59 protein-coding genes (1 of these 59 cut by a window edge) are annotated in these 55,024 nt (G+C 65.3%); 38 read left to right on the top strand and 21 right to left on the bottom strand.

All coding sequences use genetic code 11. The features are described 5' to 3' along the window. A protein-coding gene (locus CK226_RS00300) for a PLP-dependent aminotransferase family protein (protein WP_095790708.1) crosses the window boundary here: on the top strand, positions 1 to 841 show its 3' portion. It extends 605 nt beyond the left edge of the window; only the last 841 of its 1,446 coding nucleotides appear in the window; its start codon lies beyond the left edge, outside the window; it ends in the stop codon at positions 839 to 841. Between the two features lie 214 nt (positions 842 to 1,055). Here the strand turns inward: CK226_RS00300 and CK226_RS00295 are convergent, their stop codons facing one another. Beyond that, complete coding sequence (locus CK226_RS00295; RefSeq protein ID WP_245437609.1) at positions 1,056 to 1,514, bottom strand: hypothetical protein; 459 nt, start codon at positions 1,512 to 1,514, stop codon at positions 1,056 to 1,058. Positions 1,515 to 1,655: 141 nt separating this feature from the next. On the opposite strand from CK226_RS00295, the gene CK226_RS00290 reads away from it, so the two are divergent. Further along, entirely contained in the window at positions 1,656 to 2,249 is a 594-nt protein-coding gene (locus CK226_RS00290; RefSeq protein WP_095787822.1) for a DUF922 domain-containing protein, read from the top strand. Positions 2,250 to 2,255: 6 nt separating this feature from the next. On the opposite strand, the gene CK226_RS00285 is transcribed toward CK226_RS00290, so the two are convergent. Next, positions 2,256 to 2,789 (bottom strand): alpha/beta hydrolase, encoded by a 534-nt coding sequence (locus tag CK226_RS00285; protein WP_095773771.1) that lies wholly within the window; start codon positions 2,787 to 2,789, stop codon positions 2,256 to 2,258. Between the two features lie 108 nt (positions 2,790 to 2,897). Between CK226_RS00285 and CK226_RS00280 the strand changes: the two genes are divergently transcribed. The 3 genes from CK226_RS00280 to CK226_RS00270 all read left to right on the top strand — a co-directional run bounded on the left by CK226_RS00280 (position 2,898) and on the right by CK226_RS00270 (position 7,324). After that, a complete protein-coding gene (locus CK226_RS00280) occupies positions 2,898 to 3,380 on the top strand; it encodes an Lrp/AsnC family transcriptional regulator (RefSeq protein ID WP_095774013.1) in 483 nt (160 codons plus the stop codon). A 67-nt stretch (positions 3,381 to 3,447) separates the two neighbouring features. After that, positions 3,448 to 4,728 (top strand): cytochrome-c peroxidase, encoded by a 1,281-nt coding sequence (locus CK226_RS00275; protein ID WP_095791043.1) that lies wholly within the window; start codon positions 3,448 to 3,450, stop codon positions 4,726 to 4,728. A gap of 160 nt (positions 4,729 to 4,888) precedes the next feature. Next, complete coding sequence (locus CK226_RS00270; RefSeq protein ID WP_095790707.1) at positions 4,889 to 7,324, top strand: EAL domain-containing protein; 2,436 nt, start codon at positions 4,889 to 4,891, stop codon at positions 7,322 to 7,324. A gap of 38 nt (positions 7,325 to 7,362) precedes the next feature. Here the strand turns inward: CK226_RS00270 and add are convergent, their stop codons facing one another. Together add and CK226_RS00260 are read right to left on the bottom strand one after the other, a co-directional pair. Continuing rightward, a complete protein-coding gene (gene add, locus CK226_RS00265; RefSeq protein WP_095791042.1) occupies positions 7,363 to 8,355 on the bottom strand; it encodes an adenosine deaminase in 993 nt (330 codons plus the stop codon). Between the two features lie 168 nt (positions 8,356 to 8,523). Next, complete coding sequence (locus CK226_RS00260) at positions 8,524 to 9,228, bottom strand: SDR family oxidoreductase (RefSeq protein WP_095790706.1); 705 nt, start codon at positions 9,226 to 9,228, stop codon at positions 8,524 to 8,526. Between the two features lie 127 nt (positions 9,229 to 9,355). Here CK226_RS00260 and gcvA point away from each other — a divergent pair, with 127 nt between their 5' ends. Both gcvA and CK226_RS00250 read left to right on the top strand, forming a co-directional pair. After that, on the top strand, positions 9,356 to 10,255 hold the full coding sequence (gene gcvA / locus CK226_RS00255; RefSeq protein WP_095790705.1) for a transcriptional regulator GcvA: 900 nt from the start codon (positions 9,356 to 9,358) through the stop codon (positions 10,253 to 10,255). Positions 10,256 to 10,420: 165 nt separating this feature from the next. After that, complete coding sequence (locus CK226_RS00250; RefSeq protein ID WP_095773767.1) at positions 10,421 to 10,930, top strand: DUF2867 domain-containing protein; 510 nt, start codon at positions 10,421 to 10,423, stop codon at positions 10,928 to 10,930. A gap of 91 nt (positions 10,931 to 11,021) precedes the next feature. Here the strand turns inward: CK226_RS00250 and CK226_RS00245 are convergent, their stop codons facing one another. Beyond that, positions 11,022 to 11,483, bottom strand: a complete 462-nt coding sequence (locus tag CK226_RS00245; protein WP_019859344.1) for an Lrp/AsnC ligand binding domain-containing protein — start codon at positions 11,481 to 11,483, stop codon at positions 11,022 to 11,024. A 128-nt stretch (positions 11,484 to 11,611) separates the two neighbouring features. Here CK226_RS00245 and CK226_RS00240 point away from each other — a divergent pair, with 128 nt between their 5' ends. The 3 genes from CK226_RS00240 to CK226_RS00230 all read left to right on the top strand — a co-directional run bounded on the left by CK226_RS00240 (position 11,612) and on the right by CK226_RS00230 (position 14,568). After that, positions 11,612 to 12,607 (top strand): ornithine cyclodeaminase family protein, encoded by a 996-nt coding sequence (locus CK226_RS00240; protein WP_179300937.1) that lies wholly within the window; start codon positions 11,612 to 11,614, stop codon positions 12,605 to 12,607. A gap of 147 nt (positions 12,608 to 12,754) precedes the next feature. After that, positions 12,755 to 13,888, top strand: coding sequence for an FAD-binding oxidoreductase (locus CK226_RS00235; protein WP_095790704.1), 1,134 nt, complete (start codon positions 12,755 to 12,757; stop codon positions 13,886 to 13,888). Beyond that, on the top strand, positions 13,885 to 14,568 hold the full coding sequence (locus CK226_RS00230) for a YoaK family protein (protein WP_095773764.1): 684 nt from the start codon (positions 13,885 to 13,887) through the stop codon (positions 14,566 to 14,568). Before CK226_RS00235 ends, CK226_RS00230 begins: the two co-directional genes overlap by 4 nt. 7 nt (positions 14,569 to 14,575) lie before the next feature. Here the strand turns inward: CK226_RS00230 and CK226_RS00225 are convergent, their stop codons facing one another. Next, positions 14,576 to 15,016 (bottom strand): MarR family transcriptional regulator, encoded by a 441-nt coding sequence (locus CK226_RS00225; RefSeq protein ID WP_095790703.1) that lies wholly within the window; start codon positions 15,014 to 15,016, stop codon positions 14,576 to 14,578. Between the two features lie 122 nt (positions 15,017 to 15,138). Between CK226_RS00225 and CK226_RS00220 the strand changes: the two genes are divergently transcribed. Beyond that, entirely contained in the window at positions 15,139 to 15,954 is an 816-nt protein-coding gene (locus CK226_RS00220) for a p-hydroxycinnamoyl CoA hydratase/lyase (protein ID WP_095790702.1), read from the top strand. 38 nt (positions 15,955 to 15,992) lie between these two features. Further along, positions 15,993 to 17,507, top strand: coding sequence for an AMP-binding protein (locus tag CK226_RS00215; RefSeq protein ID WP_245437607.1), 1,515 nt, complete (start codon positions 15,993 to 15,995; stop codon positions 17,505 to 17,507). Between the two features lie 13 nt (positions 17,508 to 17,520). Here the strand turns inward: CK226_RS00215 and CK226_RS00210 are convergent, their stop codons facing one another. After that, entirely contained in the window at positions 17,521 to 18,246 is a 726-nt protein-coding gene (locus tag CK226_RS00210) for a 3-keto-5-aminohexanoate cleavage protein (RefSeq protein ID WP_095791040.1), read from the bottom strand. A 189-nt stretch (positions 18,247 to 18,435) separates the two neighbouring features. Between CK226_RS00210 and CK226_RS00205 the strand changes: the two genes are divergently transcribed. Further along, on the top strand, positions 18,436 to 18,627 hold the full coding sequence (locus CK226_RS00205) for a hypothetical protein (RefSeq protein WP_179295858.1): 192 nt from the start codon (positions 18,436 to 18,438) through the stop codon (positions 18,625 to 18,627). Here CK226_RS00205 and CK226_RS00200 read toward each other — a convergent pair whose 3' ends face one another. Further along, positions 18,628 to 20,727 carry an EAL domain-containing protein gene (locus CK226_RS00200; RefSeq protein ID WP_095790700.1) on the bottom strand — a complete coding sequence of 700 codons (2,100 nt, stop codon included), beginning with the start codon at positions 20,725 to 20,727 and terminating at the stop codon, positions 18,628 to 18,630. 228 nt (positions 20,728 to 20,955) lie between these two features. Between CK226_RS00200 and CK226_RS00195 the strand changes: the two genes are divergently transcribed. Beyond that, entirely contained in the window at positions 20,956 to 21,405 is a 450-nt protein-coding gene (locus tag CK226_RS00195; protein WP_095773758.1) for an ester cyclase, read from the top strand. Between the two features lie 265 nt (positions 21,406 to 21,670). After that, positions 21,671 to 22,741: a phosphatase PAP2 family protein gene (locus CK226_RS00190; RefSeq protein WP_095790699.1), complete on the top strand. Its 1,071-nt coding sequence runs from the start codon at positions 21,671 to 21,673 to the stop codon at positions 22,739 to 22,741. A gap of 83 nt (positions 22,742 to 22,824) precedes the next feature. Here the strand turns inward: CK226_RS00190 and CK226_RS00185 are convergent, their stop codons facing one another. Next, complete coding sequence (locus CK226_RS00185; protein WP_179300936.1) at positions 22,825 to 23,361, bottom strand: hypothetical protein; 537 nt, start codon at positions 23,359 to 23,361, stop codon at positions 22,825 to 22,827. A gap of 129 nt (positions 23,362 to 23,490) precedes the next feature. Next, positions 23,491 to 23,817, bottom strand: coding sequence for a DUF1330 domain-containing protein (locus CK226_RS00180; RefSeq protein ID WP_095774007.1), 327 nt, complete (start codon positions 23,815 to 23,817; stop codon positions 23,491 to 23,493). 176 nt (positions 23,818 to 23,993) lie between these two features. Here CK226_RS00180 and CK226_RS00175 point away from each other — a divergent pair, with 176 nt between their 5' ends. Beyond that, a complete protein-coding gene (locus CK226_RS00175) occupies positions 23,994 to 24,686 on the top strand; it encodes a helix-turn-helix domain-containing protein (protein ID WP_095790698.1) in 693 nt (230 codons plus the stop codon). A gap of 66 nt (positions 24,687 to 24,752) precedes the next feature. Here the strand turns inward: CK226_RS00175 and CK226_RS00170 are convergent, their stop codons facing one another. Beyond that, on the bottom strand, positions 24,753 to 24,974 hold the full coding sequence (locus tag CK226_RS00170; protein ID WP_095773755.1) for a transcriptional regulator: 222 nt from the start codon (positions 24,972 to 24,974) through the stop codon (positions 24,753 to 24,755). 85 nt (positions 24,975 to 25,059) lie between these two features. Here CK226_RS00170 and ada point away from each other — a divergent pair, with 85 nt between their 5' ends. The 4 genes from ada to CK226_RS00150 all read left to right on the top strand — a co-directional run bounded on the left by ada (position 25,060) and on the right by CK226_RS00150 (position 27,851). After that, entirely contained in the window at positions 25,060 to 26,187 is a 1,128-nt protein-coding gene (ada, locus tag CK226_RS00165) for a bifunctional DNA-binding transcriptional regulator/O6-methylguanine-DNA methyltransferase Ada (RefSeq protein WP_095790697.1), read from the top strand. A gap of 18 nt (positions 26,188 to 26,205) precedes the next feature. Further along, complete coding sequence (locus CK226_RS00160) at positions 26,206 to 26,415, top strand: hypothetical protein (protein WP_245437606.1); 210 nt, start codon at positions 26,206 to 26,208, stop codon at positions 26,413 to 26,415. 144 nt (positions 26,416 to 26,559) lie between these two features. After that, on the top strand, positions 26,560 to 27,111 hold the full coding sequence (locus CK226_RS00155) for a methylated-DNA--[protein]-cysteine S-methyltransferase (RefSeq protein WP_095790696.1): 552 nt from the start codon (positions 26,560 to 26,562) through the stop codon (positions 27,109 to 27,111). Further along, positions 27,108 to 27,851 (top strand): 2OG-Fe(II) oxygenase, encoded by a 744-nt coding sequence (locus CK226_RS00150; protein ID WP_095790695.1) that lies wholly within the window; start codon positions 27,108 to 27,110, stop codon positions 27,849 to 27,851. The genes CK226_RS00155 and CK226_RS00150 overlap by 4 nt, the downstream gene beginning before the upstream one ends. A 9-nt stretch (positions 27,852 to 27,860) precedes the next feature. On the opposite strand, the gene CK226_RS00145 is transcribed toward CK226_RS00150, so the two are convergent. Next, positions 27,861 to 28,763, bottom strand: coding sequence for a LysR family transcriptional regulator (locus CK226_RS00145; RefSeq protein ID WP_095790694.1), 903 nt, complete (start codon positions 28,761 to 28,763; stop codon positions 27,861 to 27,863). Positions 28,764 to 28,883: 120 nt separating this feature from the next. Here CK226_RS00145 and CK226_RS00140 point away from each other — a divergent pair, with 120 nt between their 5' ends. Beyond that, the gene (locus tag CK226_RS00140) at positions 28,884 to 29,798 is read left to right on the top strand and encodes an alpha/beta hydrolase (protein WP_095790693.1); all 915 of its coding nucleotides are present in this window, start codon (positions 28,884 to 28,886) and stop codon (positions 29,796 to 29,798) included. 107 nt (positions 29,799 to 29,905) lie between these two features. After that, positions 29,906 to 30,667, top strand: a complete 762-nt coding sequence (locus CK226_RS00135) for an alpha/beta hydrolase (protein ID WP_095790692.1) — start codon at positions 29,906 to 29,908, stop codon at positions 30,665 to 30,667. Positions 30,668 to 30,712: 45 nt separating this feature from the next. Here CK226_RS00135 and CK226_RS00130 read toward each other — a convergent pair whose 3' ends face one another. From CK226_RS00130 to CK226_RS00110, 5 genes are all read right to left on the bottom strand, one after another. Continuing rightward, positions 30,713 to 31,642, bottom strand: coding sequence for a sigma-70 family RNA polymerase sigma factor (locus tag CK226_RS00130; protein ID WP_095790691.1), 930 nt, complete (start codon positions 31,640 to 31,642; stop codon positions 30,713 to 30,715). Beyond that, positions 31,639 to 32,169 (bottom strand): dihydrofolate reductase family protein, encoded by a 531-nt coding sequence (locus CK226_RS00125; protein ID WP_095773747.1) that lies wholly within the window; start codon positions 32,167 to 32,169, stop codon positions 31,639 to 31,641. Before CK226_RS00125 ends, CK226_RS00130 begins: the two co-directional genes overlap by 4 nt. Positions 32,170 to 32,171: 2 nt before the next feature. Then, positions 32,172 to 33,104, bottom strand: a complete 933-nt coding sequence (locus CK226_RS00120) for an alpha/beta hydrolase (RefSeq protein ID WP_095790690.1) — start codon at positions 33,102 to 33,104, stop codon at positions 32,172 to 32,174. Between the two features lie 104 nt (positions 33,105 to 33,208). Further along, positions 33,209 to 34,090 (bottom strand): SDR family oxidoreductase, encoded by an 882-nt coding sequence (locus tag CK226_RS00115; protein WP_095791039.1) that lies wholly within the window; start codon positions 34,088 to 34,090, stop codon positions 33,209 to 33,211. 122 nt (positions 34,091 to 34,212) lie between these two features. Beyond that, complete coding sequence (locus tag CK226_RS00110) at positions 34,213 to 34,800, bottom strand: dihydrofolate reductase family protein (protein ID WP_095790689.1); 588 nt, start codon at positions 34,798 to 34,800, stop codon at positions 34,213 to 34,215. A 107-nt stretch (positions 34,801 to 34,907) separates the two neighbouring features. Here CK226_RS00110 and CK226_RS00105 point away from each other — a divergent pair, with 107 nt between their 5' ends. Beyond that, positions 34,908 to 35,330, top strand: coding sequence for a helix-turn-helix domain-containing protein (locus CK226_RS00105; protein ID WP_095773744.1), 423 nt, complete (start codon positions 34,908 to 34,910; stop codon positions 35,328 to 35,330). Positions 35,331 to 35,397: 67 nt separating this feature from the next. Here CK226_RS00105 and CK226_RS00100 read toward each other — a convergent pair whose 3' ends face one another. Further along, positions 35,398 to 36,111: a thioredoxin family protein gene (locus CK226_RS00100; RefSeq protein ID WP_179300935.1), complete on the bottom strand. Its 714-nt coding sequence runs from the start codon at positions 36,109 to 36,111 to the stop codon at positions 35,398 to 35,400. Positions 36,112 to 36,318: 207 nt separating this feature from the next. Between CK226_RS00100 and dinB the strand changes: the two genes are divergently transcribed. Beyond that, on the top strand, positions 36,319 to 37,566 hold the full coding sequence (gene dinB, locus CK226_RS00095; protein ID WP_095790687.1) for a DNA polymerase IV: 1,248 nt from the start codon (positions 36,319 to 36,321) through the stop codon (positions 37,564 to 37,566). 4 nt (positions 37,567 to 37,570) lie between these two features. Here dinB and CK226_RS00090 read toward each other — a convergent pair whose 3' ends face one another. Beyond that, complete coding sequence (locus CK226_RS00090; protein WP_095790686.1) at positions 37,571 to 37,900, bottom strand: excalibur calcium-binding domain-containing protein; 330 nt, start codon at positions 37,898 to 37,900, stop codon at positions 37,571 to 37,573. A gap of 183 nt (positions 37,901 to 38,083) precedes the next feature. On the opposite strand from CK226_RS00090, the gene rsgA reads away from it, so the two are divergent. After that, positions 38,084 to 39,124 carry a ribosome small subunit-dependent GTPase A gene (gene rsgA / locus CK226_RS00085; protein WP_095790685.1) on the top strand — a complete coding sequence of 347 codons (1,041 nt, stop codon included), beginning with the start codon at positions 38,084 to 38,086 and terminating at the stop codon, positions 39,122 to 39,124. Positions 39,125 to 39,158: 34 nt separating this feature from the next. Here rsgA and CK226_RS00080 read toward each other — a convergent pair whose 3' ends face one another. Continuing rightward, entirely contained in the window at positions 39,159 to 39,689 is a 531-nt protein-coding gene (locus tag CK226_RS00080) for a sterol desaturase family protein (protein ID WP_095776186.1), read from the bottom strand. 186 nt (positions 39,690 to 39,875) lie between these two features. On the opposite strand from CK226_RS00080, the gene CK226_RS00075 reads away from it, so the two are divergent. Next, positions 39,876 to 40,346: an NUDIX domain-containing protein gene (locus CK226_RS00075; protein ID WP_095787816.1), complete on the top strand. Its 471-nt coding sequence runs from the start codon at positions 39,876 to 39,878 to the stop codon at positions 40,344 to 40,346. A 45-nt stretch (positions 40,347 to 40,391) separates the two neighbouring features. On the opposite strand, the gene CK226_RS00070 is transcribed toward CK226_RS00075, so the two are convergent. Then, positions 40,392 to 41,579, bottom strand: a complete 1,188-nt coding sequence (locus tag CK226_RS00070) for a Gfo/Idh/MocA family oxidoreductase (protein WP_095791038.1) — start codon at positions 41,577 to 41,579, stop codon at positions 40,392 to 40,394. A 118-nt stretch (positions 41,580 to 41,697) separates the two neighbouring features. On the opposite strand from CK226_RS00070, the gene CK226_RS00065 reads away from it, so the two are divergent. From CK226_RS00065 to CK226_RS00005, 12 genes are all read left to right on the top strand, one after another. Next, positions 41,698 to 42,591, top strand: coding sequence for a MurR/RpiR family transcriptional regulator (locus tag CK226_RS00065; protein WP_095790684.1), 894 nt, complete (start codon positions 41,698 to 41,700; stop codon positions 42,589 to 42,591). A 78-nt stretch (positions 42,592 to 42,669) separates the two neighbouring features. After that, positions 42,670 to 43,452: an SDR family oxidoreductase gene (locus CK226_RS00060; protein WP_095776184.1), complete on the top strand. Its 783-nt coding sequence runs from the start codon at positions 42,670 to 42,672 to the stop codon at positions 43,450 to 43,452. 23 nt (positions 43,453 to 43,475) lie between these two features. Further along, entirely contained in the window at positions 43,476 to 44,984 is a 1,509-nt protein-coding gene (locus CK226_RS00055; protein ID WP_245437643.1) for a mannitol dehydrogenase family protein, read from the top strand. A gap of 142 nt (positions 44,985 to 45,126) precedes the next feature. After that, on the top strand, positions 45,127 to 46,041 hold the full coding sequence (locus tag CK226_RS00050; protein WP_095791037.1) for a sugar phosphate isomerase/epimerase: 915 nt from the start codon (positions 45,127 to 45,129) through the stop codon (positions 46,039 to 46,041). 128 nt (positions 46,042 to 46,169) lie between these two features. Continuing rightward, the gene (locus CK226_RS00045) at positions 46,170 to 47,204 is read left to right on the top strand and encodes an ABC transporter substrate-binding protein (protein ID WP_044548142.1); all 1,035 of its coding nucleotides are present in this window, start codon (positions 46,170 to 46,172) and stop codon (positions 47,202 to 47,204) included. Between the two features lie 248 nt (positions 47,205 to 47,452). Next, positions 47,453 to 49,012 (top strand): sugar ABC transporter ATP-binding protein, encoded by a 1,560-nt coding sequence (locus tag CK226_RS00040; RefSeq protein WP_095790682.1) that lies wholly within the window; start codon positions 47,453 to 47,455, stop codon positions 49,010 to 49,012. Continuing rightward, complete coding sequence (locus CK226_RS00035; RefSeq protein ID WP_095790681.1) at positions 49,009 to 49,980, top strand: ABC transporter permease; 972 nt, start codon at positions 49,009 to 49,011, stop codon at positions 49,978 to 49,980. Before CK226_RS00040 ends, CK226_RS00035 begins: the two co-directional genes overlap by 4 nt. A 250-nt stretch (positions 49,981 to 50,230) precedes the next feature. After that, complete coding sequence (locus tag CK226_RS00025) at positions 50,231 to 51,211, top strand: ABC transporter permease (protein ID WP_095776193.1); 981 nt, start codon at positions 50,231 to 50,233, stop codon at positions 51,209 to 51,211. A 238-nt stretch (positions 51,212 to 51,449) separates the two neighbouring features. Then, the gene (locus CK226_RS00020) at positions 51,450 to 52,454 is read left to right on the top strand and encodes a LacI family DNA-binding transcriptional regulator (RefSeq protein ID WP_095776194.1); all 1,005 of its coding nucleotides are present in this window, start codon (positions 51,450 to 51,452) and stop codon (positions 52,452 to 52,454) included. A 73-nt stretch (positions 52,455 to 52,527) separates the two neighbouring features. Next, entirely contained in the window at positions 52,528 to 53,319 is a 792-nt protein-coding gene (locus CK226_RS00015) for a 3-methyl-2-oxobutanoate hydroxymethyltransferase (protein ID WP_095790680.1), read from the top strand. Between the two features lie 8 nt (positions 53,320 to 53,327). After that, complete coding sequence (locus tag CK226_RS00010) at positions 53,328 to 54,338, top strand: sterol desaturase family protein (RefSeq protein ID WP_095790679.1); 1,011 nt, start codon at positions 53,328 to 53,330, stop codon at positions 54,336 to 54,338. Between the two features lie 177 nt (positions 54,339 to 54,515). Next, positions 54,516 to 54,842 carry a MocE family 2Fe-2S type ferredoxin gene (locus tag CK226_RS00005; protein ID WP_095776197.1) on the top strand — a complete coding sequence of 109 codons (327 nt, stop codon included), beginning with the start codon at positions 54,516 to 54,518 and terminating at the stop codon, positions 54,840 to 54,842. The last annotated feature ends 182 nt before the right edge of the window (positions 54,843 to 55,024 follow it).

Here is a 55,024-nt window from a genome sequence, read left to right as displayed (position 1 = left end):
CGCGGCACTTCGCCCCGGCGATGCCGTGTGGCTGGAAAACCCCTGCTATCCCATGGCGCACGCCGCGCTGGCCGGCAGCGGCGCCGGCATCGTCGCCGTGCCGGTCGACGCCGAAGGGCTCGATCCCGAGATCGGCGAACGTCTCTGCCCAAAGGCGCGCGCGGCCTATGTCACGCCCTCGCACCAATATCCGCTCGGCGTGACCATGACGATGCGCCGTCGCCTCGCCTTGCTCGACTGGGCGCGGCGCAACGATGCCTGGATCATCGAGGACGACTATGACAGCGAGTTCCGCTATGCCGGCCCGCCGCTGACCTCGCTGCAAGGCATGGATGGCGCGGGCCGCGTCGCCTATCTCGGCACCTTCTCCAAGGTCCTCTTCCCCGGCCTGCGCATCGGCTATGTCGTGGTGCCGGAACCGTTGCTCGATGCCGTCATGGCGATCAGGGCGCGCTCGGACCGTTACCCTTCGACGCTGGCCGAGGGCGCGCTGACCGACCTGTTGAACGAAGGCCACTTCGCCGCGCATCTCAGGCGCGTGCGCCGCCGCGTGCAAGCCGCGCGCGACGTGCTGGTGGCGGGCCTGCAGGCGCATTGCGGCGACAGGCTCGATGTGACGGTGCCCGAACAGGGGCTGCACCTGATGGCGATGCTCAGGGGCAACGGGCCGGACACGGCGATCGTCGAGGCGGCGAAGGCGGTGGGCGTCGGCGCGCGAGCGCTGTCCGCGATGTTCATCGACGGCGCGCCGAAGCATGGCCTGGTGCTGGGCTTTTCCGGGTTTTCGGATGAGCAGTTGAGGGCGGCAGCGGTACGGTTGGGTGGGGTGATGCGGCATTGAGTGATAACAGGCGAGCACAGTGCTGCCCCTCATCCGCCTGCCGGCACCTTCTCCCCGTATAGTGACGGGGAGAAGGATGCTGTCACGGCCCTACGCGCCTTTTCAGCAACGCCGACAATTTGGCGAAATCATTCGTCGGAGCGTCTTTCTCCCCGTCTCTATACGGGGAGAAATGTCCGGCAGGACAATGAGGGGCGGCGCAACCCTTTGAGGTTTAATCCGCATCAGCGGCAGGCTTGGCCTTCCCGCACTGCGCCAGCACTTTGCCGATGGCCCCCTTCGAACCCTTCAGCGGAAAACTGTTCGCGCCATATTTGGCCGAACTGACCGTCACATCCCCCTTCCCCCGCAGCAGATCGAGCAGCGGATCGGCTTTGGCCAGGTCCACCACGAAGTAATTGTACATGGCCTCCAGCTGCAGCGTCCTGGTCACCGTCTTGCCGTCGGCTTTGAAATCGAACGCGCCGCTGATGCCGGGCTCGAGTTGCTGGCCGCTGGCACCGAGGTCTAAGCTCAGCACCGGCTTGTCGAAACAGGCCAGCATCAGATGCGCGTCGCCTTTTGGTCCGCCGCAGACCGAGGCGGTCAGCACGCTGCCGCCCTCGTCCTCCTCCATCTTCGCGCCCCAGCCGCTGCACGACGCGGCAAAAGCCGGCTGCGCGGCCTGCAGCATAGCCACGGCACCGGCGACGACGAGATATCCAGCTCTCATGAGTTCCCCCTGACAATTGCGGCGTCCGCCGGCAGCATATAGGAAAAGCGAGCCGGTGGCATTGCCCGTTGTGGCAAGGTCGGTCCCGCCTTGGAGAGCGTTGTGTTGAGAGTTCGCCTGTGTCTTCTGCTGGCCGCACTGGTGGCCTTGCCTGTCACCGCCCATGCGCAATGGAAGCCGGTCGAGAAGGTCGAAACCTACGCCATTTCGGGCCAGTCCGGGCCGGAGCTCTATCGCTCGATCGGCGAGAACGGGCCGAATGTCGGCGTCGCCCGCGCCATCGCCCACACCAATTTCAAGCTGACCTGGACCAGGGACTATCAGGCGCGGGCCGGAGCCTGCGTGCTGGTGTCGGCCAAGCCGAAGCTGATCATCACCTACACCTTGCCCAGCCCCTCCGCGCCGCTGCCGCCTGCCATCCAGAAGAACTGGGAGGTTTTCCTCGCCGGCGTCAGCGCCCATGAGAAGGTGCATGGCGCCACCATTGTCGACATGGTGCGCAAGATCGAGGCTGCGACCGTCGGCCTGACGGTCGCCGACGACGCCAAATGCAGCAAGATCCGCGCCGAGATGACCAAGCGCCTGTCCGCGCTCTCGCAGGCGCAGCGCCAGGCCAGCCGCGATTTCGACCGTGTCGAACTCGGCCCGGGCGGTAATCTGCAGAAGCTTATCCTTGCCTTGGTGAATGGCGGCTGAGCGCCCTCAAGCCTCGCAAACCAGACCGTCGAGAAGTTTGAGGCCTTCCGGCCAGTCGCCCAGGCCGCTTTCGGCATTGATGTGGCCGAGCGGCCCGATCACGGCCAGGCGGCTGCCCCATTGCGTCGCCCGCGCCTCGGCATACTCCTGCGAGCCATAGGGGTCGTTCGTGCTGGTCACCACCAGCGAGGCAAAGCGCAGCCTGCCCTGCGGAATCCGCGCGAAGGCCATGCCATATCCGGGAAAGACCGCCGACGCCGGATCGGGAACGCCGACCAGCAAGGCCGCCTTCACTGGCCTTTGCGAAATCTTCTGCCAATGCGCGACAAGCAGGCAGGACAGGCTGTGCGCGACCAAGACAGGTGGCTCGGGCGCCGCGATCACGGCAGCCTCCAGCGCCGCCAGCCAGTCGGTGAAATCGGGCAGGTCCCAGCTTGAGGGCTGGAAGCGCCGCATCGCCGGATCGGCGCGTTCCCAGCGCGATTGCCAATGCGCCGGGCCGGAACCGCCGCTGCCCGGCAGGATGATGAAATACGTCATGTCGCCTTGCTCCTATCGATCACAGCTGCATGGTGGCGGCTTGCGCTGGCATCGGGAATGGGAAATCATCGGAAAAGTCATTTCCTCGCCGATGGATTCAAGGTGACCATGAAGACCAGCGATGAGCGCGCGCCGCTCGACCCGACCGACATCGCCATCATCGAGGCCATGCAGGAGAACGGCCGCATCGGCATATCGGAGCTCGGCCGCCGGGTCGGCCTGTCGCAGCCGGCAACCTCCGAGCGGGTGAAGCGGCTGGAGGAGCGCGGCGTCATTGCCGGCTACACCGCGGTGATCGATCCGGCGGCCCTTGGCCTCGGCATGATGGCCATCATCCGCGTGCGCACCACGCATGAGCACATCCGCCCTTGCCTGAAGCAGTTCGCCGAAATGCCCGAGATTACCGAGGTGCACCGGCTGACCGGCGAGGACTGCTTCATCCTGAAAGTGGTGGTGCCCTCGCCCGCCCACCTTGAAACCATCGTCGACGCCGTGGCGCGCCATGGCGCGGTCACCACGGCGCTGGTGCTGCGCAGCGAGACGCCAAAGCCGATCGGCCGCGAGCTGATCCGCGCGAACACGGTTTCGTGAGGGTCGAACCAGTCATCAATCCGTTGCAGTGCGAACCTAACTGCTGAGCGAAATGGACATGGAATTCATGACGACAGGACGAGGCAAACGCCTGATGATCGCGGCCGCCGCCGCATCGTTGTTCGGCCTTGCCATCGCTTTGCCGGCAAGCCTTGTCCGCGCCGGACCAGGCAGCGTCCACCCCGGCCCGCTATCGCGCGCCGACGCCTTCGCCCGAGCCGAGGCGCTGACCGCGCTTGGCCGCAAAATGTTCTTCGATCCCGCTCTCTCGGCCTCCGGCAGGCAGGCCTGCTCGTCTTGCCATGACCCGCGCCATGCCTTCGGTCCGGCGTCGGCGGCACCCGTCGAGATGGGCGGTCCAAACCTCGACCGGCCGGGCGTGCGCGCCGTGCCGTCGCTGCGCTATCTCCAGGCGGCGCCAGCCTTCACCGAGCATTTCTACGATTCCGAGGATGAGGGCGACGAGAGCGTCGACAATGGCCCGACCGGCGGCCTGACCTGGGACGGCCGCGCCGACCACGGCAAGGACCAGGCGAAAATCCCCCTGCTCTCGCCCTTCGAGATGGCCAACAAGGATGAGGCCGCCGTCGCCGCGGCCTTGCGTAAGGCCGCCTATGCCGGCGACTTCAAGGCGGCCTTCGGCGACGACGTGTTCGACCGCGCGCGCGATGCCTTCGACGCGGCCGCCGAGGCGCTCGGCACCTTCGAGCAGAGCGCTGCCGATTTCTATCCCTATTCCAGCCGCTACGACGCCTTCCTCGCCGGCAAGGCGCAACTGACAGCGCAGGAATTGCGCGGCCGCGCGCTGTTCGAGGACGAGACCAAAGGCAATTGCGCCAGCTGCCATCTCAGCGAACCGGCCAAAGACGGCGAGCCGCCGCAATTCACCGATTTCGGCCTGATCGCCATCGCCGTGCCGCGCAATGCCGCCATTCCGGCCAATGCCGACCCCGCCTATGCCGATCTCGGCCTGTGCGGCCCGCTGCGCACCGACTTCAAGGCGCGGACCGAATATTGCGGCCTGTTCAGGACGCCGACCCTGCGCAACGTCGCGCTGCGCAAGAGCTTCTTTCACAATGGCGCCTTCCACACGCTGCGCGACGCGGTCGCCTTCTACGCCAGCCGCGACACCGATCCCAGCCACTGGTACCCCAGGAACGTCGACGGCACGGTCAGGAAATATGACGATCTGCCAAAGGCTTACTGGGGAAACTTGAATCAGGATCCGCCCTTCGACGGCAAGAAGCCCGGCGACAGACCGGCGCTGAACACCGCCGAGATCGACGACATCGTCGCCTTCCTGGGCACGCTCACCGACGCCGACCAGCGGGCGGGGCCAGTGAACTGAACCGCCTTGCCCGGTGCCTGTCCGCCGATGAAAAGAAGGTGCCTCGATCTTGCCGGATTGGATGCGCCGCAATGCCTGGGACCGCTAAAGAAAGACACATCCCATTAGCGCTTCCTAAACCGCCTTGCGGTATTCCTCGTCACTCGATGGTGGGACGCAGATGAACGCATTCAGGCGAGCGGCCGGATTTGTTGTGATCCTGTTGACCGGGGCGGCGACGCTGGCGGCGTTGCACATCGACGCCCAGAGAAACTTCGCGTTGGCCAAGGAGCGCTATGTCGAGAACTCCCAGGCAGCTTCCAGAGCGGCCGCCAAGACCGTCGAAGACGCCTTGCGGGCCGTCTACGAGAATGTGCGCACCCTGAGCTATCTGCCGAGCGTGCGTAACCTCGACCGGCATGGCACGAACCTTGGCGATGAGGGCCGCGCGACGATCCAGCAGATTTACAACAACCTCGCCAACAATGTCTCGATTTCCGAGGTCTACTTCCTGCCGCTGGATTTCGACCCGGACCGCTTCGATACGGTGACCGGCAAGCCCGAGGAGCCGATCCTCCAGTTCGACCAGTTGATCGTGAATGCCAAGGCGAGATCTGATGCCGCTGGCGGCGCCAAACAGGCGAAGCTGGACGAGAATGCCCTGATCCGCCCCCCGGAAGAGGTCGAGACCTATGAATACCATGAGCTGGCCAAACAGCTCGCCTGGCTGAAGACGAACTATCCGAATTCGAGCGCCATCGACGGGTTGAACGTACCGATCATCGGCACGAAGGAGCTCATCACCTGCGACAACACCGATTTCATCCACACCGGCAATGATGCCGACCGCTCAGGCTTCATCCTTTCGGTCCCTGTCTTCGGCCAGGACGGCAGCCTGCGCGGCTCCGTTTCGGCGATCATGCTTACCTCGGCGCTGCGGAAACTATTGCCGGGCAGTGACTATGTCATCGTCAATTCAGGCTACGGCTTTGAATCCGACCAGCACAAGATGTCGACAGCCTTGGCGGCGGATTCCCGTGCCTTCACGGCGGCCGACCCCAATCTGATCTATTCCGAAGTCATCCCGCTCTCGCTCAACGATCCCAGGAGCGCATGGCGTCTTTGGGCCGGGTTCCCCAACAGCCGCTTCGACGACAACCTGGACGTCCAGTCCGTGCGTGAATTCGAGCTGGCCGGTTATGCGGCGGTCGCGGTGGTCACGCTGCTGGCGCTGGCCTGCTGGTACGCGATCGGGCGCACGATGACGATGCAGGTCGAGGCCGCCGAGACCCTTGAGCGTCGGGTCGAGCAACGCACCGCCCAGATTCAGCATCTCGCCACGCACGATATTCTCACCGGCCTGCCCAACCGGGGCCTCCTGGCCGACACGATGGACGAGGCATTGCGAAGCCTCAGGGACGACGAGAAGCTGGCCGTCCATTGCGTCGATCTCGACCGTTTCAAGCCGGTCAACGACACGCTCGGCCATCCGATCGGCGACGAGCTGCTCGGGGCGGTGGCGAAAAGGTTGAAACACCATGCCGGCGAAACCGCCATGGTGGCCAGAATTGGCGGGGACGAGTTCGTCATCCTTCAGCTCCTGCTCGACGGCAACGACGAGGCCGGCGTGCTGGCAAGCCGCGTCATTCATGCCCTGTCCGACGAATTCTCCATCCATGGCCACAAGATCAACATCGGCGGCAGCATCGGCATCGCCGTTTTTCCCGACGACGGGCGAAATTCGGAAACCCTTATCCGCAATGCCGACCTTGCCTTGTACAAGGCCAAGATGGAGGGCCGCGGCACCTGCAGGTCGTTCGAGCCGGGAATGGACGCAAGACTGCAGGAGCGGCGCCAGCTCGAATCCGAACTCGCGCTCGGCGTGAAGAACGAACAGTTCGTCCTGCATTATCAACCGCTGCACGACGCAAAGACCTCGCAGCTCACCGGCTTCGAAGCGCTGGTGCGATGGAACCATCCGCGCCTCGGCCTGCTGGCGCCGTCGGAGTTCGTCCAATTGGCCGAGGAGACAGGCGCCATCGACGCGCTTGGCGAGTGGATCTTGCGGCGTGCCTGCGCCGACGCCGCGAAATGGCCCCAGCCCGTCAAGGTTGCGGTCAATCTTTCGCCGGCCCAGTTCAAACAGCAGGGGCTGTCGCTTCAGGTTGCCGCGGCGCTCGCCGCGTCAGGCCTGCTGCCGTCACGGCTCGAACTGGAGATCACCGAGTCGGTGCTGTTGGCCAACAACGAAAACACTCTGAACACGCTGTACAGCCTGCGCGACCTCGGCATCTCCATCGCCATGGATGATTTCGGCACCGGCTACTCCTCGCTGAGCTATCTCAGGTCGTTCCCGTTCAACCGCATCAAGATCGACCGCAGCTTCGTCAGCCTGATGTGCGAGAGCAATGAAAGCCGGGCGATCGTCAAGGCCGTCGCCGAACTCGGCACCACACTTGGCATGACGACGACCGCCGAAGGCGTCGAGACCGAGGACCAGTACAGGCTGGTCAAGGAGAATGGCTGCACGGATGTCCAGGGCTGGTATTTTGGCCGCCCTATGCCGGTCTCCGAGCTTCATGCGCTTTTCGACCAGCCGGAAGCCCTGACCGCGTAATCTGCCAGACGGCACGATGGCGAAATCGGCAGCGGCCCCTAGCTCCGCCAGGCCGCCAGATCGGTCAGGATCCGCGCCTTGAGCGCCGGGTCGGCATAGCTCGCCTGCACCGATGTCGCGGCGAGCTGGCGGATGGTTTCGTCGTCCCAGGCGAAAGCCTCGGCACAGGCCGCGTAGGAGGCTTCGAGCGTGGTGCCGAGCAGCGACGGATCGTCGGTGTTGATCGAAACCGGGACGCCGGCCTGGCGCAAGGCATCGATCGGATGTTGCGCAAGCGAGGGATAGACGCCGAGCGCCAGATTGGAGACCGGACAGATGCCCAGCGGAATCTGCCTCTGCGCCAGCAAGTCGATGAGTTCCGGGTCCTCGATCGCCCGCACCCCATGGTCGATGCGGTCGGCGCCCAGCAGGTCGATGGCGTCGCGAACACCTTCCGGGCCGCTCGACTCGCCGGCATGGACGGTGCGCCGCAAACCCGCCGCGCCGGCCCGGCGAAACGCCTCGGCAAAGCGCGGGCCGGTGCGGCCGGCAGCCGCTTCGTTGCCGTCGATCGACAGGGCGACGACACGCCTGTGCCTGATCCCGCCCAGCAACTCCACCAGCTCGAACGCCTCCGCCGCCGACTGGGTGCGCAGAAGGCTGACGCAAAGCCCGACCGGCGGGTGCCCATCCTGTTCGGCGGCCGCGAAACCCGCGTCGAACGCGTCGATCATCCCCGCAACGTCCTTGTGCCAGTGCGGCCAGTGCGTCGGATTGACGATGACGTCGGCGTAGCGCACGCCGCTTCGGCCCATGCGCTGCGCGAACTTGTAGGCCGTGGTGGCGAGCTGCTCGCGCGTACGAAAAGTCCCGCACAACCAGTCGAGCATCTCGAGGAAGCTCTTGAGATCATGGGCTTCGAAAAGCCTGTCGCGCGGCGCCCGCAGCGGAATGCCGGCTTGCTGGCAGTTCCTGATCACATCGTCGGCCTCGAAACAGCCCTCGATGTGGATGTGCACCTCGGCTTTCGGCAATCCGATGAAGTCGGTCAATGGCGCCTCCCCCTCTTGGCCGGAATCATCAAACCATGAAACGGCTGGTGCCGGCTTCAAGAAATGATTGAAAGAATTGCGCATCGGCCGCGAGAATGGCAGCGCCTCCCCGAACCTCGTTCCTCGCCCACTTCCCTTGAGGCGAGGAACCCAAGCCCGGTCGACGCTTCACAGCGCCCGGATAACACCGCCATCGACGCGGATGTTCTGGCCGGTGATATAGCCCGCCCCCTCGGACGCCAGGAACGCAATCGTCGCGGCGACCTCCTCCATCGTGCCGTAGCGCTGCATCGGCACGTTGTCACGGCGCTCTTCGACGGTCGGCAGGCTGTCGATCCAGCCGGGCAGCACATTGTTCATGCGCACATTGTCTGATGCATAAGTGTTGGCGAAGATCTTGGTGTAGGCGGTTACACCGGCGCGGAACACGGCCGAAGTCGGGAACATCGCGTTCGGCTCGGCGACCCAGGCCGTCGAGATGTTGATGATGGCGCCGCCCTTCTGCTTGACCATTTGCGGCGCCACGATGCGCACCGGCCGGATGACGTTCATCAGATAGACGTCCATGCCGGTGCGCCACTGCTCGTCCGTGATCTCCAGGATCGGCGCGCGCGGCCCGTGGCCGCCGCTGTTGACCAGCACGTCGATGCGGCCAAAATGCTCCAGCGTCAGGTCGGCGAGGCGCTGCAGGTCGTCATTCGACTGGTTGGAGCCGGTGACGCCGAGCCCGCCCAACTCGTTGGCCAGCGCCTCGCCCTTGCCCGAGGACGACAGGATGGCGACCTTGAACCCATCTGCCGCCAGGCGCTTGGCCGCCGCCGCCCCCATGCCGCTGCCGCCGGCCACGACAACAGCCACTTTTTCTACACTCATCGGATTTTCCTCTCAGGGTTGGCAGGCACCGCAACCGGTGTTTTCGGGATTTGAACGGTGATATAGCTGGTTCTGCCGCTCGGTTCGAACCAGAATGCCTGAAATCAACCAGTAGAAAAACTCCTGCATGCCTGAAGCCTTCCTGAGCCTGCCGCCGCTGAACGCGTTGCGCGCCTTCGAGGCATCGGCGCGCCATCTCAACTTCCGCGTCGCCGCCGAGGAGTTGAACGTGACCCAAGGCGCGGTGGCCCAGCATATTCGCGGCCTGGAGACCCATCTCGGCACGAAACTGTTCGAGCGGCTGCCGCGCGGCCTGGCGCTGACCGATCAGGGCCGCGCCTATGTGCCCAACATCCGCCGCGCCTTCGACCTGATCTCGGAGGCAACCTTGCTGCTGCGTCCCGCGCCGGCACGCCTGACGATCAGCGTGACGCCGAGTTTCGCCACCAAATGGCTGATCCCAAGGCTGCAGGATTTCATGGCCGACAATCCGCTGGTCGACCTGCGCGTGCTGGCCAGCGAGAGCCTGTCGAGTTTCCAGTCCGACGGCGTCGATATCGCGGTGCGGCAAGGCCGCCCGCCCTTCGGGGCCGGCCTGATCGTCGACCTGTTGTTTCCCCAGCAGATCATCGCAATCTGCAGCCCGGCCCTGCTGCCGGCCGGCGCAACCGAAATCGCCGCGGCCGAAATCCAGCATCACGTGCTGCTGCACGACGCGCACAATCTGTGGCCCGAATTCATGGAAAAGGCAGTCGGCCTGAAGATGACGGCCGAGCTCAAGCGCATGCGCTTCAACCAGACCAGCCTCGCCATCGACGCGGCCATCGCCGGCCAGGGCATAGCACTGGCCAGCCGCTTCCTCGTCGCCGCCGACCTCGCCGCCGGCCGCCTGGTCCAGCCGGTCAGCTGCGAAATGCGCGGCACGCAGGATTTTCATGTCGTGATGCCGCGAAAGCAGCGCCACCCCGAACCGACACAGGCCGTGCGGCAATGGCTGCTGGACGCGGGGGAACGGCCGCCGGTCTAGGGCGTGTACTCACTTAGCAGCTTGCCGACCGCGGAAGAGCGGACGTTGCCCGAGGTCGCGGAAGGGTCAACAGCAGAAGTTCCTTGATACGTTTGATGGAGAGCCCGTTCGTGCTATTGCAGTGCACCACCTCTTCGCTTCCATTCAGTCCGGGGCGGACCATCCATGACGCGCGTTGCTCGAGTCGATTTGCCGCAACATTCCGCGCTTAGGCCTCTCTATGCCGAGGCAGGCTTCGCTGACGCATTCGCGATCGATCTGCCGAGCCATGCGACGGGCGACGCCGAACGCCTCGCCGCCCATATGCTGATGGGTCAGGCGCGGTGGGTTGGCTGGCTGATAGCTCTCAGGGACACTTTGGTTGCGGGGTTTGGTCTTAAGACATCGTCTGAGTTGCGCGATGACGTTGCGACCGACAGGATTGATTTCTTTCGGGTCTACGATCGGCGGCGTCATGAGATTATTCTTGGCGAGGATGATCGCCATCTCGACTTCCGTTTGTCCGTCTTGGTTGAAGAGTCCGCTTTGTGCCGCCGGCTTGTCGCCACAACGGTCGTGACCTTCAATCATCTGGGAGGGCGGGCCTATATCGCGGGAATTGCGCCTTTCCATCGCCTGATCGTAAAATCGTCTTTGCGTCGAGCCGAGCGATCGGGCTGGCCAGCTGAGCTGTGAGGTCGCGCGCCGCCGGCCGGACCAGATTCGCTACGTCTGCTTTCGGGCGTATGGCGTCCAGGCTACGGCTCGGCGCTAATAAGTCCACGTCCTAGATCGGCAGCAACGCGTCCGGCTTCACATTGGCGATCGAGGCGTAGGTGTGCGTCTCCCTGACGCCGGGCAGCGGCAGGATCACCCGCTGCAGGAAATCCTGGAACATCGCCATGTCGGCGATGCGCGCCTTGACCAGATAATCGAAGCCGCCGACCACCATGTGGCATTCGATGATCTCGGGCGCCCGCACGACCGCCTCGGCGAAACGGTCGAAGACATGCGGCGCCGTATGATCGAGCCGCACTTCGATGAAGACGAGTTGTGCCTGCCCGATCCGGGCCGGGTCGAGAACGGCCCGCACCGCCCGGATGAAGCCTTCGGCGAACAGCCGCTTGATGCGTTGCGCCGCCCCGGTCGGCGACAGGCCGACGCGGCGGGCCAGATCGAGCGTCGTGCGACGGCCATCCTCCTGCAGCAAGCGCAACAGCGAGCGGTCGATGCGGTCGAGATCATCCATTTGAATTCACACTTTCTGACCACAGATTGCGCGATTATCACGCAAAAATCGCGAAAACAGCATATTTCATCACGCTGTCGAGTGGCAATACCGTTGGCGGGCAACGCAATCCGACCAAGGCAAATCCCATGACATCGACCATACGGACCTCCCGCAATGCCCTTACCAAGGGCGACACGGCCGTGCTCATCCTGAGCGAAGGCGAGGTGAGAACATGCATCGACCTGCGTCGGCTTCTCGATGCGTTGGCGGAGGGCTTCAAGGCATTGTCCCGCGGCGAGATCGTCAATCCGGCGCGGCCACAGCTCGACATTCCGCGGGCCGGCTATTCGCTGGCGATGCCGGCCTGGATGGCGGGCATGCATCTGTCGGTGAAGATCGTCAACGTCTTCGAAGGCAACATAGCCCGGGCGATCCCCAGCCATCTCGCCACCATCCATCTGTTCGACCCGGAAACGGGCATGCCGGTCTGTGTCATGGACGGCACCTATATCACCGCCGTGCGCACCTCCGGCTCCGCCGTGCTCTCGGTGCGGGAACTGGCCCGCCGCGACGCCAGGGTCGCGACGGTGGTCGGCGCCGGCGTGCAGGCCGGCCAGCACTTGCACCTGCTGCCGCTGGTGCGGGACTTCACCGAGATCCGCGTCGCCTCGAAGGAGTTCGCGGACGCGCAGGCGCTGGCAGCGCAGCATCCGGGCGTCGTCGCCGTCAGCGATCTCGAGGCAGCGGTGCGCTCGTCCGATGTCGTGTGCCTGGCAACGCATTCCTACCAGCCGGTGATCTCGGCCGAATGGCTGCGCCCCGGCACGCATGTCTCGTCGGTGGGCGTAGCACCACCCGGCGGCGAGCTGCCGGTCGAGCTTGTCGGCCGGGCCAGCCTGTTCGTCGAGACCAGGGACGCCTTCGCACCTACTCCGGTCGGCTCTTGCGAACTCGATGGCATCGATCCGCAAACCGGAACCGAGCTTGGCGAAATGCTGCTTGGGCTGCGGCCGGGAAGGATAAGCGCCGACCAGATCACCGTCTACAAGGCCATGGGTGTCGCCATGGAGGATCTGGTGGCGGCGGATCTCGCTTATCGCGAGGCGGTGCGGCGAGGACTGGGGCGGATTGTGACCTTGTAGAGGACGCTGTCGATCGTCGGAGCTGGCGCTGCCCTTATTGCCCCGCCGGTGATTTCTCCCCGTAGAACGGGAAGAAATGGCCGCGCGAACGACCGAGGGAAGGTCGCGCTGTTTGACTGGATGCGAAATCATTTTTACGACTGATGGATGCAGTCGAATCCTCCCAGAAAAATCGTCGTCATCGGTGGCGGCATTGCCGGCCTGTCGCTTGCGGCGGCCGTGCGGGATTGGGCCTCCGTTACCGTCCTCGAGCGCGAGCCGCATCTTGGCTACCACGCCAGCGGCCGCTCCGCCGCTTTGTTCACCGAGACCTACGGCAACCGGCTGGTGCGCGCGCTGACGCTGGCCAGCCGGCAGCAAATCGTCGTGGGCGGCTTCGTCGCCCATCGGCGCGGCGCGCTGCATGTCGGCTGGAAAGGCGACGGCGCCGCGATCGACAAGCTGGCCGATGAATTGCAGGCGCTGGTGCCCAGCGTGCGTCGCCTGTCGGCGGCCGAGCTCCACGCGCTGGTTCCCGCCATCGCCACTGAAGCCACTTGCGGCGGCGTCTATGAGCCGGACGCCGTGGATATCGACACCGGCAAGATGCTGGCGGCCTGCGCCTCGGCGCTGAAGGCCGGCGGCGGCACGATTCGCACCGGCGAGGAGGTGCGCGCCATTTCGCCCGGCGGCGGCGGCCTGCGCGTGCAGACAAGCGCCGGTGTCTATCCGGCCGACATCGTCGTCAACGCCGCCGGCGCCTGGGTCGATGTCGTCGCTGGCTTGGCCGGGCTCTCCGGCCTCGGCTTTCAGCCGAAACGCCGCACCGCTTTCCTGTTCGATGCGCCTGCCGGCATCGACATCTCCAGCTGGCCGCTGGTGGTCGACCTGCACGAACAATTCTACTTCAAGCCCGACGCCGGCAGGCTGATCGGCTCGCTCGCCGACGAGACCGATTCCGAGCCTTGCGACGCCTGGCCGGAAGACATCGATGTCGCCATCGCCGTCGACCGCATCGAGCAGGCGACGTCGATGCGCATCGGCCGTCCGTCGACGCCATGGGCGGGCCTGCGCACCTTCGCGCCGGACCGCACGCCGGTCGCCGGCTTCGACCCCCGCCTGCCTGGCTTCTTCTGGCTCGGCGGCCAGGGCGGCTATGGTTTCCAGGTGTCGCTGACCTTGGCCAGGCTGGGCGCGGCGCTGATGCGCGGCGAGCCCCTGCCGGAGGATGTCACGGCACTCGGCGTCACCGCCGCGGCGCTGGCGCCCGACCGTTTCCTGGTCCCGGCGACGACGCCATGAAACCAGCACTGCCGCTGCTGCTGAGCCTCAATGGCGGCTATGTCGACACGGCCGGCTTCCTGGCGCTGCAGGGCCTGTTCACCGCGCACGTGACCGGGAATTTCGTCACCCTCGGCGCCTCGCTGGTGCTCGGCATTTCGGGCGTGCTGGCAAAGCTGCTGGCGCTCCCGGTGTTCTGCATCGTCGTCATCCTGACCCGGCTGGCCGGCGAGCATTTGCGCCGGCGCGGACATCAGGCGCTCGGAGTGCTGCTGGCGACCAAACTGGCGCTGCTCGTCGTCGGCGCCGCCTTGGCGATCCGCTTTGGTCCCTTCGCCAGTGGTGACGGGGCGGCCGCCATCGTCACCGGCATGGTGCTGGTCGCCGCCATGGCGATCCAGAACGCGGTGCACCGGGTCCATCTGGCGGCCGCCCCGCCTTCGACGCTGATGACCGGCACCACCACCCAGATCATGATCGACCTCGCCGATCTCATCGGCGGCACGGCCCCGGAAGCCCGCCCGGCGCTCATTGCCCGCCTGCGGCGCATGGCGGCGGCGGTCGCCGTCTTCGCCGCCGGCTGCGCGGCCGCTGCCCTCGGCTTTGCCTACGCCAATGTCTGGTGCTTCATCGTCCCGCCAGTGATCGCGCTGCTCGCCCTCTTGCTGCGGCTTTCCGCGCCGGACGGCGAAGCCAAATAGGCAGCCCTCAACCTTCGTCCGTCCAGATCAGGCGCAGCAGGCGCAGCAGCGTCGCCCGCTCCTTCTTCGTCAGCCTTTGCAGAAACCTGTCTTCGTGCCGGCGAACTTGTCGCCGCCAGCCCGGCATCGCCTGTCTGGCCGCCGGCGTCAGGGTCAGCATCCGCACGCGCCTGTCCTCGGCATGGTCGTCACGCTCGACCAGCCCGCGCTCTTCCAGTTCGGCCAGCAGCGGCGCCATGTTGGCGCTCTTCATGCCCAGGAGACGGCACAGTTCCGCGGCGCGGATGCCTGGCCGCTCATCGATCAGCGCCAGCATGCCATAGGTCACCGGGCGCAGGCCCGCCTCGGTCAGTTCGACCGTGAAATCATTGAGCGCGAAAGCCGAGGCACGCTTGAGATTGTAGCCGATCTGCGCATCGAGCGCGTCGTGAGGCTGGGTTTCGTCCATGCCAACCGATCGCCGCGATGCCGGCTCTTGTCAAGCGAAAAAGACTATGCGACATAGCAATCAAGATAGCTATGCCCCATAGCAATTTTCCATAGCAGTGGTGGAACGGGAGGAGACCGACCATGACCGATGAGACCGTTGCCTTCGACGTCGAGAACGGCATCGCCTGGGTGCGCTTCAACCGGCCGGACAAGCGCAATTGCATGAACCCGACGCTCAACCGGCGCATGATGGAGGTTCTCGACGAACTCGAATACCGCGCCGATGTCGGCGTGCTCGTGCTGTCGGGCGAAGGCAGCGCCTGGTCGGCGGGCATGGACCTCAAGGAGTATTTCCGCGAGACCGAAGCCAAGGGGCTCGGCGCCGTCCGCAAGGCGCAATCCGAAGCCTATGGCTGGTGGCGGCGCCTGCGCTGGTACGGCAAGCCGACCATCGCCATGGTCAATGGCTGGTGCTTCGGCGGCGGCTATGGCCCGCTCTTCGCCTGCGACCTCGCCTTCGCCGCCGACGAGGCGCAGTTCGCCCTGTCCGAGATCAACTGGGGCATCCTGCCCGGCGGCGGCGCCACCAAGGTGGTTGTCGACCTGCTGTCGATGCGTGACGCCATGTATCACGCGCTGACCGGCGAACTGATCGACGGCAGGAAGGCCGCCGCCTGGAAGCTGGTCAATGAAAGCCTGCCGCTGGCTGAGTTGAAGACACGGGTCACCGAGGTCGCCAACATCCTTCTGAAGAAGAACCCGATCGCGCTGAAGGCAACCAAGGACGCCATCCGCCGCGTGAGCGAAATGACCTACGACAATGCTGAGGACTATCTGGTCCGCGCCCAGGAGGCGGCCAACTCCCACGACAATGAGGGCCGCAAGGAAGGCATCCGCCAGTTCATCGACGAAAAGAGCTACAAGCCCGGCCTCGGCGCTTACGACAAAGCCAGATGACGCGATAAGCCAACGACGCAATCTGGGAGGAGATGCGCATGCCGGCCTTGACGATTTCAGACCCGGTGGCCCTGCATGCCGGCGCGCAGCCGGATCGTGTTGCCTGCGTCGACCTGGCCTCCGGCCGGCGCTGGACCTATGCCGCGCTTGACGAAGCCATCCAGCGAGCCGTTGGCGTTCTCGAAACCGGCTACGGCGTCAAGCCCGGGCAACGGATCGCCACGCTTGCCCGCAACAGCGCCGATCTCCTGATCCTGCAGCAGGCCGCAATGCGGCTCGGCGCTATCTTCGTGCCGGTCAACTGGCGGCTTGCCAGTGCCGAACAGCAGGCGATCGTTGCCGATTGCGATCCGGTGCTGCTGTTGCATGACGCTGTCCCGAAGGCGGCATTGCCCGGGCGCTGCATCCCTGTCGATGTCGCCGCCTTCGCGGCGGCGGTCGAGGCAGAGGCGCCGGCGCCGCGCCGTCCCCTGCCCGCCGACGATGCGCCGTCGATCATCCTCTACACGTCGGGCACGTCGGGCCGGCCAAAGGGCGTCATCGTCACCGAGCGCAACGCTTTCGCCACGGCGGTCAATTTCGGCGTGCTGGGCCGCGTCGGCAATGCCAGCGTCTTCCTCTGCGACGCGCCGATGTTTCATGTCATCGGCCTCATCACCAGCCTGCGTCCGACGCTGCTTCAGGGTGGCACCGTGCTGATCTCGCCCGGCTTCGATGCCGGCGCCACCAATCGCCGCCTCGCCGATCCGGCTCTTGGCGTCACCCATTATTTCTGCGTGCCGCAGATGGCCAGGATGCTGCGTGAACATCCCGACTTCACGCCGTCGCGCTGGACCGCGCTCACCGCCATCTTCACCGGCGGCGCGCCCAACCCGGCCACGGATATCAGATGGTGGCTGGCCCAGGGCGTGCGCATGGCCGACGGCTTCGGCATGACCGAGGCAGGCACGGTGCTTGGCATGCCGGTCGAGGCCGACCGCATCGCCGGCAAGGCAGGCTCGTCCGGCCTGCCGGCGCCGACGATCGGCCTGCGCCTCGTCGACGACGATGGCCGCGACGTCGCGGCCGGCGAGCCCGGCGAGATATGGCTTTCCGGCCCCTCGATCACGCCAGGCTATTGGAACCGGCCGGAAGAGACGGAGCGCGCCTTCACCGCCGATGGCTGGTTCCGCACCGGCGACATCGCGCGGCGCGACGAGGAAGGCTTCGTCACCCTCGTCGACCGTCGCAAGGACATGTTCATTTCCGGTGGCGAGAACGTCTATCCCGTCGAAATCGAGACCGTGTTGCTCGACCATCCCGGCATCGCCGAAGCCGCCGTGATCGGCGTCGCCGACGCGCGCTGGGGCGAAGTCGGGCGCGCCTTTGTCGTGGTGAAACCCGGATGCGTCGTCGATCCGGCCGATCTGGCAAGCCATTGCGGCGCGCGCATCGCCCGCTTCAAGGTGCCGAAAGAGTTCCTGCTCACCGATACGCTGCCGCGCACCGCATCCGGCAAGATCCAGAAACACATTTTGCGCGCGTGGACGGCACCGGCCCGCCGGCGGAGCTGAGGCAGACCGCAGGTCAGCCGGCGGACGCGGAGCGGAAAACCGCCACCGCCGCCGCGACGATTTCCGCATTGTCATTGGCCACGATTCCATCGGCGAGCGTCTTGCCGTCTTCCAGCCCGACCCTCGTCGACCACCGCTTTTGGCGCGCCAGCTCGACGAATGGCCAGACGGTGGCGTCCACGCCATGCAGCAGGATCGGCCGCCGCGCTTCGGCGTGCTCGAGCACGGCGGCGATGCCGTTTGCCTCGGCGAGGGCCGCTACAAGGTCCGGTATGTCGATTTCGATCAGGATGCGCAGCACCCGGTCGTGATCGGCGAGCGCCACGAACCGCTCGGCGTCTTCTGTCGTGGCGAGCCCGGCCTCGATGCCGACGCCGCGCTGGCGCAGCAGCTCCATCACGGCGGGCGCGTCGGCCTCGGAGAGATTGACCGAGGCATAGTCGGGCAGCTCGCGCCAGCCGGCGATCGCCGCGCGGGTGCGCGCGACATCGTTCTCGATCCACGCGCCGGTCGACACGCCGACCAGCGTGCCTGGGCAGGCCCTGCGCACGGCCAGCACTGTCGCATCGACGGCGGCCAGGCTTTCGTGCCCGTCGGCGCCCCGCGGATGGATGTGCAGTTCGCCGGCACCGGCCGCGACGCAGGCAGCCGCATCGCTGGCCATGGCCTGCGCCGTCAGCGGCAGCTTCGGGTGAAAATCGCGCGGTCGCGCGCCGTTGATGCAGGCCTGGACGATCATCAATATCACCTCGGACAAGGAGGTGGCAGTCTAGCCGCCCGACAAGGCAGGGCAAAGCGCTGCGCGCTGCCTCTCCTGACAGCGCGGCCAAGATCAATCGGCATTTGAATAAAAACCGCCTGTGGATATTTACCCCAAATTCCGCCGGGCCGGCCAAGATAAATTAGGGCGGGATCATGGAGGGAACCATTGACCAGCGATTTTTCAGCCGCCCGCATCCATCTCGAACGCGCTTATCATTATCTGCGCGGCAATGACGAGACGAGCCGCTCGGCATGCGAGGCCCTCGACCTCCTGATCGAGACGGTGGCGGAAGCCCAGCACAGGCGACCCGAGACCGCTGTGCTGGAATTTCCGCAAGCGATGGTGCGGCAAATCTGATTAGGACGCCTTGCGGGCCGGTGCTGCGGTTACCGGCCCGATGGCGGGCGCGACGATCCGCTCCAGCGGCTCGGGCCGGTGCAGCAGGAAACCCTGGCCGAAATCGACGCCCATCGCCTGCAGGATGACGAGCGTCTCGGCTTGCTCGATCTTCTCGGCCACGACGGCGCAGCCGACGCTGCGGGCAATGCCTGATATGGCCGAGACGATCTCGCGATCGAAGCGACTCTCGGCCATGTGCTCGATGAAGGAGCCATCGATCTTGATGGCATCGACCGGAAAGCGCCTGAGATATTCGAACGAACTCATGCCAGCGCCGAAATCGTCGAGGCTGACCTTGCAGCGCCGCTCGCGCGCCTTGCGCACGAACGTCTCGGCGGCATCGAAATTGGTGACGGCGGCGGTTTCGGTGATCTCGAAGCCGATACCGGAATGCGGCGCCCCAGTCTCCTCGATGATGCTGTCGACGAAGTCCCACAGTCCCGGATCGCTCAGCGTCTGCGCCGACAGGTTGAAGCCAAGCGTGATCGCGCCGGACTTCATCGCCGCGCCATGCCGCGACAGCGCGGTGCGGATAATCCAGCGATCGAGCCTGGCGGCTATGCCGAAACGCTCCGCCGCCGGGATGAATTCGCTGGGCGGAATCAGCTTGCCGCCGCGCCCGACAAGCCGCGCCAGCACCTCGACATGGCGGCTTTCCTGCCAGGGCCGGCCCAGCCGGTGGATCTCCTGGCCGAACAGTTTCAGCCTTCCGTCCTCCATGGCGTCGACCGTGTCGGCGGCGAGCCGCGCCGCGTTGAGGCCGCCGGTGGCGGCCTCGGCCGAAAACACCGCGAAGCGATCGCGCCCGGCGGCCTTGGCCGCGTAGCAGGCGTCGTCGGCGCAGGCCAGCGCATCGGCGACTGTGGTCACCCGGTCGTTGACGATGGCGATGCCGATGCTTGCCGCGAGCCGCCGCGCGGCCGCGGCAGAGCCCAGATCGGCGCCGCGCACGGCCGCCAGTATGGCCCCAGCCAGCCGCTCGGCCTGCGCTGCGTCGCAATGCGGCACCAGCAGCGCGAATTCGTCGCCGCCGAGCCGCGCCGCATGCGCCGATGGCTGCAGGCAGGCGCGGATGCCGGCGGCAACGCTCTTCAGTGCCATGTCGCCGGCGGCGTGGCCGGCAAAATCGTTGAGCGCCTTGAAGTAGTCGAGATCGACATAGAACACCGCCAGCGGCGCACCCGCCGCGATATGCTCGGCGAGCAGCCGGTCGAAGGCGGCGCGGTTCCACAGGCCGGTCAGCGCGTCGTGGCGGGCGGCACACGCCAGCTCCTGTTCGCGCAGCTTGTCCTCGGTGATGTCGCGCACCGTGCCGAGGATCTGGCCGGCGGCACCCGCGGCGGCGATGAAGCGGACCAGCGATTCGACATGGCGGATCTCGCCGTCGCGCTTGATGATGCGGTATTGCGAGGCGGTTACGCCGCTTGAGCCAGGCGGCGGCTGGTGGGCGCGCTCGGTGGCTTCCTTGTCATCGGGATGCAGATAGGTGTGCCAAAGGTCGGCCGTCACCTCGTCGGTGTCGGCAACGAGGCCGAATATGTCCCTGGTGCGGGTGTCCCAATAGCTCTTGTGGGTGGCGATGTCGTGGTGCCAGATGCCGGTGCCGCTGGCGGCGAGCGCCAGGCGGAAGCGCACATTGACCTGTTCGAGCTCGGCTTCGGCCGTCTTCTGTTTGGTGATGTCGGTCTGCACGCCCATCAGTCGCACCGGCTTCCCGTCCTCGTCGCGCTCAACGATGCCGCCGCGGTCGAGCACCCACACCCAGTGGCCCTGCTTGTGCTTCAGCCGCAGTTCCGTCTCGATGGCGTCGGTCTGTCCGGCAATGTGGCGGTCGCCGCTGGCCAGCGCCCGCTCGCGGTCGTCGGGATGGGCGAGCCGCAGCCACAGGTCGCTGGTGTTGGCAAGCTCCCTCTCATCATAACCCAGCATCCGCGCCCAGGTCGCTGAATAGAAGCAGTCGCCGGTCGCAAGATCCCAGTCCCAGACGCCAAGATGGGCCCGCTCCAGGGCCGTGGCCCAGAACGTTTCATTGCGGCTTTTCTTGTCCTGACCCGTCATCGTCTGTTTTCGCCTGCTCCACCTGCGGGCAATCTGCGACAAAACCAGAGAAGAAACAGTTACCGGGACGCGGCAGGCATGCCTTCCCGCCTGCAATATTCCTGGCGCCCCGTCTTTCGATTGGCCGGCAAGAACCGGAGTTTTGCGCTCCCCCGATGGGCCTAGGGATGGCCAAGGTCATCAGCGGCACCGCGGATGACCCCAGCCAAACACGAAAGGACGCTCCCAATGACCAAACAGGAAGACAACAAGGCCGTCGTCGTCAGATGGTTCACCGACTTCTGGGGTGAAACCTGCGACCTGTCCGTCGTCGACGACATCGCCGCGCCCGACATGCTGCTCAAATATTCGCTGCACGAGCCGCGCCGGGGCCGCGACGACATCAAGGCCTTCATGACCGATTTCCGCGCCGCCTTCCCGGATCTCAACTTCTGGGCCACCGCCGATCTCATCGCCGAGGGCGACTACGTCGTCGGCCAGTGGGAGGGCGGCGGCACGCATACCGGCCCGGCTTTCGGCGATTTCCTCGCCGGTTCGCTGCCTGCCGCTACCGGCCGCGCCATGCGCTTCACCGGCACCACGGTGCTGAAAGTGATCGACGGCAGGATCGTCGAGGAGATCGGCCTCGACGACGGCGTCGCCGCGCTGACCCATCTCGGCCTGATCAGGGCCGCCTGATCCGCAGGGCCATCGCCGCCCAGGCGGTGGCCCGCTTCGACTGCGGCCGAAGCCCGGCAACCTTTCGGGTTTGGAAACCGCTTCGGCGCGGTCGCTACTTCGGCATTCGACGATGACATCTTCGTCAACGAATCCTTGACGGAAAGGGAGGAAATATAACCATCCAATATTTGTATTTTTTATCAACCCAAAGTGTAATTGAATAGTAATACTTCATCGGCGAAATACCCCTGTTAATGCTTGGGCAGTTGGCGGGTTTTCCTCAATGAGTGCGCACACCGCGCAGCGGAACGGCGAGCGCCGGCCGCTTGGCGTTTTTGACCTGGACATCGCCGCGACCAGGAGCGGGTGGATACTGACCGCCCTGTGCCTGGCCTATGCCCTGGCCGCGCTTTGCCTGCAGCCGGGCCGCTATCTGCACCTGGCGCAATCCTACGCGGAGCCATTCGTCGTCTTCCTGCCTACGCTTCTTGCGGCCGGCCTCGGCGTGATGGCGCTGACATTTGCCAGGCATAGCCCGACGCGGTTCATGCTCGACATGCTCAGGCAGCGCTGGCTGGGCGCCGCACCGGTGATCCTGCTGTCCTTTCTCGGCATTACCGCCTTCACTGCCTTCAAGATTGCCATCCCCGACATCGTGCCATTCTATGCCGACCGCATATTGGCGGAGCTTGATGTTGGGCTGCATGGCGCCGATCCCTGGACATGGGTGCACCGCGTCGTCCCCGAACGCATTTCGGCTGTCATCTTCATCGGCTATGGATATGGCTGGCACGTGCAATGGTTCGGCACCTTGCTGTTCGTCGCCTTCTGGAACAACCCGGCAGCGCGTTTGCGTTATCTGTGGGCGCTCGCGCTGACCACGATCCTGTGCGGCACCGTTCTGGCCATGGCGCTGTCTTCCGCCGGCCCGATATTTCACGACCAGTTCTACGGTGGCGACCGGTTTGCCGGGTTGCAGACCGCCCTGGCGCGGAACGGCTACGCCGCGCCGGTCCATATGTATGCCAGCTATCTGCTCACAGCCTACACAAGCGGCCGCCCCGAACTGGGCGGCGGCATTTCAGCCATGCCAAGCATGCATGTCGCCTTCGTCACGCTCAACGCGTTGTTCCTGAGCGGCTTCGGCCGCCGCTGGACCGTCGCCGGCTGGTCCTTCGCCGCACTCATCCTGTTCGGCTCGGTCTACACCGGCTGGCACTATGCCGTGGACGGCTACCTTTCGATCCTTGTCGTATCCTTAATCTGGTACCTGACCGGGCGTTTCGTTCTGCCGGAGGCGAGTCACGATACCGTCGGGACGCGCCTGCCTCTGCCCGAACCGGAATCGCAATGACCGGGCCTGGCCGATGCCAGGCGAACCACCCCGCCGTCTCTCGGTAGAGGTCAGGCGGCATTGGCGCCGCCTGACCTTGACGGCTACTGGCTCGGTGCCATCGTGTGTTCGCACGACACTTTCGGGTTCATGTCGGCGAAGGTGCCGGTCGGGTTGCCCTTCCAGGCCCAGACATGCAGCTCGTAGAATTCACCCAGGCCATAGCGGTTGGGGGCGCTGTTGAAGTTGAACAGCTGGCCGTCCAGCGACGCCGGCCCCTTCGAGGTGATATATTCGACGGCCACCAGCTTGAGCGTTCCGTCGGCCATCGGCTCGTACATCACGGCCTCGGGACGGGCGATGTCGATCTTGTCGTCCTTCAGGTATTGGCCGTTGACGTAGTGGATGCCCATGGCGCCACCGGTGATGCCGCTGGCGCAGGGTATGGGCGCGTAGCCCTCGGCCGTCGCCGCCTTGACGTCGAGGAACCGGCTGTTGGCGGCCCGCACCTTGTCGGCCAGTGGATTGGGGCCGGACGCGGCTCCGGCCGCTTCCTGATGCGCCTGTGCGAAGGAGGCGCAGACGGCCAGCATGGCCCCCGCCATGACGAGCCTGTTGCGAAAGTTTGATTTCATATCCATTCCATTCTTCTTGAAAAAGCACAGCTGGCCGGCCGCCGAAAATACGGCGGCCCGGCAGGCAAGCGCTGTGGCTGTTGCTGCTTGGAGGTCCCGAAATCGATGTATCGATGTGACGACTGCCGGGAAGCGTCATCCCTTCGGCAGATACGGGATCGTTCCGGCCAGATCGGTATCGTCGATCAGCTGGAAGCGGCTGTCGCTGCCGCCCTGACGCGCCGAAACGAAAGGCGCATAGGCCGGATCGTTGGTGAACGCGCGTGCCGCCGCTTCCGACGGGAACGCCATCAGGGCGATCAGCGTGGTGTCGAGCGGCTTGCCTTCAAGCGTCTTCACATTGCCGCTGCGCGACAGATATTTGCCGCCATGCTTGTGGACGATGTCGTGCACCGAGGCCGCGTAGCCCGGCACCCATTTCGGATCCTTCATCTTGATGTCCGCGATAACGTAAGCAGTCATGGTCGTCTCCTGGTTGCGGCGCACAGGGCTATCCCGTGCGACCGGCCAAAGGGCTCGCATGGCCGGCCCCTCGCCAACCAGTCCGCGATCTGTACTGGGGCGGTACAGTTTCCGTACTGGCCGCTTCATTCATGAAGGCCTAATGTTCGGCCAGCTTCGAGGGAGGTGCACCGATCATGGCCCAGCACGGATACAAGCAGTTCTGCCCGCTATCGATGGCCGCCGAGGTGCTGTGCACCCGCTGGACGATGGTGCTGATGCGCGAATTGGTGGCGGGTTCGACCCGCTTCAACGACCTGCGCCGCGGCGTCCCCAAAATGTCGCCGACCCTTCTGTCGCAACGGTTGAAGGAACTCGAGCTGGCCGGGATCGTCGAGCGCAAGGAGGTGCCGGGCGAGAAAGCGATCTTCGACTACCGGCTGACCGAGGCCGGCCGCGATTTGCGCCCCGTCGTCGAGGCGATGGGTTTTTGGGGACAGAAATGGGTCGAGTCCCGGCTGTCGCTCAAGAACCTCGATCCGTCGCTGCTGATGTGGGACATGCGGCGCAACCTGAACCCCTCGCCGCTCCCCGAAGGACGCACGGTGATACAATTTCTGTATCTGGATCTCCCGGCGTCCAAACGCTCGTGGTGGCTGATCGTCGAAAAGCACGGCGAGGTCGATCTGTGCTGGTACGATCCGGGCTTCGATGTCGACCTCTACGTCTCCACCGACCTGCACACGATGACGGCGATCTGGATGGGGTTGCTGACCGTCGAGAAGGCGGGCGCGAAGGTTTCCCTGACCGGCGACCACGCTATCGGCAAGAAGATGCAGACCTGGCTCGGGCTCAGCCCGTTCGCGGTGGAACCCAAGAGGGCGGCGTAGGAGAACCGGTTCATGCCGCCCACAAAACGCGCATCGGTTTTGGGGGCATGCCGCGAAAACAAAGGCTTACAGCGAGTCTTTGAATCCGGCTGGACGCGACCCGTCAACGGGATCGGATGCCTCAATCAGGTAGCGCTTGTTCTCATATGCCTCGATCAGGGTCGCGAGAACATCGAAGCGGTCACCATCGAGCGAGCCGACCTCCGGCTCGTTGTCGAAATATCTTGTGATTTCGGCGATCGCCCAATCGTAATCGGCTTCGGTCTTAAGGGATCGAATGTTTTCCATCGCACCTCCTCCGGGTCGATCTTGTCATATTCTTTGTTGGCAGGAAACGGGTGGCGGGGCCGTCTTCCAGCGGCTTCAATGCGGCATGTTCATCACTCTCGCCAAAGACCTCAAATCGACGCCGCTGCCGGTCGCTGATGACCCGCGCTGGGCGCGCATCGTCGTGCGCGACAAATCGGCGGACGGGCAATTCTGGTATTCGGTGGCGACGACCGGCGTCTATTGCCGGCCCTCCTGCCCGTCGCGCCGCGCCAATCCGGTCAATGTCCAGTTGCACGACACGCTGGCCCAGGCGAAGGCGACCGGCTTTCGCGCCTGCCGGCGCTGCAATCCGGATGGCCCTTCGCTGGGGGCCGGCAATGCCGCGATGGTCGCCGGTGCCTGCCGCAGGATCGAACAGAGCGAGGAAGAGCCATCGCTGGCTGAACTGGCTGAAGCCGCCGGGCGCAGCGCCGGCTATTTCCACCGCGTCTTCAAGGCGATCACCGGGCTGACGCCGAAGGACTATGCCGCCGCGCATCGTGCCGCCCGGGTCCGCCAGGGTCTCGCGGACGGCGCCAGCGTCACGGTGGCGATCTACGATGCCGGCTTCAATTCGAGCGGGCGCTTCTACGAGAAATCCACCGGCATGCTCGGCATGACGCCGACGCGCTACCGCGCGGGCGGCGCCAATGAGGACATACGCTTCGCCGTCGGCGAGACCTCGCTCGGCGCCATACTGGTCGCGTCGAGCCGCAGGGGCGTCGCCTCGATCCTGCTCGGCGACGATCCGGACGCGCTGGTGCGCGACCTGCAGGACCGTTTCCCCAAGGCGCGGCTGATCGGCGGCGACCGCGACTACGAGGCGTTGGTTGCCCGCGTCGTCGGCTTCGTCGAGGCCCCACGGCTCGGCCTCGACCTGCCGCTCGACGTGCGCGGCACCGTCTTCCAGCAACGCGTCTGGCAAGCCTTGCAGGACATCCCGGTCGGCGGCACGGTTTCCTATGCCGAGATCGCCGAGCGCATCGGCGCGCCCAGGGCAACCCGCGCCGTCGCCGCCGCCTGCGCCGCCAACGCCCATGCGGTCGCCATTCCCTGCCACCGCGTGATCCGCAAGAATGGCGCCCTGTCCGGCTACGCCTGGGGCGCCGAACGCAAGCGCGCGCTGCTCGACCGCGAGGCCGGCGGATCGGCGAAGGCCGCCGACAGGGCCTACCGGTCTTCGCGGGCGTAACGACCGGCGATGCGCACGATGGCAAGGTCTTCCGCCGCCGGTGCGAACATCGAGATCGCCAACGGCGCCGCCGTCGACGCGAAGTCACAGGTCTTGGCCGCCATCGGCAAGCTGGTCGATGCCGGTAAGGCCGAATGGGGCCGTACTGCGAGTGGCGAGATCGAGCTGCGGCTGTTGTCAGGCGAGGTTTTCCTGCTCGGCGAACTCTTCGTCATTCGTGTCGCGTGACATGTAGACTGTTCAAAAGTCAGCGCTCTACGGAACGCGACGACGGTGTCTTCACACAGGCGATTTGAATTTGAAAGCAAGCACCGGAGTGAGCGAGGAAAGCCGCCTCTGTAGGGTTCCGGCACAGACAAAGGAGTCAGGGCAATGAACCTCTTGCAAACCCAAATAACCACACCGGCGGCGATAGCCACCCTCGACACCATCGCCTACGCCGTCGGCCAATCCGCGATCGGCAAGATCCTGGCGGCGCGCAGCTCGATCGGCGTCTGCGCCATCCTGATCGGCTCCGACGCCGACGCGCTGGAGCAGGACCTCGCCGACCGCTTTCCCGGCAAGGTGCTGGTCGAAGACAAGGGCGCTCTCGACGATGATCTCGCGGCGATAGCCCGCTTCATCGAAACGCCCAGCGCCGGCCTCGACCTGCCGCTCGACATGCGCCACGGCACGCCGTTCCAGCAAAGGGTGTGGGAGGTGCTGCGCGCCATCCCTTGCGGCGTCACCATCACCTACACCGCGCTTGCCCGGCGCCTTGGCCGGCCGAACGGCGCGCGCGCCGTGGCAACCGCCTGTGCCGCCAACGCCATCGCGCTCGGCATTCCCTGCCACCGCGTTGTCGGCGCCGACGGCACGCTGTCGGGCTACCGCTGGGGCATCGAACGCAAGCGCGCTCTGCTCGACAAGGAGGCCGCGATATGAACGCCCACGCCAAGGTTGCCACTTCGGTGGTCGAGGCCGCCGAGGTGCGCGTTGCCGCATACGACTGGCCGGCACTGGCCGCCGAGCTCGACGGCTTCGGCTGCGCGGTGATGGAAAAGCTGCTCGCGCCCGAAGAGTGCCGGCAGATCGCCGGCCTCTACCCCCAGGAACAGCATTTCCGCAGCCACATCCACATGGCCAGGCACGGTTTCGGCAGGGGCGAATACCGCTACTTCCGCTATCCCTTGCCGGACCTGCTCGGCGGCCTGCGCAGCGCGCTCTATCCCAGGCTGGCCGAGGTCGCCAACCGCTGGAACGAGCGCATGGCGATCCCCCTGCGCTACCCCGCCAGGCATGCCGAATTTCTCGAACAATGCCATGCCGCCGGCCAGGTCAGGCCGACGCCGCTTCTGCTGCAATATGTCCCCGGCGACTTCAACTGCCTGCACCAGGACCTCTATGGCGATCTCGCCTTTCCCTTGCAGGTGGCGATCCTGCTCTCCGAACCCGGCGAGGATTTCACCGGCGGCGAATTCGCGCTGACCGAACAGCGGCCGCGCATGCAGAGCCGGGTCGAGGTGGTGCCCTTGCGCCAGGGCGACGCGGTGGCCTTCGCCGTCCACAACCGGCCGGTGCAGGGAACGAAAGGCAACTACCGCGTCAACCTGCGCCACGGAGTCAGCCGCCTGCGCTCAGGCATGCGCCACACGGTCGGCATCATCTTTCACGATGCGAAGTGAGGTGCCGGTTCACGCCTCCCAATAGGGCGGATCGCCAAAGGCATCGCGAAGCCATGCGGTGAGCGCACGCAGTTTGGCGGATCCGCGCCGGTCCTCGGGACAGGCGATATAGATGGTGGCCCCTTCAGGTTCGGCGCCGACATCGATGACCGTCAATCGCTTGTCGGCGATCTCGGTCCGGATGAAATAGGCAGGGAGCAGCGCCAGGCCGAGGCCAGCAAGCGCGGCGTCGCGCATCAAGATCCCGTTGTTGACGCGCAGCGCGGTTTGCGGGCGGATCGTCACCAGCCGCCGCGAAATCTTGAACCGCCAGTCGGCGGCACCGCGGATGGAATAGATGACGCCCTTGTGGCGTTTCAGGTCGTCGGTGGTCGCGGGCAGTCCGAACCGCTCGATATAGTCCGGTGACGCCACCAGGAAGCGACGGCTGGAAGCCAGCTTCTTGACGATGACCGGCCCGCCATCGACGACCGGCCCGTGACGCACAATGGCATCGTAGCCATCGGCCACCATGCTGACGAAACGATCGTCGACATCAAGCGTCAGTTCGATCCCCGGGTGCCTGGCCAGGAAGCCATACAGCGCCGGGCCGAGATGGAGGATGCCGAAACTGGTCGGCGCCGATATCCTGAACGGTCCGGCGAGTTCCCCGCGATCTTCGGCGATCTCGGCTCTCGCATCGGCCACCTCCTGCATGATGCGCCTAGCGCGCTCGTAAAAACCGCGCCCCGCTTCGGTGATGAAGAGCTTGCGGGTGGTGCGGTCCAGCAGCCTTGTGCCGAGGCTGCGCTCGAGTTCCGACAGCCGCTCGCTGACGACGGACTTGGACAGGCCCATGCGCCTGGCCGCCTCGCTGATCGAGCCGGATTCCGTGACGGCGACAAATGCGGCGGCGGCTTCAAGCTTTAGCATTGTTCGGCTTTCCCGAATTCACAATCAGGCGACCGACGCCTAACGAAACCAAGGGCATGGTGCCATAGTCGGAAAGACCGCGAAACATGTGGCGGCGGCAAAAGCTCGGGGTAATGCATCATGTTTCGTCCTTTGGTTATCGTGGTTGGTCTGCTGTCACTCGCCGCTCCGGCCTCGGCGCGCGTGATCCCGTTTCCGACCGTCTTCAAGACGCAGACGATCCAGACCAACGGCACCAGCCTGCATGTACGCGTCGGCGGACAAGGGCCCGCGGTGGTGCTGCTGCACGGCTTCGGCGACACCGGCGACATGTGGGCGCCGGTCGCGATAAAGCTGATGAAGGATCACACGGTGGTTGTGCCGGACCTGCGCGGCATGGGCCTTTCGGCCCATCCGGACAGCGGCTACACCAAGAAGAACCAGGCGCTCGACATCGCCGGCGTGATGGATGCGCTGAAGATCGACAAGGCCGAGCTGGTGACGCACGATATCGGCAACATGGTCGGCTATGCGCTGGCCGCGCAATATCCTAAGCGCATCACCAAATGGGTCGTCATCGACGCACCGCTGCCGGGCATAGGTGACTGGGACAAGATCAAGCAAAGCCCGCTGCTCTGGCACTTCAACTTCCGCGGCCCCGACATGGAGCGCCTGGTCGCGGGGCGCGAGCGCATCTACCTCGACCGCTTCTACAACGAACTGTCGGCCGACCCGAAGAAGATCGACGAGGCGACGCGCGTCCACTATGCAAAACTCTACGCGCGGCCGCATGCCATGCATGACGCCTTCGAACAGTTCAAGGCATTCGACCAGGACGCCATCGACAACCAGGCGATGCTTTCCACCGGCGGCAAATTGCCCATGCCGGTGCTGGCAGCCGGCGCGGAGAAATCGGCGGGCACGACACAGGCCGATACACTGCGTTTCGTCGCGTCGGACGTGACGGGAGCCATCGTGCCGGCATCCGGCCATTGGATCATGGAAGAAAACCCGGATGCCACGGTCAAGCTCATCACCGATTTCCTCTCCAGGTAACAACCGCCCGGCGCCACCATTTCGGGCCTGCTGAAACCGATCTCGTGAAACGAAGCCGATGGGTTGTCCCTCCCAGACCGCCCGTCACGACAAAATGGAGCCATTCTATGTCGCTGTCGCATCTTCTCTTGTCGGGAACCGCCGTCCTCCTGGCGATGGCTGCACCGGCTTCGGCCGCCGGCGTACCGAAGAAAACGGTCGTGCTGGTGCATGGCGCCTTTGCCGACGGTTCGAGCTGGAACAAGGTCATTCCCTTGCTGGAGGCCAAAGGGCTCAATGTGGTGGCGGTGCAAAATCCGCTGAGCTCGCTTGCCGCCGATGTCGATGCAACCAGGCGCGTCATCGAGGCCCAGCCGGGACCGGTCATCCTGGTCGGCCATTCCTGGGGCGGTGTCGTCATCAGCCAGGCGGGCGTGGACGACAAGGTCAAGGCGCTGGTCTACGTCGCCGCCTTCGCGCTGCCGAAGGGCCTGTCGGTGAACGATCTTGGCAAGGGGCAACCGGCGCTGCCCTGGGCAAGCGCCCTGCAACCCGACAGCGGCGGCTATGTCAGGCTAAGCGCCGAAGGCGTCGCCAAATATTTCGCGCAGGACCTGCCGCCGCAGGAGATCAGCGTGATCGCAGCCACGCAAGGTCCGCCCTTTGCCGGTATTTTCGATGAGAAGCTCGCCGTGGCGGCCTACGAGACCAAGCCGAGCTTTTACATCGTCGCCAAGCATGACGGGATGATACCGCCGGCTGCTGAAGCAGCGATGGCCAAGGCGATCGGCGCCAAGGTGACCGAGCTTGCGACCAGCCATGTCCCCATGCTCTCCAAACCGCGCGAAGTGGCCGATGTCATTCTGGCGGCCGCGGACTCGGTGAAATAAACGGGAAAGCCGATCCCAGCGAGAAGACACTGCCGGACAAATCCATCATCCTTCGGCAGCCACCATCTCCAGGATCCACGGGCAGGCATAATAGTCGGCGATGCGGTCAATGACACCGCCGTCGGCATGGATGCGCACGAAATAGGCTGGCCGCCAGAGCTCGCCATGGAGCCTGTCGACGACCAGCACTGCCTCCTCCTGGACCACAGCCGGCCGCATGCGCCAGGGCTCGCCACGCTCATACTCGACGAAATAGGGCGAGTCGGAGAGCAGGCCATTGTAGCAGTCCGAAACCCGCAGCCGGGCGTCGGCGCTGGTCAGCGCCCGCACCCCGTCCCAGTCCCTTGCATTGAAGAGCTCGACATAGCGGCTCAGCAGCCGCTCCAGTTCGGGGTCGTGCCTGGGTGCCGCGACCGGTTGCGCCGGCAAGGCGGCGAGCTTGGCCCGGCCGCGATTGAGCGCCGACTTGACGCCACCCGATGTCGAGCCGACCAGGCCGGCAATCTCCTCCAGCGAATGGTCGAAGACATCCTTGAGCAGCACGCAGGCGCGCTCCTTCGGCGGCAGGTGCACCACCAGCCGTTCGACGGCGCGGCCGGCGCCCGCACCGGCGGGTTCGACGGGCAGCACGATCTCATCGCTGGCATAGCCTGCTTCGGCCTTGAGCCGCGTGCGGCGGGTGCGGATAAAGTCGATGCACCTGTTGTGCGCGATGCGGAACAGCCACGGCCGCAGCGCCTGCGCATCGTCGAGCAGCCCGATCTTGCGATAGGCCTCGAACAGCGCCTCCTGCATGATGTCCTCGCCGTCGAGAGCCGAGCCGGTCATGCGAGCGCAATAGCGGTGGAGACGGACGCGCAGATGCGAGACCGTCTCCAGGAACGCCCGGTAGCGAAGGTCGAACAGGCCTTCGGGGTCAAGTCGCAGCTCGATGCCTTGCCTCGTCTCAGGGGGATTGCGTATCTGCTGGTTCATCGCGGCACATAGGTCAGGGTCACCACGCCATTGTCGAAGCGATGCGTGCCGGCCAGATCGAGGCTGATCGAGCCGACATCCTCGAAGGCACGCTTGCCGTGCCCGACGCGGGTCGGCACGATCGACAGATGATACTCGTCGACCAGCCCGGCGCAAAGCAGCGTGCGGTCAAGTTGCGACACTCCGTATTTCAAGATGTCGCCGCCCGGCTGCCGCTTCAGCGCGGCGAGTGATTCGGCGACGTCGCCGTCAAGCAGCGTGGCATTCCAGCCTACCGATTTCAGCGTCGTCGAGGCGACCAGCTTCTTCATGCCGTTGATGCGGTCCATGTAGGGCCCCTTGAGGTCAGGCCAGCGCGCCGAGAACATCTCGTAGGTGACGCGGCCGAGCAGGAAGAAGTCGACGCAGGACAACGCCTGCAAGGCGTGCGCCTGGTTCTGCCCGTCGAAGAAGGGCGACGCCCACACCATCGGTCCTTCAACGACACCGTCCAGCGAGACAAAACTCGATACGACCAGCCGCCGCATGCTCACGCCGCCTTTTCGCCGGTCTTCCCGGCAGCCGGCAACCCCAACCTCGGCCGCACCCAGGCGGCGAGGCGGCCGATCGCGTCGTCGGCTTCCGGCGCCCGGCCGGCCATCATCTGGAAGGAATGCAGCATGTCGTCGAAGACGTCGAGCCGCGTCTCGACGCCAGCCTGCCGCGCGCGCTCGGCGAACATGCGGCTTTCGTCGACCAGCGTCTCATCGGCGCCGGCCTGCAGGAAGACGGGCGGAAAGCCGCTCAAATCGGCATAGAGCGGGCTGGCCTCCGGATCCAGCCGGTCGCGGTCGCCGATGAAGTTGGTCACCAGCCAGTCGACGCCGCCCTTGGCGAAGAAGGGATCCTTTTCGCGGTTGGTTTCATAGCTGGCAGCGGTCAGCGCCATGTCGAACCAGCCGGAGATGATCAGCGTTGCGGCCGGCAGCGGCCGCCCTTGCGCGCGCAGCCGCTGCAGGACGCCATAGGTCAGCACCGCGCCGCAGGAATCCGCGGCAAGCACGATCCGCCTGGTGTCGAAGCCCTGGTCGATGAGCCAGTTCCAGGCGGCCATCGCCGCATCGAGCTGGGCCGGATACTTGGCCTGGCTGGCCAGCGGATAGCCATAGAGCAAGGCCCGGCAGCCGACGGCCTTGGCCAGATGGCCGACCAGCTTGCGATGGGTGTAGATCGAGCCGCCGACGAAGCCGCCGCCATGCGCATAAAACAGCACGCGCCGCTCGTCGGCGCCCTTCGGCACAGCCCACAACGCAGGCACGCCGCCGGCATCCACCTCGATATAGTCGACGCCGCCGGGTTCTCCGGTCAGCGCCGTCCAACTGGCATCGTTGAACTCGACGAACGCCTGCGGACCCATTTTGCCGGCATTGGCGGCGATCGCCGCGTAGTGGTTCCTGTTTGCCTCGCTCTCGATGCTCGCCATGATGGTCTCCTGGTTACGGATCGCGGACCGCGCGACCTTTCGAGAAGCAAAGACGAATGGGCCGACAAAAAGGATACGTCGCCGCGGACGATTTTCCGCCCCGGCTAGCCCTCACCCCGAAACATCGCGGCGTGGCGTTGGGCAAATTCAAGGAATGGCGTCGGCCGCACGCCGAACATGTCGTGCGTCGCCAGGTGCACCCGCGATTTCGGCCGTCGCAACCGCTCGGCCAGTTGTTCGTCCAGCGCATCGGCGAAGCCGGCCGGAACGCCGCTGGCCAGCAGGTTGCGCCGCCGCTCTGCGGGGCTGACGTCGACATAGCGAACCGGCTTGCCGATCGCCTGCGATATGAGCACGGCGATATCGCTCATCGTCAGCGCCTGCGGCCCGGTCATATCGAGGCTCTCACCTTCATGGCCACCATCGCGCAGCAGCCGGAAGGCCACCTTGGCGATATCCTCGACATCGACCGGCGACAGTTCGGTCTCGCCGAGCGCGAGATGGAATGCGCCCTCGGCGGCAATGGTCGGCGCGTCGCGCAGGTACACCTGCATGAACTGGCTGGGGCGCAGATGCGTCCATGCCATGCCGGCCCCTTCCAGATAGCGCTCGACCTCCTCATGCATGCGGGTGAAGCGGAACTTCGTCGCGTCGTAGCCGATGTTGGATTCGGCGCCCGAGAACTTCACCACATGCGCGACACCGGCCTGCCTGCAGGAATCGATGAAGCGGCACTGCGTTTCCGTCATGTCGTCGGCCGCGGTCGAAATCATCAGCACGCGGTCGATGTCATCAAGTGCCGCGCCCAGCGTTTCCGCCCGGCGCATGTCGCCCGCGACCAGTTCGACGCCGGCAAGTCCGCCGAGCCCTGCCGCTAACGCCCGGTCGGGATCGCGCACCAGCGCCCTCACCTCATGCCCTTGCCGCGCGAACTCGCGCATGATCGCCTTGCCGTTCAGCCCCGTGGCGCCTGTCACCAGGATCATCGTCATCTCCGTCTGGGATTGAGGCGGCCGCCACGCCGGCGACCGCACCTTGAAGACGAAGAGACGAGGGCAAAGGATTCTGCCCAAACGGTTTTTTGACAGGAACCTTCGCCGTGCTCCACTCACTGCGCCGGGGCGTAGCGGTTGACCACCATGCCGCAGGCATAGGCTTTCGAGCCGAGCAGCCGGAGGTTACGAAAACCGCCCTGGTCGAAGATGCGGCGGCCGGCGCCCAGCACGGCCGGATTGATGAACAGCTGGAACTCGTCGACCAGCCCGGCGGCGATCAGCGACGAGGCGAAGCCGGCGCCGCCGAAGACGGCGATATCAGCCCCCTCGCCCGCCTTCAGCGCGTTGACCTCCCGCGGCAGGTCGCCGCTCACCACCGTCGTGCGCTCCCATCGCGAGGTTTTCAGCCTGTCGCTCGGCACCACCTTCAGGGCCTCCACGATGCGCTGGGCGAAGGCGTAGAAAGGATCGCGCGGAAACCTCTTCGCCGCATTGCCCCAATGGCTGAGATAGCCCTCCTCGGCCATCTTGCGGCTGAGCAGGATGGTGTCGATGCCGGCGAAGACGGTGTTGAAATCGCGCTTCAGCTCTTCGTCCCAGCCGATGTCGTCGCCCCATTCCCAGAGCTGCCAGCGATGGTCCTCGTTCGCCCCGACAAAACCGTCGACCGACATCTGCATCTGCAAGATGAGCTTCTTCATCGTCTCCTCATTTGTTCCGCTCAAAGGAATTGCTTTACTTTTGGAACCATTGACGCGAGGCAAAAACGATGTCAAGAGTAAAGTGATTTAAAAATGGAACCATAGGCATGTCGACGCGCGAAAGGTCCGGCTGCCCGATCAGCCTGTCGCTGGAACTGCTTGGCGATCGCTGGACGCTGCTCATCATCCGCGACCTGGTCTTCGCCGGGAAAAGGCATTTTCGCGAATTCCTGCAATCGGATGAAGGCATCTCCTCGCGCACGCTGGCCGAGCGGCTGCAGACGCTCCAGGACGAAGGCATCCTCACCCGCAGCGACGATCCGAGCCACGGGCTGAAGGCGATCTACCGGCTGACGGAAGCCGGCATCGACCTGTTGCCGGTGCTGGCTGCGCTCGGCGCCTGGGGCAGCAAGCACCGCAAGGCCGACGATCAGCTCGCCCGCATCGCCGACGAACTGGCGGCCGGCGGCGAACCGGCGCTGGAACGGATGAAGGCGACGTTGCGGGCCGAGCATCTGGCCAACACATGATCGCCGAAGCTCTTGATGGACGCCGCAAGGCCGAGGCGGGGCTTAACATCGCGGCGATATCGGTTCATCATCGACCATCATACTCGTCGTGAAGGCGGACCCAATCGCCCAGCGTATGCGATGGCCCGTTTTCATTGCGGCCGATGGGTGTGAGGTCGAGATAGCTATAAGTCCCGATCAGGTTCTCGCCGCCCCGGCTCCGCACCTGGAAAGTGCAGTAGATCGTGCCATCGTCATCCCTGTAGAAAACGGTCGCGCCACCGCGATCCCTGCCTTTCATCGCGACCTCTTCGAAATTGAACAGCACCTTGCCCGCTTTGATCTGGTCCTCGGTGAACGACACCTGGAAGTCGAAATTGAAATCGCTGCCGAATGACGAAACCCAATCGAACTGCCAATTCATCCGCGCCTTGAAATCCATGAGCTCGGCCAGCGGAGCGCGCGCGCAGACGACCAGGGAGACGTCGTGATGCCTGAGATGCTGGTTGGCGGCGTCGATGTGGTCGCAAAGGAATGAACAGCCGGTGCAGCGATAGTCCGCATTGGGCGGAAACATGAAGTGATAAATGATCAACTGGCTGCGACCCTCGAAGAGATCGGCCAGCGATTTCCTCCCCTGGGTCGTGTCGAACTCGTAGAGCTTGTCGATGCGCAGCCACGGCAGTGCGCGCCGCTCCGCCGCGAGTTGTTGACGCTGGCGCGTCAGCGCCTTCTCTTTTGCGAGATGCGATTTGTGCGCTTCAAACCAGTCCGAGTAAGGCGCGATAATGTGGTCGGTCATGTCGTGCTCCTTCCGCATTCAGCCATGCTGACAGGCCCGTTTGCCCGTCTCTAGGACGTTGTTGAAAACCGCGACCCGACATTGGCTGTGCCATTTTCGCGGGAAGAGCACAGGCGATACAGCGGGCGCGGACATGGCGCTTGACAGATGTACATGTTATGTTCTCTATTCGTTCCGGTCCATCAGCAAACGTGGATATGCAGCCGGATGGAAACGACAGCCACCATCCTGCATGCCGATCTCGATGCTTTCTATGCCTCGGTCGAGCAGCTGCTCGACCCGTCGCTGCGCGGCAAGCCGATCGCGGTCGGCGGCGGCGTGGTGCTCGCCGCCTCCTATGAAGCGCGCGCCTTCGGCGTGCGCGGCGGCATGCCGGGGCGCAAGGCGCGCGAGCTTTGCCCGCAACTGATCTTCGTCGGCGGCAATTTCAGCCACTACCAGCGGCTGGGGGATGCGGCGATCAAGGTGCTCGACGATTTCACGCCGGTGGTCGAGCGCATCTCCATCGACGAGGCCTTCGCCGATGTCGCAGGCTGCACGCATCTGTTCGGGCAACCGCGGGAGATCGCCACGGCGATCCGCCGCCGCGTGCGGGCCGAACTCGGCCTGCCGATTTCGATCGGTGTCGCCCGCACCAAGCATCTGGCCAAGATCGCCTCGCAGGTCGCCAAGCCCGACGGGCTGGTGGTCGTCGATCCCGGCACCGAACTGGCCTTCCTGCACGACCTGCCGGTCTCGCTGATGTGGGGCGTCGGTCCGGCGACCAAGGCAAGGCTGGCGGAAATCGGCGTCGAGACCATCGGCGAGCTGGCCAGAACGCATAGCGGCGCGCTGACGCGGCTGCTTGGTCCCGCCGCCGGCGAAAAGCTCGCCGCTCTGTCATGGAACCGCGACCCGAGGAAACTGGAGACCAGGCGCCGGGCGCATTCGGCCGGCGCGCAATCCGCCCTTGGCCAGAAACCCGCCGTGGCGCGGGTGATCGTCCCCACCTTGCTGCATCTGGCCGACCGCGTCGCCAGCCGGCTGCGCGCCAAGGCGCGGCCGGGCCGCACGGTGACGGTGCGCGTGCGCTTTGCCGATCTCAGCGCCGTCACGCGCTCGATCACGCTCGACCAGCCGATCTCGGCGACCACCATGCTGGCCGAGATTGCCGGCGACCTGGTGCGCGGCGTGCTCGGCGACCATCCACGCGAAAAGACCATCTCGCTGCTGGCGATCTCGGTCTCGCACCTGGAGGAGAGCGCGGAGCTGCAGCTCGACCTGCCGCTCGGCCTCGCCGACGAGAAGCGCCGCCCCGGTAGCAAAAAAGGCCTCGCCCGCTTCGGCGCCGACCGCGCCATCGACAAGATCCGCGAACGCTTCGGCAAGCAGGCCGTCGGCTACGGCACGGTGGCGCTGGAAGCGGCACGCTCCGTGCCCGACGAGTTCAGGGAACTGGCGGAAAAGGAGTTGTGAGCTATCAGCCTGTCCGCGAATAGCGATGCACTCTGACGCCGCTACCGCTTCCCCCATGCCAAGGTTCACAGGCGATACCGTCCCTGTCGGCATCATGCGTCGGCCAATAGCCCGGCTGTCCCTTGCGCGCGGGGGCAAGCCCGACGGAGCGGGCGGCAGCACAGTTGGGGAACGCGGCAAAGTGCCTTAAGGCGGCGAGCGGCGAGTCAATCTGGATGCCGACAAAGCCGTAGGCGATGTAGCCGGACAAGAGGATGAACGGCGCGAAAAGAGCCAGGTATTTCAGCCTGCCGTGGCGAAGAGTTGCAGGCCAATGCAAGAATGGCAGAAGCATTCCCGGCGCACCCCCAGCTTCAGGCCCGACACAAATCTATCTTCACCGGGCTGCCGCGACAACCGGCAACGCTTGCCAAACCTCGCCGTGCCGCCCATACAGCGGCGTGGGCGGATCGCCCGTTCCGAGGGGTCGGCGCCTCTCCTATCTTTCCCGAGGATACTGTCCGATGTCAGCGACGCCATGCCCTCGGTCGAAGCCGTGACGGCCTCCTCTTCCGCCCCATCCCTATCGCTTGCCGGCCTTGGATGGTCGGAGTTCTTCGGCGACCAGCTCGAGCCGGGCGATGCAGACCTCATCCCGACCCGCATTGCCATGGTGCATCGAGACCGGCTGAGCGGCTTGTCCCAGACGGGACAAACCGATCTGTCCCTGGCGCCGCAGGCCACCACCGGCGACTACGCCGTCGGCGACTGGGTGCTGGTCGAGCCGCACAGCCACCTCGTGCGGCGTCGTCTGACCCGCAAGACGGTTCTGGAGCGCCGCGTCCAGGGCGGCAGGGGGCCACAGCTGGCCGCGGCCAATGTCGACACGCTGTTCATCGTCACGTCCTGCAATGCCGATTTCAACATCGCCCGGCTCGAACGCTACCTGGCGCTGGCCAACGAGGCCGGAACGACCCCCGTGATCCTGCTGACCAAGGCCGATACGGCCGAGGACGCCGAGGCGTACCAAAGCCAGGCCGCCGCGCTGCAGCGCGGATTGGCCGTCGTGACGCTGAACCCGCGCATATCTGGCGCCGCGAGCGCACTCGCTGCCTGGTGCGGCGCGGGGCAGACGGTGGCGCTGATCGGTTCCTCCGGCGTTGGCAAATCGACACTGGTCAATAGTTTGGCCGGATCGGCGCAGCAGACCGGAGCCATTCGCGAACACGATGCCAAGGGACGCCACACCACCACGGCGCGGTCGCTGCACGCCATTGCCGGTGGCGGCTGGGTGATCGACACGCCGGGCATGCGCACGCTGCAAGTCAGCGACGTCGCCTACGGCATCGACATGCTGTTTGCCGAAATCACCGAGTTGGCTCCGCTCTGCAAGTTCCGCGACTGCACGCATGTGCATGAACCGGGCTGCGCGGTGCAGGCAGCGTTAAAGGCCGGCACGCTCGATCCGGACCGCTTGGCCCGCTGGCGCAAACTGTCCGACGAAAACCAGCACAACACGCCGGTGCTGACAGGACCTCGCGGCGCCAAGTCTCCCGCCGGCCGCGGCAAGCGGCGCTGAACGACTGCCCTACTGCCCTACTGCCCTACCGCCCTCAAAGCCGCGCCGTGCCGAAAATCCGGTCCCAGAACAGCGACGTCACGCCGAAATTGGCGTTGTCGTCGATATGGTGGTGCACCGCGTGGCGGCGCTTGAGCGTGTAGAGATAGCTGGGATGGGCGGGGTGCCAATGATGGATCATGTGGTGGACGCTGATGTACCAGAGATAGCCCAGCATCAGCCCGCAGCCGACCGCGCTGGCGGTCGCGAAATCCGAGAGCAGCCAGATGGGCAGCGCGATCAGCGCATGCACGCCCAGGCTGAGCCAAGTCGGCGTGCCCACCGGACTGCGCTCCTCGATATGATGACGGTCGTGCAGATCCCTGATGTAGGGGACGTGATGCAGGACGAAGCGGTGCAGGACGTATTCGATCAACGTCCACAAGCCGAGACAGATCAGCACCGTGCCGATCCAGTCCGGCGCGCTCTCTTCCCCGGCCTCGATCAGCCCGGCCACGCCCAACAGGGCGATCGCCAGCGGATAGACCACGAAATCGCTGTAGTAACCGATCAGACCGAGTTGCATACCGGACGCCCCATCTGATTTCGACGCCGCCCCAGAATCGATGCTATCAGATTGCCGAACTCGCGGACGAGGTGCAATGCAGATGCATCTGACATAGCGTCGCAATTTCCCGGTGCAAGTTCAGCACGCATGATCGACTCAAGAATCGGCAAACCTCGCACCGGCGCTGCAAACGGACATGCAAAAATGGCAAAACGCAGTGCGGGCCTGCTGATTTATCGTCGAAGCGACGGGGATATCCAGGTGCTTCTGGTTCATCCCGGCGGCCCGTTCTGGGCAAGGAAGGATGAAGGCGCCTGGTCGATCCCGAAAGGCCTCATCGACGAGGACGAGGACGAACTGAAGGCAGCGCAACGCGAGGCCGGGGAAGAGCTCGGCATCGCGGTCGACGGCTCCTTCGCGCGCCTCGGCGACTACAAGCAACCAGGCGGCAAGATCGTCATCGCCTGGTCGGTCGAGGCCAGCACCGAGATCGATGTGGCCGCCATCAAGAGCAACAGCTTCACCATGGAATGGCCGCCAAGGTCCGGGTCGATGAAAGAATTTCCTGAGGTCGACAGGGCCGGCTGGTTCAGCCTGCCCGAGGCGGCGCCAAAAATTCTGCAGGGCCAGCGCCCGATGCTGTCGGATCTGGCGAAGCGGCTGGGGACCGGGTGATTGCCGGCGGCAAAGCTGCCGATCTCCTCGTGTGGAGATCGGCTGTCACTCCGCAAACCGTGCCGCCGTCCACGCACCGCCCGCCGCGTTCGACGCCACCGCCGCGGCGACGAATTTCACGCCGCGCGCACCGTCGATCACATCCGGCACCCGCGCCGCGCGCGCGGCATCGACCACGCCACCGGAGCGATGCGCGCGGATGATGTCGGCGGCGTCGCGGTAGAAATTGGCGAAGGCCTCGATATAGCCTTCCGGGTGCGCCGCCGGCATGCGCGACACGCGCCGGCTTTCTTCGGTCGAACCATGGCCGCCGCGCACCAGCGTGCGGGTTTCCTCGCCATAGACGGAAAAACGCAGTTCCTCCGGCCGGCCGCCCGACCATTCGAGCCCGGCTTTGTCGCCATAGATGCGCGCGGACAGATCATTGTAGTGGCCGGGCGAGGTCTGGCTCGCCAGGATCGTGCCGCGCGCTCCATCGGTCCAGCGCACCATGACATGCGCATTGTCGTCGAGCCGGCGTCCCGGCACCGCGGTGAACAGGTCCGCCGACACCGCCTCGGCCTCGCAGCCTGAGATATAGCTCGCCAGGTTGAAGGCATGCACGCCGATATCGGCCAGCACCGCCGATTGCCCCGCCCGCGCCGGATCAGTGCGCCACTCCGCCTGCTTCTGCCCTTCGGCGTCGATCGGCCTGGTCAGCCAGTCCTGGACGTAGGCGCCATGCACCGAGACGATGCGGCCGAGTTCGCCCGCCGCCACCATTTCGCGCGCCTGGCGGACCATGGCGTAGCCGGTGTTGTTCAGCGTGACGACGAAGCGGCGTTTTTTTGCGCGCGCCAGCGTCACCAGCGCTTCGGCGTCGCCGAGCGTGGTCGACAGCGGCTTGTCGCAGATGACGTCGATGCCGGCCTCGAGGAAGGCGGTGGCGATCGGCGCGTGCAGATGGTTGGGCGTGACTATGACGACCGCCTCGATGCCGTCAGGCCGGGCGGCTTCCGCCAGCGCCATGGCGTGAAAATCGGCATAGCTGCGCTCCGGCGCGATGCCGATCTCGGCGGCCGAGGCGGCGGCATTTTCAGGGTCCGACGACAGCGCGCCGGCCACCAGCACGATCTGGTCGTCGAGGCGCATGGCCAGTCGATGCACGGCGCCGATGAAGGCATTGCGGCCGCCGCCGACCATACCGACCCTCAGCCGCTTGCCCGCCGACCCATCCGATGTTGCGTAGACCATGTTTTCTCCTCCGAGCAGATCCTTGGCGACGCGCCAAGCCTCAAGTCCGGCTACCACTTTCGAACACAATTTCCAATTTCCGTATTGTAATACGATTGTGCCACGTTAGCCTGAGATCATGAGTGGGGCGGGCAAATCTTCGGGACGATCTCTTGCCGACGAGGCGGCGACGCGCAAGCGCGGACGCTCGCTGGCGGCGTTGGGCTATACCCAGCCGCAGACCTACGAGGAACTGCGCGCGGTGCTTTCCTCCGGCACAGTGCATTTTCCCAAGCGGCTGCGCCAGGTAGCGATCTTCATGTGGCAGCATCCGAGCGATGTCGCGCTCGGCACCATCGCGCAGGTGGCCGCGCAGGCCGGCGTACAGCCCTCGACGCTGGTGCGCTTTGCCCAGATCTTCGGCTATTCCGGCTTTTCCGATTTCCAGGGCCTGTTCAAGGAGCACGTCAAGGGTTCGTGGCCGGAAGCGCGCGGCGAGCCGCGCACCGAGGCGGAGCCGAATGCCGCCATGCATTTCCTGCACGGCATGGTCGGCGCCTCGCAGGCCTCGCTCGGACGCATCGAGGCGGGCTTCGACGTCGAGAGATTCGAAAAGATGGTGGCCCTGCTGGCGGCCGCCGAGCTGATCTACGTCATCGGCTCCAAGCGCGCCTTCCCGGTCACCGCCTATCTGTCGCTGACCTTGTCGCAGCAAGGCGTGCGCAACGTGCTGGTCGACAATGTCGGCTCCTCGGCACTCGACCAGGTCGGCTGCATCGGCAGGCAGGATGCGGTGCTGGCCGTTTCCTTCAGCCCCTACAATTCGATCACGCCCGACCTGGTCGCGGTGGCGCATGAACGAGAGGCCCGCATCGTCACCATCACGGACAGCACCTTCAGCCCACTGATCGCTTTGTCGGACAGCTGGCTGGAAGTGGTGGAATCCGACTTCGCCGGCTTCCGCTCGCTGGCGGCATCGCTGGCGGTCGGCATGGCGCTGGTCCAAGGCGTGGCGGCAAAACGCGGCGCATGAGGCGCTGCTGGCACAATTGACTATCGGGAATTACCGTTCCATATTTTAAAAAATAGAAACTTTGTTCCGGGAGGAGGAATGGAGCTTCATCTCCAAGGCAAGGTCGTGCTGGTCACCGGCGCGACGCAAGGCATCGGCCGCGCCATCGCCGAGACGCTGGCGCGGGCCGGCGCCGGCGGGCTGCTGATCACCGGACGCGATGGCACACGCGGCGGAGCCGTGGCGGCGGAACTGTCGGCCATCGGCACGCCGACCATCTTCGTCGCCGCCGACCTTGGAGACGCGCAGACCCCTGTCTTGCTGGCGCAGGCCTGCATTGACCGTTTCGGCCGCATCGATGGCCTCGTCAACGCGGCCGGGCTGACCGACCGCGCTTCCTTCCTCGATGCCAGCCTCGATGACTGGGCCTCGCTGTTCGCCGTCAATGCGCGGGCGCCGTTCTTCCTGATGCAGGCTGCCATCGCCGACATGAGGAAGCGCCGGGAGCCCGGCGCCATCGTCAACATCCTGTCGATCAACGCCCATTGCGGCTCCCCCGAACTCGCCGTCTATTCAGCCACCAAGGGTGCGCTGGCGACGCTGACCAAGAACGCCGCCAACGCCCACCGTTTCGACCGCATCCGCGTCAACGGCATCAATGTCGGCTGGACCAACACGCCGGCCGAACGCGTCATGCAGGCCGAGACGCTGGGCCATGGCCCGGGCTGGCTCGACGCCGCCAATGCCGCGCAGCCTTTCGGCAGGCTGCTCGAGCCGGACGACATCGCCAACCTTGCCGTCTTCCTGCTGTCCGACGCGGCCGGGCCGATGACCGGCGCCGTGATCGACCAGGAGCAGTCGGTGATCGGGGCAAACCGGTGAACGCCGCTTCGACAGCGCCGGAAATGCTGGGGCCGGCCTTGCTGGACCAGCTTCCGGCAGCTGTCCGGACGCCTGGATATGACCGGACAACCCTTGCCCCCGGCATGGCCCATCTCGGCGTCGGCGCGTTCCACCGCTGCCACCAGGCCGAATACACCGATGACCTGCTGGCGCGTCAGTTCGACCGCTGGGGCGTTGTCGGCATCAACATCCGTCCGCCCACCCTTGCCGACACGCTCGGCCGGCAGGGCGGCCTCTATACAAGGCTGATCCGAGAAAACAGCCACATCGAGGCCCGCATCATCGGCAGCATCGTGAAGGTGGTCGACAGCCAGGCAAGCGCCGCACCGGCGCTCACGGTGCTGTCCTCGCGCGATATCGACCTGGTGACGATGACGGTGACGGAGAAAGGCTATTGCCACATCCCGTCGAGCGGCGCGCTCGATCTCGATCATCCCGACATCCTCCATGATCTCGCCAACCCTCATGCGCCGCGCAGCGTGCCCGGCATCCTCGCGCGGGCGCTGGAACTGCGCCGGGCCACGCATGGCCGGCCCCTGACTCTGCTCTCCTGCGACAACATTCCGACCAACGGCGTCATCCTGGAAACCGTCGTGCGGCGCTTTGCCGAACGGCGGGGCAATGGCCTTGCCGACTGGATCGCCCTCAACGCCGCCTTCCCCTCGGCCATGGTCGACCGCATCGCGCCGGCGGTGACGCAGGACGATCTCGACAGCGTCGAGCAATGGTTCGGCTACCGCGACGCCGCCGTCGCCGTCGGCGAGCCGTTCCGGCAATGGGTGATCGAGCAGAAATTCGCCGGCCGCGTGGCGCGCTGGGACCTGGTCGGCGCGACCTTCGTCGACGATGTCACGCCGTTCGAGCATCTCAAGATGCGGGTGCTGAACGGCGCCCAGACGACGCTCGCCACACTCGGCGTGCTGGCCGGGCTGGAGCATACATCGGACGCCATCGCCGACCCGCTGCTGTCCACCTTCGTCAGGCGCATGCTGGTCGAAGAAACGCTGCCGACGCTGATGCCGGTGCCCGGCATGGATCCATCGGCCTATGTCGAGCAGAGCCTCGGCCGGCTGAAGAACACGGCGATCCGCCACCGCAACCACCAGATCGCCACCGACGGATCGCAGAAGATCGTGCAGCGCCTGCTCAACCCGATCCGCGACCGCCTCGCCATGGGCCATACCATCGGCCTGCTGTCGGTGCCGGTCGCCGGCTGGATGGCCTATCTCATCCAGGCCTCGGACCGCTTCGGCAAACGCTGGCCGGTATCGGACCCCTATGCCGGCAAGGTTGCCGGGATCGCCGACGCCACCGGGCGCGATGCGCCGGCTCTGGCCTCGGCCATCCTCGCCATCGACACGATTTTCGACCGCGGCCTTGCCGCGAACGAGACGTTTCGCGCGGCCGTCACGTCGGCGCTGGGCGAGCTGCTTTCGGACGATCCGATGGCGGCTGTCCGGCACAGTCTCGAACAGGATGAGGTCGCAAGGTTGAAACGATCCAAACAATAGGCATTATGAACATCGGCCGTGAAGACACGGCACAAGCAATTCCAGGAAAGTGTGAAACGGTTTTGCGTCCGGAATTGCGCGAAAACAAAGGAAGATCTCTTCAGCGTTTCCGCGAAACGATGAAGAGATCAGGGGAGGCATGATGAAACTTGGGCTGCTCACCGCACCCTTCGCGGAGACGCCGCTTGCCGATGTCGCCGACTGGGCCAGCTCCGCCGGCTTCGAGGCGCTGGAAATCGCCTGCTGGCCGAAAACCTCCGGTGCGACGCGGCGCTATGCCGGTACCAGCCACATCGACGCCGCCTCGACTTCTCCCGCGCAGGCGAAGGAAATCGCCGCCTCGCTGGCGGAAAGGCACCTGACCATCTCAGGCCTCGGCTACTATCCCAATCCGCTGCATCCCGACGCCGCGCACCGCGAGGCTGTCATTGGCCATCTGAAGAGGGTGATCGTGCTGGCCGCCAATATGGGCGTGCCCGTCGTCAACACTTTCTGTGGCGGCGACGCCGCCAAGGCGGTCGACGTCAACTGGCAGGACGCGCTGAAAATCTGGCCCGAAATCGTCGCTTATGCGCGCGGCCATGGCGTCAAGCTCGCCTTCGAGAACTGCCCGATGATCTTCAGCCATGACGAGTGGCCGGGCGGGCACAACATCGCCTATTCGCCACTGGTCTGGCGCCGCATCCTGGAAAGCTGGGGCGGCGATGTCGGCATGAATTTCGACCCTTCGCACCTGGTCTGGCAGATGATCGACCAGGCCCGCTTCATCAGGGAATTCGGCCCCTACATGCTGCATGTCCACGCCAAGGATTTGATGATTGATCATGATGGTTTGTACGAGCGCGGAATCCTCTCGGCCGGGATAGGCTGGCAGGTGCCGCGCATGCCGGGGCTGGGCGATGTCGACTGGAGCGGCTTCTTTTCCGGCCTCTACCGCGTCGGCTATGACGGGTCGGTCATCATCGAACACGAGGACAGGCGGTTTGAAGGCGGTGACGAGCAGGTGAAGCGCGGTTTTCTGCTCGCCCGCGACGTTCTGCGTCCCCTGGTCAAGTGAGGAAGAAGCATGTCGGCAACGACATGCGGAGGACAATGAGTTGAAGCGGGCCGCCTGAATCTCTTTCCGAGCGACTTGGTTCAACGACTTGGAACTGAAACTGAAAAACAATGTGGAGGAAGACTGAAATGAAGAAAATCCTGACCATGGTCCCGCTGCTTGCGGGCGCTGCTTTGCTGGCCTCCGTCGGCGTCTCGTCGGCCGCCGGCAAATACACGATCGGCATTTCCAACACCGTGCAGGGCAATGGATGGCGCGAGGAGATGGTGTGCGCCATGAAAGCGCAGGCGCTGGCCTCCGGCGAGGTGGCGAAGCTCAACATCGCCCACCGCAACACCGATGCCGCCGGCCAGTTGGAAGACATCCGCAACCTGATCAGCGCCAAGGTCGACGCCATCGTCGTCAACCCGGCCGATCCGGCCGGCATCAAGGCGGGTCTGGAAGAAGCCACCAAGGCTGGCATCGTCGTCGTCGCCGTCGACCAGGCGGTCACCGAGCCGTCGGCCTACATCATCTCCAACAACCAGGAAGAATACGCCTATCTCGGCGCCAAATGGCTGTTCCAGCAGATGGGCGGCAAGGGCGAAGTGTTTTACATGCGCGGCGCCGCCGGCGCTTCGGCCGATAGCGATCGCGACAAGGGCTTCAAGAAGGCATTGGCCGAATTCCCCGACGTGAAGGTGGCGCAGGAAGTCTTCACCGGCTGGCAGCAGGACCAGGCCAAGCAGCAGATCCTCTCCTTCCTGTCGACGGGAACGCCGATCAACGGCATCTGGACCTCAGGCATCGACAACGTCATCGTCGACGCGCTGGTGGAATCGCAGGCGCCGCTGGTGCCGATCGTCGGTGCCGACAATGCCGGCTTCGTCGGCCAGTTGAGCTCGGTCAAGGGCCTCGTCGGCGCCGCCGTCACCAACCCCGGCTCGATCGGCGGCGCGGGCGTAACGCTGGCGCTGCAGATCCTCGACGGCAAGAAGCCGGCCCAGCAGACCGTGCTGGTGCAGCCGCAGCTCTGGGAAAACGCCACCGAGGAAGGCAAGGCCAAGCTGAAGGCCGCCGCCGACCCCTCGCTCAGCCCCGAATGGCCGGTCTCGATCTCGATCCCGGACTGGACGACGTACACGAAGGACCAGATCGTGGCCTGCAAGGGGCCTGGGGAGTAAGGACCGGACGCGCTTCTGCCTTCTCCCCTTGCGGGAGAAGGTGGATCGGCGCGCAGCGCTGAGACGGATGAGGGGTGCTCCAGCGGAGCGAGACGCTGGCACTCCCTGGAGCACCCCTCATCCGACCTCGCTTCGCGAGGCCACCTTCTCCCACAAGGGGAGAAGGGATAACCGCCGTTCCGGCCGACATCGTCCGGCTTGCCGCACGCCGCAGAGATCGAGAACAACACGTCTTGACAACAAACCCGTTGCCGCAAAGCCCCCTCCTCGACGCCTCCGGCGTCGCCAAGAACTACGGCGCGGTTGCCGCACTGCGCAACGCGTCGCTCTCCGTCCTGCCGGGTGAGGTGCACGCGTTGATGGGCGCCAATGGCGCCGGCAAGTCGACACTGGTGAAGATCCTGACCGGCGCGATATCGGCCAATGCCGGGCGCATCCTGATCCGGGGCGAGGCGCGCGACATACGCTCCCCCGCCGCCGCCCGCCGCGCCGGGCTGCTGCCCGTCTACCAGGAGCCGTCGCTGATCCCCGATCTCGACGTTCTCTCCAATTTGCGGCTGACCGGCACGCCGGTCGAGCCGTTCCGCGCCTGGGTGCGCGAACTGGGTATTGCGGACCTCGACCTGCGCGACACCGCGCGCGACATCCCGCTGGCCGTGCTGCGCGTGCTCGACCTGGCCCGTGCGCTCGCCGCCGAGCCCGACGTGCTGCTGCTCGACGAGATGACGGCGGCGCTCCCCGCCAACCTCGCCGAAAAGGTGCTGGAAGTGGTGCGCCGCCAGGGCGATGCCGGCCGCGCCGTGATCTTCATCTCGCACCGCTTCGTCGAAATCTCGGCGCTGTGCGACCGCGCCACCGTGCTGCGCGACGGCGAGACCGTCGGCGTCGTCGACATCGTGCCGGGCGTCGAGGAAAAGATCGTCGAGCTGATGCTCGGCACCCGCATCGTCAAGACCCATGTCGCCGCCCGCAGCGCGGCCGAGAAGGCGGTATCGGCCCCTGCCCGGCCGCGGCTTGCCGTGCGAAACCTGCGCGTCGGCACCAAGCTCAGCGACGTCTCCTTCGATCTCAGGGATGGCGAGGTCGCCGGCGTCGTGGCGCTCGAAGGCCAGGGCCAGGACGAATTGTTCGCAGCCCTTGCCGGCTCGATCCGCCCCTCGGGCGGCACGATCGAGGTCGACGGCCAGCCGGCGAAACTCTCGCATCCGATCGACGCCATCAGAGCCGGGATCGCCTATGTGCCGGGCGACCGCTCCGAGGCGCTCGCCATGCAGCGCTCGGTGCGTGAAAACATCGCGCTTCCCTTCAGCGCGGCGCTGCGCAATTGGGGACCTATCCCCATGCGCCGCGAGCGCGCGAAGGTGCTCGGGGCCATCGAGCGGCTGCAGATCGACACGCGCGCCCAGGGCGAGGTGCAGCGCCTGTCCGGCGGCAACCAGCAGAAGGTGACCATCGCCCGCTGGATCGCGGCGGATGCCCGCACAATCCTGTGCTTCGACCCGACGCGCGGCATCGATGTCGGCACCAAGCAGGAGATCTACAAGCTGCTGCGCGAGCTCGCCGGCCACGGCAAGTCGGTGCTGTTCTACACTTCGGAACTGGAAGAGGTGCAGCGCGTCTGCGACCGCGTAATCGTCATTTTCGGCGGCCGCCTGGTCGACATTTTCCCGGTCGAGGAGGCCGACGAGCCGGCGCTGATGCGCGCCGCCTACGGCCTGCCGCGCGGCGCCAAGGCCGATATCGGCATATTGGCCGACCCCACCGCCTCCGATGCGCCCTCTTCCGACGCCTTGGGGACGAAGCCATGAGCCATTTCCTGCGCCGCCAGGGCTGGGTGTCAGGCCTGTTCGCCCTGCTCATCGTGCTGTTCATCGCCACCAGGATCATCCAGCCCGGCTATGGCAGCGGCGATTTCGGCTCGCTCGCGCGGGCAGTCTTGCCCTATGCCTTCGCCGTCGCCGCGCAGACGGTGGTGGTCATCGCCGGCGGCATCGACCTGTCGGTCGCCGCCATGATGGCGCTGACGAGCGTCACCGCCGCCTCGATGATGGCTGGCGCTTCCGAGGAATACGCGCTGTTCGTCGTGCCCTTCGTGCTGACCATGGGTCTTGTCCTCGGCGCGCTCAACGGCCTGTTGATCGTCGTCACCCGCGTGCCCGACATCGTCGTCACGCTCGCCATGCTGTTCGTGCTGCAGGGGGCGGCCTTGCTTGTGCTCGACGCGCCGGGCGGCGGCGCAGCCGAATGGCTGAAGGCGCTGATCTCGGGCACGGTGCCGATCCCCGGCCTGCCCGACGCCATCGACGCCTGGCTGCCTAAGGCACTGCTGGTGCTCATCGTCTGCCTCTGCGTCATCTGGATTCCGCTCAGGCGCTCACGCCTCGGGCTCTCCATCTACGCCATCGGCTCGAGCGAACTGGCGGCGTTCCGCTCAGGCGTGCCGGTCAAGCGCACCCGCATCATCGCCTATGCGCTGTCGGGCTTGTTCGCCGCCTTTGGCGGCCTGGCGCTGACCATGAGCACCGGCATAGGCGCGCCCATCCCCGGCCCCTATCTGCTCGCCAGCGTCGCCGCCGTGGTGCTGGGCGGCGTCGCGCTCGGCGGCGGCAAGGGCGGCCTGCTCGGCCCCATCGTCGCCGTCTTCGTGCTGCGGCTGGTGCGCACGGACCTCACCCTGCTCGCCATCGACCCCAACGTCACCGCCATCATCGAAGGCGCCATCATGGTCGCGGTCGTGATGTTCGGCGCGTTTATCACGATGCGGGGGCGGCAGTGATGGGTGGGCATAAAATAGCGCGTAGCGCTCGACGGCGCCCCCCTCTGTCCTGCCGGACATCTCCCCCACAAGGGGGGAGATTGGCAGCTTTGGCGCCCCGCCCTTTCCTGCAACGTCGAAGATTGGCGAAAACCGCGACAACAGCCAATCTCCCCACCCGTGGGGGAGATGGCCGGCAGGCCAGAGGGGGGCGCCGTAGGGCACCATCCCGACAGAACTCACCCACCCCATCGCGAACCGGACCCACCCCATGAGCACGTCAGCGATCACCCCCGTCCCCTTCGGCCGCCGCCTGAAACGCTTCATGGCCGACCGGCCGCTCGTGCCGCTGATCATCCTGCTGGTCATCCTGGTGGTGATCCTGCAGATCCTGCGCCCCGGCATCGTCAACGAGCGCTGGATCGCCAACACGATAAAGTTCGCCATTCCGCTGGCCATCCTCGCCGGCTGCCAGACCATGACCATGCTGACCGGCGGCATAGACCTGTCGGTCGGCACGGTGGCGACGGTGAGCGCCTTCATCATGGCCACGCAGATCGTCAACCAGGACCCGGTTATCGCCTTCCTGCTGGCGATGATGCCGGCGGTGTTGATCGGCCTTATCAACGGCATCGGCGTCGGCGTCTTCCGCGTCCACCCGCTGATCATGACGCTGGGCACCAGCCTGATCGGCACCGGCTGCCTGCAGGTCTACCAGCGCACGGTGATCGCGTCGGGCGCGAAAATCCCCGACTTCCTCGCCTGGCTCGGCACCGGCGTGACATGGGGCTTCCCCAACGCGCTGCTGCTGTTCATACCGCTGGCCGCGCTCATCGTCTTCACACTGGCCCGCACCGGCTTCGGCCGCCTGCTCTACGCCGTCGGCGACAATGAGCGCGCGACGCGCCTGTCGGGCGTGCAATACTGGCAGGTCATCACGGCGCTCTACCTCACCTCGAGCCTGCTCGCCGGCATCACCGGCCTGCTCTATATCGGCCTGATCAAGGCCCCATCGCTCTCGCTCGCCGAACCCCTGGTCTTGCCCTCGGTGGCGGCGGCCGTCATCGGCGGCACCTCCATCTTCGGCGGCCGCGGCGGCTACACCGGCACCATCATCGGCGCGCTCATCCTGACCGTGCTGACGACGCTGCTGACAATCCTGCAGATGCCGGAGGGGGCAAGGCGCATCCTGTTCGGACTGATCGTGCTGTTCGTGACGGCGGCTTATTTAAGGATCGTGGAGGAGCGGTAGCGGAGCCATGTGGCAGAGCTTCTGATCCAAAGTCGACTATCGCCGCCCGAACTCTGGAGGGCTGCTTTGCGCCTCATGTCGGCCACCGAGGCGGCCCTTACCGCACCCCGAAAGCCGACGTTTTGGCTGACTATGCTGAGGGTCGCACACGCGCATTCGATGCCGAAGGGAGGCACATGTCTTGGAAAAAGCATGTGCAGCCGGCTAGGCTCCGGCGTACGGACAGCGGAGGATCAAGATTCCTAAGCCCACCTTCCTTGAGATTGCGCGGCGGGCCGGTGTTGGCACGGCCACGGTCGAGCGTGTCCTGAACGGCAGGGGCGGAGTGCGGCCGCAGACCGTCGAGAAGGTGGTGGCGGCGGCGCGTTCGCTCGATTATCCGCGCCGGCTGCCGGAGGCGCATCGCGGCGTCATTCGCATCGAGGTGATACTGGTCAGGCCGGACGCGACCTTCTTCGCCCGTCTTTCCGATGCCTTCGAGCGCATCGCCGCGACGCTCGATCGCTCGATCGCCGTGCACCGTACCTTTCTCGACGAGGCGAAGCCGGCGGCGATCGCCAAACGCATCCTGGAACCCGATCTGCGCCGCGCGGCGCTCGTTCTCGCAGTGCCCGACCATCCGCTGGTCAGCGACGCCTTGCGGAAACTCGAGGCGGAGAACATCCCGACGGTGCAGATCGTCACCCAGATCTCCCGTACCAAGAGCACCTATGTCGGCATCGATAATTACGCCGCTGGCCGCATGGCCGGGCTGCTCATGGCCAAGATGCAGCGGCGGCCGGGCAAGGTGATCGCGATCTGCCATAGTCAGATCTACCGCGTGCACCGCGACCGCGTGCGCGGCTTCTTCGATTATCTGATCGAAGAGGGCAGCGACTTCGAGCCGGTCGCGGCCCTTTTCGGCTTTGACGATGGCGATCGTAATGCCGAGCAGTTGCACGAGGCGTTGAAGCGCTGGCCCGACCTTGCCGGCCTCTACAACGCCGGCGGCGCCAACACCGCGCTGAACAAGGTGCTGCGCAAGCACGGCAGAGGCCGCGATATCTTCTTCGTCGGCCATGAACTCACCGAGCGCAGCACCAAGGCCTTGCGCGAGGGCACGATGGATGTCGTGCTCGACCAGGCGCCAGAAGCGCAGGCGCGCCGCGCCATTGACCTGGTGCTCGCCGCGCTCAACCTGCATGACTTGCCCGTCGAAAACCCGCCGATCCGCTTCATCACCTTCACGGCCGAAAACGTCTGATCTGATTTGATCAAGGAATAAGCGGCGACAGCGAGCACGCGGTGCTATCCCTTGCGAAACGGGAGGATGACCAGTGGCAAGGCGGCTGACGACATACGACCTGCCGAGCGCCAAAGGCAGCCGTAAATGGCTGCAGCTCCATGTCGACACGCCGGCCGAGGCCGCTGCCGCAGCGGCATGCGATATCGTCATCCTCTCCTGTGAGCCCGATCACAATCTGGAAGCCATCCGCCAGGCGGCACCTTACGCGTTCCTCTCCGTCGGCATGCCGCATGGCGCGGTCGCCTCGCCTGAGGAGGCCGTGCGGTTGGGCTTCGCTATGATGAAGCGCGGCGCCGATGCGGTCTATTCATCACACTCGCCGCGCTTTATTGAGGCAATGGCGGCGGAAGGCATTCCCGTCACCGGCCACGTCGGCCTGGTGCCTAACCGCGCGACCTGGACGAATTTCCGCGCCATCGGCCGCACAGCCGAGGAAGCGCTCAACGTGCTGCGCGCGGCGAAGGACCTCGAGAATGCGGGCGCCGCCTGCATCGAGGTCGAGGTCGTACCGGTGCGACTCGCCGATCACATCACGCGCTCGACCCCGCTGATCACCATGGGCATGGGTTGCGGCAGCGCCTGCGACACGCAATACCTGTTCTCCTGCGATGTGCTGGGTACCCACACCGGCCACTATCCGCGCCACGCAAAGCGCTATGCCGACTTCGTCACGCTGGAAGCCGAGCTGCAGGAAAAGCGCATCAGCGCCTTCCGCGCCTTCGCCCGCGACGTCGCCGAAGGCAGCTATCCCGAAGCCAAGCACCAGGTGGACATGGATGATGCCGCCTATGACCGCTTACTCACCCTCTCTCAGTCTCTGTGAGGCCCGTCATGGACGACCTGCAATTCGGCACGCGCAACAAGCGAGGCGACTGGGCTCCGAACGAACCGGCCGGCACCGCGCCGCTGTTCGTCTTTCCGCCGCGCCCGCTGGCGGTGCTGAAATGGCTGCCGACCTATTTCCTGCCCTATAATCTGCTTTTCGCCGTCTCGGCGGTGGCATGGTGGCGCTTCGTGCTGCCCGACGTCGAGGTGATGAAGACGCTCTCCGCCGGCTGGATCCTGCGCCTGTTCATCGTCAACTGCCTGGCGCTGCTCGTTTTCTTCGGCGCCTTCGAGCTTCGACTCTACATTTTGAAAGCCCAGGGCAACCGCTTCAAATACAACGGAAAATGGCCCTCGGAGCAGAAGAACAGGGCCTTCTTCTTCGAGAACCAGAACATCGACAACATGCTGCGCACCTTCGGCACCGGCATGCCGATCTGGACCGCGATCGAGGTGGCGATCCTCTACGCGTACGCCAATGGCTACGTGCCGTGGCTGACCTTCGCCGAGCACCCGGTTTACCTCTTCCTGCTGGCGCTGGTGGTGCCGGTGATCCACGAGACGCATTTCTTCCTGCTGCACCGCGCTATCCATTGGGGACCGCTTTACAGATGGGTGCATTCGGTGCACCACAATTCAGTCAACCCGTCGCCCTGGTCGTCGCTGTCGATGCACCCGGTGGAGCAGCTCGGCTATCTCGGCGTCGCTTTCTGGCACCTGATCATCCCGTCGAACCCGCTCTTGGCGCTCTACCAGCTCCATTATGCCGGCTTCGGCGCCATTCCTGGCCATGTCGGCTTCGACAAGATCGAGCTTACCGAACGCGCCGGCGTCGATAGCCACGCCTACATCCATTACCTCCACCACAGATATTTCGAGGTGAACTACGGCGACGGCCTGATTCCGTTCGACCGCTGGTTCGGCACCTTCCACGACGGCAGCAAGGAAGGCGAGGCCCGCATGCAGGCCCGCTACGAGAAGAAGAAAGCACGTGCCAACGCGGCGGCCATCAAATGACATCTGCACGCACAGCCGCGTGCGACGGTGTGGAAGTCAGTACTTCCGCTCACCACAGCGACAAGGTCGGCCAGGTGGCGCCGCCGACTACCAAGAACTGATCCCAAGGCGGGGTCTCCGGGCGGCTATGAAGGCTATGCGGAGGTGCGCCGCGATCGAATTTTACGGATGGGAAAAATGACCAATTGGATCAGGGCTTGCGGCCTCGATGACATCGAACAGGAGGGTGCCCGACGTTTCGACCATGAAGGCCGGACCTACGCCGTCTTCCGCTCGCCCGACGACGAGGTGTTCTGCACTGACGGCCTGTGCACGCATGAGGCCGTCCATATCGCCGATGGGCTAGTCATAGACTACGAGGTCGAATGCCCCAAACATGCTGGCGCCTTCGACTACCGCACCGGCGCGGCCACGCGCCCACCGCCCTGCATAAATCTGCGAACCTATCCTGCAAAGGTGGAAGGCGGCTCCGTCCTGGTTGCGATGCCGGTGGCAGCTGTCTGAAGACTTCGCGGACCGATCCACTTGCGCCTGACTGCCTTGGGTCAGTTCACTGGTAGGCAAGCGGCGTGCCTCATCGTCCGCTTCTGGCTGCTTATACCTCAAAGCTGCCGACCCGCTTGCGGCCCTATCGAGACATTCGAAGGACAATGCCGAGCCTGCGCCACCCCTCACCCACCCCGCAC

It is taken from the genome of Mesorhizobium sp. WSM4311, assembly GCF_002295115.1.
Taxonomy (GTDB): Bacteria; Pseudomonadota; Alphaproteobacteria; order Rhizobiales; family Rhizobiaceae; genus Mesorhizobium.
Note: the sequence above shows the minus strand (reverse complement) of the source record. Positions and strands in the feature narration are given on the sequence as shown.

Coding starts and splice junctions, on each gene's coding strand:
- ada (WP_095790697.1), top strand. CDS start 25,060: ATGTTCATCACTCTCGCCAAAGACCTCAAATCGACGCCGCTGCCGGTC.
- CK226_RS00295 (WP_245437609.1), bottom strand. CDS start 1,514: ATGCTGCAGGCCGCGCAGCCGGCTTTTGCCGCGTCGTGCAGCGGCTGG.
- CK226_RS00065 (WP_095790684.1), top strand. CDS start 41,698: ATGAGTGGGGCGGGCAAATCTTCGGGACGATCTCTTGCCGACGAGGCG.
- CK226_RS00275 (WP_095791043.1), top strand. CDS start 3,448: ATGACGACAGGACGAGGCAAACGCCTGATGATCGCGGCCGCCGCCGCA.
- CK226_RS00100 (WP_179300935.1), bottom strand. CDS start 36,111: ATGACCGACCACATTATCGCGCCTTACTCGGACTGGTTTGAAGCGCAC.
- CK226_RS00220 (WP_095790702.1), top strand. CDS start 15,139: ATGACCGATGAGACCGTTGCCTTCGACGTCGAGAACGGCATCGCCTGG.
- CK226_RS00250 (WP_095773767.1), top strand. CDS start 10,421: ATGACGCGCGTTGCTCGAGTCGATTTGCCGCAACATTCCGCGCTTAGG.
- dinB (WP_095790687.1), top strand. CDS start 36,319: ATGGAAACGACAGCCACCATCCTGCATGCCGATCTCGATGCTTTCTAT.
- CK226_RS00080 (WP_095776186.1), bottom strand. CDS start 39,689: ATGCAACTCGGTCTGATCGGTTACTACAGCGATTTCGTGGTCTATCCG.
- CK226_RS00070 (WP_095791038.1), bottom strand. CDS start 41,579: ATGGTCTACGCAACATCGGATGGGTCGGCGGGCAAGCGGCTGAGGGTC.
- CK226_RS00110 (WP_095790689.1), bottom strand. CDS start 34,800: ATGAAGAAGCTCATCTTGCAGATGCAGATGTCGGTCGACGGTTTTGTC.
- CK226_RS00045 (WP_044548142.1), top strand. CDS start 46,170: ATGAAGAAAATCCTGACCATGGTCCCGCTGCTTGCGGGCGCTGCTTTG.
- gcvA (WP_095790705.1), top strand. CDS start 9,356: ATGCCTGAAGCCTTCCTGAGCCTGCCGCCGCTGAACGCGTTGCGCGCC.
- CK226_RS00175 (WP_095790698.1), top strand. CDS start 23,994: ATGGCCCAGCACGGATACAAGCAGTTCTGCCCGCTATCGATGGCCGCC.
- CK226_RS00005 (WP_095776197.1), top strand. CDS start 54,516: ATGACCAATTGGATCAGGGCTTGCGGCCTCGATGACATCGAACAGGAG.
- CK226_RS00050 (WP_095791037.1), top strand. CDS start 45,127: ATGAAACTTGGGCTGCTCACCGCACCCTTCGCGGAGACGCCGCTTGCC.
- CK226_RS00235 (WP_095790704.1), top strand. CDS start 12,755: ATGCAGTCGAATCCTCCCAGAAAAATCGTCGTCATCGGTGGCGGCATT.
- CK226_RS00025 (WP_095776193.1), top strand. CDS start 50,231: ATGAGCACGTCAGCGATCACCCCCGTCCCCTTCGGCCGCCGCCTGAAA.
- CK226_RS00240 (WP_179300937.1), top strand. CDS start 11,612: ATGACATCGACCATACGGACCTCCCGCAATGCCCTTACCAAGGGCGAC.
- CK226_RS00155 (WP_095790696.1), top strand. CDS start 26,560: ATGAACCTCTTGCAAACCCAAATAACCACACCGGCGGCGATAGCCACC.
- CK226_RS00105 (WP_095773744.1), top strand. CDS start 34,908: ATGTCGACGCGCGAAAGGTCCGGCTGCCCGATCAGCCTGTCGCTGGAA.
- CK226_RS00215 (WP_245437607.1), top strand. CDS start 15,993: ATGCCGGCCTTGACGATTTCAGACCCGGTGGCCCTGCATGCCGGCGCG.
- CK226_RS00035 (WP_095790681.1), top strand. CDS start 49,009: ATGAGCCATTTCCTGCGCCGCCAGGGCTGGGTGTCAGGCCTGTTCGCC.
- CK226_RS00245 (WP_019859344.1), bottom strand. CDS start 11,483: ATGGATGATCTCGACCGCATCGACCGCTCGCTGTTGCGCTTGCTGCAG.
- CK226_RS00260 (WP_095790706.1), bottom strand. CDS start 9,228: ATGAGTGTAGAAAAAGTGGCTGTTGTCGTGGCCGGCGGCAGCGGCATG.
- CK226_RS00115 (WP_095791039.1), bottom strand. CDS start 34,090: ATGATCCTGGTGACAGGCGCCACGGGGCTGAACGGCAAGGCGATCATG.
- CK226_RS00120 (WP_095790690.1), bottom strand. CDS start 33,104: ATGGCGAGCATCGAGAGCGAGGCAAACAGGAACCACTACGCGGCGATC.
- CK226_RS00170 (WP_095773755.1), bottom strand. CDS start 24,974: ATGGAAAACATTCGATCCCTTAAGACCGAAGCCGATTACGATTGGGCG.
- CK226_RS00225 (WP_095790703.1), bottom strand. CDS start 15,016: ATGGACGAAACCCAGCCTCACGACGCGCTCGATGCGCAGATCGGCTAC.
- CK226_RS00130 (WP_095790691.1), bottom strand. CDS start 31,642: ATGAACCAGCAGATACGCAATCCCCCTGAGACGAGGCAAGGCATCGAG.
- CK226_RS00135 (WP_095790692.1), top strand. CDS start 29,906: ATGTCGCTGTCGCATCTTCTCTTGTCGGGAACCGCCGTCCTCCTGGCG.
- CK226_RS00140 (WP_095790693.1), top strand. CDS start 28,884: ATGTTTCGTCCTTTGGTTATCGTGGTTGGTCTGCTGTCACTCGCCGCT.
- CK226_RS00210 (WP_095791040.1), bottom strand. CDS start 18,246: ATGATCGTCCAGGCCTGCATCAACGGCGCGCGACCGCGCGATTTTCAC.
- CK226_RS00010 (WP_095790679.1), top strand. CDS start 53,328: ATGGACGACCTGCAATTCGGCACGCGCAACAAGCGAGGCGACTGGGCT.
- CK226_RS00270 (WP_095790707.1), top strand. CDS start 4,889: ATGAACGCATTCAGGCGAGCGGCCGGATTTGTTGTGATCCTGTTGACC.
- CK226_RS00090 (WP_095790686.1), bottom strand. CDS start 37,900: ATGCTTCTGCCATTCTTGCATTGGCCTGCAACTCTTCGCCACGGCAGG.
- rsgA (WP_095790685.1), top strand. CDS start 38,084: ATGCCCTCGGTCGAAGCCGTGACGGCCTCCTCTTCCGCCCCATCCCTA.
- CK226_RS00195 (WP_095773758.1), top strand. CDS start 20,956: ATGACCAAACAGGAAGACAACAAGGCCGTCGTCGTCAGATGGTTCACC.
- CK226_RS00190 (WP_095790699.1), top strand. CDS start 21,671: ATGAGTGCGCACACCGCGCAGCGGAACGGCGAGCGCCGGCCGCTTGGC.
- CK226_RS00285 (WP_095773771.1), bottom strand. CDS start 2,789: ATGACGTATTTCATCATCCTGCCGGGCAGCGGCGGTTCCGGCCCGGCG.
- CK226_RS00185 (WP_179300936.1), bottom strand. CDS start 23,361: ATGGATATGAAATCAAACTTTCGCAACAGGCTCGTCATGGCGGGGGCC.
- CK226_RS00180 (WP_095774007.1), bottom strand. CDS start 23,817: ATGACTGCTTACGTTATCGCGGACATCAAGATGAAGGATCCGAAATGG.
- CK226_RS00150 (WP_095790695.1), top strand. CDS start 27,108: ATGAACGCCCACGCCAAGGTTGCCACTTCGGTGGTCGAGGCCGCCGAG.
- CK226_RS00075 (WP_095787816.1), top strand. CDS start 39,876: ATGGCAAAACGCAGTGCGGGCCTGCTGATTTATCGTCGAAGCGACGGG.
- CK226_RS00230 (WP_095773764.1), top strand. CDS start 13,885: ATGAAACCAGCACTGCCGCTGCTGCTGAGCCTCAATGGCGGCTATGTC.
- CK226_RS00280 (WP_095774013.1), top strand. CDS start 2,898: ATGAAGACCAGCGATGAGCGCGCGCCGCTCGACCCGACCGACATCGCC.
- CK226_RS00125 (WP_095773747.1), bottom strand. CDS start 32,169: ATGCGGCGGCTGGTCGTATCGAGTTTTGTCTCGCTGGACGGTGTCGTT.
- CK226_RS00145 (WP_095790694.1), bottom strand. CDS start 28,763: ATGCTAAAGCTTGAAGCCGCCGCCGCATTTGTCGCCGTCACGGAATCC.
- CK226_RS00060 (WP_095776184.1), top strand. CDS start 42,670: ATGGAGCTTCATCTCCAAGGCAAGGTCGTGCTGGTCACCGGCGCGACG.
- CK226_RS00055 (WP_245437643.1), top strand. CDS start 43,476: ATGCTGGGGCCGGCCTTGCTGGACCAGCTTCCGGCAGCTGTCCGGACG.
- CK226_RS00160 (WP_245437606.1), top strand. CDS start 26,206: ATGGCAAGGTCTTCCGCCGCCGGTGCGAACATCGAGATCGCCAACGGC.
- CK226_RS00200 (WP_095790700.1), bottom strand. CDS start 20,727: ATGACGGGTCAGGACAAGAAAAGCCGCAATGAAACGTTCTGGGCCACG.